Genomic DNA, 55,529 nt, shown 5'->3' with positions numbered 1-55,529 from the left:
AATTCGGAGGTCAACGGCGGCAGGATGATGCGGAACGCAATCGGCAACAGCACGTAGCGATAGGCCTGCACCGTGGTCAGGCCGAGCGCGGTCGCAGCCTGCTTCTGCCCGCGCGGCAGCGAGCCGATGCCGGCCTGCAATTGCACCGCGACCCGCGCCGACATGAACAGGCCGATACCGATCGCGGCGGTCCAGAACGGCGCATTCGGCATCTGCTTCATCCAGAGCCCGGCGGACTTCGGCAGCAATTCCGGCAGCACGAAGAACCACAGGAAGAGCTGCACCAGCAGCGGCATGTTGCGGAAGAATTCGACCCAGCAGAAGCCAATCCACGAGGCCGTCTTCGATGGCAACGTGCGCAAGACACCGATCACGGTGCCCATGATCAGCGCGATGATCCAGGCCAGCGCCGCCGTCTTGAGGGTGACCACCAGTCCCGCCAGCAACAGGTCGAGATAGGTGCCCGTCCCCATCGGGTTCGGCTCGAGGAAGATATGCCAGTTCCAGTTATAGTTCACGGGTCCCCCGCGCAAACGCGCCGATCACGCATACCCCAACGCGTATGCGCCCAATATATGCAAATGTCCGGCCATTCTCCTCCAAAAATGGCCGGACATGTGAATTTAGGACCCACCGAGAGGTGGTGGGTTCACGCATTTCCGTCATTGCGAGGAGCGATAGCGACGAAGCAATCCATATTCATGCTAGGTGACAATGGATTGCTTCGCTTCGCTCGCAATGACGTGGAAAGAGTAAGTCTGTCTTACTTGTACGAATCCGGATCCGGTGAATCCGACGGTTTGGCGAACTCGTTCTTCAGCTCCGGCCCGAGCGGCAAGTTGAGGTTCAAGCCCTTCGGCGGGACCTTCTGGGTGAACCACTTGTCGTAGATCTTCTCGCCCTCGCCGCTGCTGTAGAGCGCGGCGGTGGCGGCATCGACCACTTTCTTGAACGGCGCGTCATCCTTGCGCAGCATGATGCCATAGGGCTCGGGCTTGGAGAACGCATCCTTGGAGATGACGTAATCGTCCGGCGATTTCGAGCCGGCGACGAAGCTCGCGAGCAGGACGTCGTCCATCACGAAGGCGACCGCGCGGTCGGTCTCGACCATCAGGAAGGCTTCGGCGTGGTCCTTTGCGGGAATGATGTTGACGCCGAGGTTACGGGCGACATTGGCTTCGGTGAGCTGCTTGATGTTGGTGGTACCGGAGGTCGAGACCACCGTCTTGCCCTTCAGATCGTCGATCGACTTGAGCCCGCTCGATTTCTTGAAGACGTAGCGGCTCGCGGTCAGGAAGTGGGTGTTGGTGAAGGCGACCTGCTTCTGACGCTCGACATTGTTGGTGGTCGAACCGCATTCGAGGTCGACAGTGCCGTTGGCCATCAGCGGAATACGCGTCGCCGAGGTCACCGGGTTGAGCTTGACCTCGAGCTTGTCGAGTTTCAGCTCCTTCTTCACCGCATCGACGATCTTGTTGCAGATGTCCATGGCGTAGCCGATCGGCTTCTGGTTGTCGTCGAGATAGGAGAACGGAATCGAGGAATCGCGGAAGCCGAGCGTGATCGCGCCGGTCTCCTTGATGTTCTTCAGCGTCCCGGTCAGCTCCTCGGCCTGCGCCTGGCCTGCGCCGAGCGCGGCGGCGAGCGCGAAGCCGATCAGATAGTTGCGTGTCATACGTCTACTCCTTCGTGGAATCGGTCGGTTAATGCGTCAGAATGTCGGCGAGGACGGGGGCGATGTAGCGGCGAAACTGCTCAGGATTCTCGCTCATCGGGAAATGACCGAGCTTCTCCATGATCGTGACGCTGGCGCCCCCTATAGCCGCTGCGGTCCGCCGCGTGTCCTCGGGCGTGCAGGAGAAATCATACTCGCCCGTGAGCAGATAGAGCTTGCATACTTTAGTATCGATTGACGCGACCCGACCGCGCAGGTCGCCATCGACCCGGTAGAAGTAGAGATCGCCCTTGAACACGCCGGGACCGCCCTGCTTGTAGGCCCACAGCGTTTCCATGCGCAAGGCTTGCGGACTTTGCGGGGCGATTAATCCCGATACCAGCGCGGCGCAGACTTCGCCGCCATGAACGTCCGGACGGTTGAGCCAGCTCGTATCATACCACGGCGACTGGAAATCGGCGGCCTCGAGCCCGATCAGCGCGCGAAACTCGGCGGCATGTTCGATCGCAAGGTTGAGCACGATGCGGCCGCCGATCGAGCAGCCCATCACGACCGGCTTCTCCAGGTGGAGCGCGCGGCAGAAGGCACGGATGGTCTCGGTGTATCTGATGGTGGTGAGTTGATAGTCATCGCCGGCCCAGCTCTTCGGCGGATTCGACTTGCCATGAAAGGGCATATCGAAGGCAATGATGCGGAAATTTTCGGCAAACTCGCTATCTGCGAGCAGATGCCGCCATTGCCGCGCGTCCGAACCCGCGGTGTGCAGGCAGACCAGCGGAATGCCCTTGCCATTCTCCTCGAAATAGATGCGATGCAATTCACCGTCGATCTCGACGTGAACGTAGCGGCCGATCATCGGCTCAATATAACCGTTCTCGATGTGGCCGCTCATGACACCACCGCTTGAACATGTGCGCGCGGCAGCGCCAGCAGATCCTTGAAATATTGCAGATGCGTCATGAAGGGATGCAGATCGCCTTCCAGCACCTCCTCGCCGCGCTTGGTCAGCGCCAACAGATCGTGCCAGCCGGGCTTCGGCTCCGCCTGCCAATGGGACGCCCATGCGAGCGTGGTCGCACGATAGGAGAAGCGCCAGGAGCGCATCAGGATCGGCGTCGGCGCGAACTCGACGATGCGGCCGGCGCGGATCGCGGCGTAAAACGGATGATCCATCGGACCGAGACGGCAGTCGCAATCGAGCAGCCGGCCGCGCGCAATCAGCGCCGGGGCAAGGTCAAGCAACGCGGGAATGCCGGCAAACGCCGTGATGATTGCGGCGTCGGTGGCGTCAGGCGATCGTGTCATCCGTTGAGCAGGGTTCCGGCGGCGGGCGGCCGCATGATGGCCGGAAGCACGTGAGGTCGCAAGGCGCCGCGGGCCTTGGATTCCCTTGATTATACACTTGACCAAACGCCGCGTGCGAACAAGCGCCTCGCGCAAGTGGAGGTGACGTGGGCGCTTTAGCCCGCCTTGACACCACGGCCGTTGTTCGGCGCCTGCGCCACCGCGCGCGCCAGCACCTGGGCTTCCTTCTTCAGCATGTCGGCCAGTTCCGTCTCGCGGCGGCGGATGCGGTCGCTAGCGGCGCCGATCGACAACGCGGCGATCACCTCGCCGGCATCGTCGCGAACGGGAACGCCGACGCCGCCCATGCCGGGAAAGGCCGCATCGATCAGCACGGTGTGGCCGATCTTGCGCGCGGACGCGATGCGCTCGCGCAAAAATTTCGGCGTGATGCGCGGCGATTTCGCCAGCCGCGGCACGATCACCTCGATCACAGCCTCGATCTCGGCGTCCGGCAACCAGACCAGCAGCGCGAGCGCACCCGCGCCGACACCGAGCGGACGGCGGCTGCCGATCTGCAAATAATTCGGCTGCAGCGGATGGCTGCCGACCGAGCGCGCCAGATACAGCGCCTCGACGCCGGAGCGCACCGACAACAGCGCCGTGTCGGCGGAGCGCTCGGAGAGCCGCAGCAAACTCGGCTGCGCCAGCTCGGCGATGTCGACCGAGCGGCGCGCGCCGACCGCCATCACCCGCGCCTCCTGGCCGAGTTCGTAGGTCTTGGACCCGGCGACCCGGCTGACAAACCCCTCCTCGATCAGCGAATTGAGGATGCGCAGCGCGGTGGCCTTGTTGAGCGAGGTGGTGTCGGCGATGTCCGTGAGGCGCAGCGGCGAGCGCTGCGCCAGCACGCGCAGGATCGCGCAGACCTTCTGGATCGCGTTGAACTTGTCGGGCTGGCCCGGCTCCGGCAGCGGCTTGTTCCGGCCGGCCCGTGCGGTCGCAGTCGTGGACGCGTTCATGCCATTCCCTCAGTCGCAAACTCGGCCATCATCCTAAAGCGGACGGCGGCGGCGCGACACCATATACTTTCGTCAGATGAAACTTTGATTTCAGCTATTCGCGCTGCTTCGCACCAAAATAACCTTCATCAGCTTTGAATATTTCGCAGCACGAAATCCGGCGAAACGCGGCTATGCGAGCCGCATCCGGCGGATCGTGATGAGCGCGCCGAGGCTGAGGATGCCGACCGCGGTGAGGTAATAGCCCGGCGCGAGCTCGCCGATCAACACGAAGCCGCCCATCCAGGTCATGATCGCCGGTCCCATGCCGCCGAACAATGTGACACCGATATTGTAGCTGAGGCCGAGCCCGGTGGCGCGCGTCGCCGGCGGGAACAATTCAGACATCAGCGCGGCGAGCGGCCCGTAATAGAGCGACTTGAGGATTCCGAGCCAGAGCACGCCAAGCAGGATGATCGTCGGCGTCGGCCTGCCCGTGAGCAGCAGGAAGGCCGGAAAGATCGAGACCAGCAGCAGCACGCCAAACAGGATCATGTGCGTGGTGCGTCCGATCCTGTCGGAGACGATGCCGGCGATCGGCGCCAGCAGCGCGACCGCGCTCTGCGCGGCGAACGCGGCGACGAATCCGACCGTCGGCGGCAGGTTCAGCGTCTTCACCACATAGGTCGGCATGTAGACGATCAAATAGTTGACCGCGGTCGACACCGCGAGCGCACCAATGGCGAGGATCGTGGCGAGCTTCTGCCGCGCGAACACTTCCCTGGCCGGCGATTCCAGCATGGCCGCAGGCGGCGGTGTCGCGTCCTCGACATGGTTGCGAATGTAGATGCCGACCGGGCCGATCAAGACGCCGAACAGGAACGGCAGCCGCCAGCCCCAGGACTGTAAATCCTCCGGGCTCATCAGCGAGGTCAGCAGCGCGCCGAAGCCTGCCCCGAGCAATCCGCTGACGCCCTGGCTTGCGAACTGCCAGCTCGCCACAAAACCGCGCCGCTCCGGCATGTGCTCGACCAGGAACGCGGTCGACGAGCCGAACTCGCCGCCCGCGGAGAAGCCCTGCACCAAGCGCGCGAGAATGACCGCGATCGGCGCGAGGATGCCGATGCTCGCATAGGTCGGCATCAATGCAAGGACCAGCGTGCCTGCGGTCATCAGCACGATCGAGGCCATCAGTGAGGCCTTGCGGCCGTGACGATCGGCATAGGCGCCGAGCACGATGCCGCCGATCGGTCGGGCCAGGAACGACAGGCCGAAGCTGCCGAAGGTCAGCAGCAGCGACGTGGTCGGGTCATTGGCCGGGAAGAACGCCTTGGAGAGGTAGACCGCGAAATAGGCATAGATCGAGATGTCGTACCATTCGAGCGCATTGCCGATCGAGGTCGCGACGATCAGACGGGTGATGCTCTTGCGATCGATCGCGGCCATGCCCCGCGTTTCGACCGGCGTCGATAGCGTCATCGGATTGTGCCTTTTTGCCCGCGTCTCACCCCATGCGTGGCGTCTCGCCCAAATCCCAGAACAGGCCCGCCATGATGGTCAGCGCTTCCTCGGTCACCGGCAGAAGGATGTGCTCGTCGGGAGCGTGCTGCGAACAGCCCGGGTAGGAATGCGGCACCCAGATCGTCGGCAGCCCCAGGCCTTCGGAGAACACGTCGTTCGGCAGCGAACCGCCGAAATTCGGCAGCACCGCGGGCGCCTTGCCGGTCGTTGTGCGGATCGACGTCGCCGCCCACTCGATCCAGGGGCTGTCCATGTCGGTACGCGAGGCACCAAAGCGCTGCGTGCCCGAGACGTCGACCATCGGAAAGCCGTTGGCGTGCAGATGAGCGCGCACCGCATCGATCACTTCAAGATGCCTTGTGCCGACGACGAAGCGGAGCTGCAGCACGGCGCTGGCCTTGCCGGGAATCGCATTGGCCGGCTTGTCGATGTTGCCTGACGACATCGCCAGCACCTCAAGCGTGTTCCAGGCATAGAGCCGCTCGGCCGGCGTCAGGCCCTCCTCGCCCCAATCCTCCGCGAGCTGAGGCTCGTCTGCCGTGGGCTCGATCTTGACGTCGGCCAGCGCGGCGCGGACGCGGTTGGAGATCGGCGGCGGTTTCAGGATCTCGAGCTTCATGCGGCCCTTGCCGTCGACCAGGCTTGCGATCGCGTTCACCAGGATCGTGGCAGGGTTGGCGAGCACGCCGCCCCAATTGCCGGAATGGTTGCCGCCTTCGCGCAGATTGACGTCGAGATGGATGCGGTTGCCGCCGCGGCAGCCGAGGAAGATGGTCGGCCGCTCCGCGGAGAGCCGCGGCCCGTCGGAGGCCAGGAACAAATCAGCCTTCAGCTCCTCGCGATGGGCCTCGCAGACCTCGCGCAGATCGGGCGAACCGATCTCCTCGCCGGTCTCGATGATAAATTTGGAATTGAAACCGAGCTTGCCACCGCGCGCCTGCTTCACCGCGCGAAGTGCGGCCATATTGATCGAGTGCTGGCCCTTGTTGTCGGCGGTGCCGCGGCCATAGACGCGATCGCCCTTGACCGTGGTCTGCCAGGGATTGAGCCCGTCGCGCCATTCGCCGACCATGCCGTCGACGACGTCGCCATGGCCGTAGGTCAGCACGGTCGGCCGCGAGGAATCTTCCTGGTAGTCGGCGATCAGATAGGGTCCGCGGCCGGTCGGCGATTCGATCAGCCGGGTCTTGAAATCGAGCTCCGCGAAGGCCGGCTGCAGGTTCTCGACCAGATAGGCGCGCAGCGCATCGCCCTTGTCGGCATTCAGGCTCTCGGTCTGGTAGCCGACCCTGGCGTTCAGCTCCTTCAGGAACTGCCCCGATTGAAAATGCTCTCGCACAACAGCGATTGCGTCGGCCCGTGTCGCCATGATTGTCCCTTTTGGAAGTACGCTTCGGAGGCGGCCAACCTATCGGGATCGGATCGCGACCGGAAGGGCACCAAACGCGATTGGGCCTTGCCAAAACATGGGAAGTCGCAACAAGTTCGGCGCGAACGCCCGATATCCAACCGGGCATCCATCGCACGATCAGGCTTCGACAATGACGAAACAGATCCGGCTCAACGCCTTTGCCATGAACTGCGTGGCGCATCAGTCGCCGGGGCTGTGGACCCATCCGCGCGACCGCACCAAGGACTACAACAAGCTGTCCTACTGGACCGATCTCGCCAAGACGCTGGAGCGCGGACGGTTCGACGGGCTGTTCCTCGCCGACGTGCTCGGCGTCTACGACGTCTATGCCGGCAATCCGGATGCAGCGCTGCGCAACGCGGCGCAGACGCCCGCCAACGAGCCCTTGATGCTGATCCCCGCGATGGCCGCGGTGACCGAAAACCTCGGCTTCGGCGTCACCAGCAACCTCTCGTTCGAGCCGCCCTACCCGTTCGCGCGGCGGATGTCGACGCTCGACCATCTGACCGGCGGCCGCGTCGGCTGGAACGTGGTGACCGGCTATCTCGATTCGGCGGCGCGCGGCGCCGGCAAGGACAAGCAGACCGCGCATGACGACCGCTACGAGCTCGCGGACGAATATATGGAGCTGGTCTACAAGCTCTGGGAAAGCAGCTGGGAGGACGACGCCGCGATCCGCGACGTCGCGCGCGGCATCTTCACGGACCCAAAGAAAGTGCATCCGGTGCGCCACGAGGGCGCCAACTACCGGCTCAACGCGATCCATCTCTCGGAGCCCTCGCCGCAGCGCACGCCGGTGCTGTACCAGGCCGGCACCTCGCCGCGCGGCCGGCAATTCGCGGCCGAGCACGCCGAATGCGTGTTCATGTCGGGGCCGTCGTCAAAAATCATCGGCCCGCGCGTCGCGGCGATCCGCGAGCTCGCCGCCGCGAAGGGCCGCAACCCGGCCGAGATCCTGATGTTCTCGATGATGTGCATCGTGGTCGCTCCGACCGAAGCCGAAGCCAAGGCGAAATATGCCGAGTATCGCAGCCATGTCAGCCACGAGGGCGCGCTGGCGCTGATGTCGGGCTGGACCGGCGTCGACTTCTCGACCTATTCGCTCGACCAAGAAGTGCGCCACGTCCAGAACGACGCCGGCCGCTCCGCAATGGACAACGTCACCCGCGCCGATCCCGATCGTATCTGGACCGTGCGCGAGGTCGCCGAACATGTCGGCATCGGCGGTGCCGGCCCCGTCATCGTCGGCTCGCCCGAGCAGGTCGCCGACAAGATCGAGCAATGGTTCGAGGAGACCGACGTCGACGGCCTCAACGTCGCATTCGCGATCTCGCCCGGCGATTTCGAGGATATCGCCGATATGCTGGTGCCGGAGCTGACCAAGCGAGGGCGCTACAAGACTGAATATGCCAAGGGAACGCTGCGGGAGAAGCTGTTTGGTACGGGACGTGCCAGGCTCGACGCGACGCATCCGGCGGGGCGATATCGCGTCAAGCCGCGCGCTGCGGCGGTGGAGTAATCCCTTGGCGTCATTCCGGGGCGATGCGAAGCATTGAACCCGGAATCTCGAGATTCCGGGTCTGGTCCCTCGGACCATCCCGGAATGACGGTGTCGCTCAATTCACCGAATTGCTCACCACGACCTCGATCAGCTTCGCGCCTGGCCGACTGAACGCAGACTTCATCACGCCCTTCAGCTCCCGCGGGTCGGTCACCTTGATCGCCTCCAGCCCCAGCGACCTTGCGATGCCAGTGAAATCCACCGGCGGATCGATGAAATCCATGCCGACATAATTGTCGTCGCCGTGGAAGGCGAGCAGGCGCTGCTTGATGATGCGGTAGCCGCCATTGTTGACGATGACGAAAGTCAGCGGCAGCTTGTGGTTGGCCGCGGTCCACAACGACTGGATCGAATACATCGACGAGCCATCGCCGGAATAGCAGACCACCGGCCGGGCCGGATTGGCGAGGCTGACGCCGACGGATGCCGGCAGGCCCCAGCCGATGCCGCCGGAGGCCAGCGCGTGATAGGCATAGCGGTCGCGGTGCGGGCGCAGCGCCAGCATCTGGCGCGACGAGGTCAGGCCTTCATCGACCAGGATCGCATTGTCGGGCATCGCCTCCACCACGTGCAGCGCGAGCCAGTCCGGATCGATCGGCGAGGTGTTGGCGGCCTTCGATATCTGCTCGACCAGCGTCTTGCGCTTGGCCGCCCAGTTCTTCGACGACAGCGCGGCGAGCCCCTGCTTCGCGCGCGTCTCCAGTGCACCGCCGCCGGCTTGCTTCAACACCGGCACCAGCGCGCGCAATGTTTCCCTGACATCGGCCTTGACCGCGATCTCGGCGCCATAGTTCTTGGCGAGATCGCTGTCGACCAGGCCGACCTGCACGATGGACAAGCCATCCGGCAGCGGATCGACCTCGCTATAAACAGACATCCGCAACGGATCACCGCCGAGCGCGATCAGGAGATCGTAGGGCGCCAACACATCGCGGGCGACCTTCTGCAGGCGCGCGATCGCGCCCATGAAGCACGGGCTCTCGGAGAGGAAGTGCGAGCCATAGGGCGTGGACGACTGCCAGGCCGGGCAACCCAGCGTCTCCGCAAGGTCAGCCGCCTCGCGCAGCGCATCGCTCTTCACGATCTCGTCGCCGACGACGATCACCGGACGCTCGGCTTTGAGGATGCGCGCGGCCAATGCCTTCAGCGACTCGTCGGACGGCCTGACGCGGGTATCGACGCGGGTCGAGCGACCAAGCTCGATGCCGGCCTCGGCATTGAGGATGTCGCCGGGCAGCGAGATGAACACCGGCCCGGTCGGCGGCGTGGTCGCGATCTTGGCGGCGCGGCGCACGATCCGCGGCAGGTCTTCCAGGCGCGTCACCTCGACCGCCCATTTCACCAAGGGCGTTGCCATCTGCACCAGCGGACCATAGAGCACCGGCTCGGTCAGGCCGTGACCCTGCTCCTGCTGGCCGGCCGTGAGGATCAGCGGCGTACCGGTGAAGCTCGCATTGTAGAGCGAGCCCATCGCGTTGCCGAGGCCCGGCGCGACATGAACGTTGCAGGCGACCAGCTTGCCCGAGGCGCGGCTAAAACCGTCGGCCATCGCGACGACCAGGCTCTCCTGCATCGCCATCACATAGGTGAGATCGGGATGGTCCTTCAGCGCGTGCATGATCGGCAATTCGGTGGTGCCGGGATTGCCGAACAGATGCGTGATGCCCTCGTCCTTCAGCAGCGCCAAGAACGCCGAGCGGCCGGTAATGCGGTTCTTCATGTCTCCTCCGGAGCCGCGGGCGCGTTGGCCGACGGGATGCGGCAGATGACCAAACTTGCGCGGCGGGGGCAATCGATCGGGCGATCATGGCTGCATTCCGCAGGCGCGCGCCTGGAGCATAGAACGCCTCAGAACATCCCTTCGCGATCAGCGCGCTTCTTCTTTTTCGAACGCTGCCAGACCACGCCGGGATAGCCCTTCAGCGGCACCAGTGGCTCGCCGGTATAGGCCCATTCCTGCAGCTCCTCGATCGCGATGTGATAGAGCGGCTGGCGGCCGGTGCGGCCCGAGAACAGCGCGCGGGGAATGTTGACCATGTGTGGCGAACGAGGACGTTCATAGACGATCGGCGTGCCGCAATTGGTGCAGAAGCTGCGCGCCGTCTTGGTCGCGGCATCCTCGTAACGCGAGAGATCGCTTGCGCCTTTCGTGATTCGAAAACGCTTGCGCCAGCTTCCGACATAGGTCGCATAGGCAGCGCCATGCGCGCGACGGCTGGCCGGTGTGTGATCGTGCCACGCCCAGCGCGCGGGCACGTCGATCTCGAAGCGCACCTTGCCGCACAGGCATTGCCCCGCGGCGGGTTTTGCCAGCGCCACGGGTTTTGGCTTTTTGGGCGCCTCGAACTCGTCGTCGTCCGGAAACATCGGGTTTCTCCGGCTTTCTTGTAGCCCGGATGCAGCGAAGCGTAATCCGGGAAGCCACACGCCGCGGCCGCGAATTGCGCTTCGCTCCATCCGGGCTACGAAGACTCAGGCCTGCGCCAATTCATCGTGCGCGGGATAATCCGTATATCCCTTTTCCTCGCCGCCATAGAAGGTCGCGCGGTTGTAGGGCGTCAGCGGATAGCCGTGCTGCAGGCGGCGCGGCAGATCCGGGTTGGAGATGAAATAGCGGCCGAAGGCGATGGCATCGGCATGGCCTTCCGCGATCGCACTCAAGGCGCTTTCGCCGACAAAGTTGCCGGCGGTCAACAACACGCCGCTCCACATCGGGCGGTACAGCACCATCGCGGACGGCACATTCTGCCAATTGACCTCGGCACGCCCCGTGCCGGAGGCGCGCGGCTCGATGAAATGCAGATAGGCGAGCCCGAGCTTGTCGAGCGCCGTGATGGCGTGGCTGTAGAGCGGCATCGGATCGGCCTCGCCGCTGCCATTGGCGATGCCGTAGGGCGACAGTCGCACCCCGACGCGGTTGGCGCCCCAGACGTCGATCGCGGCCTGCGTCACCTCCAACAGGAAGCGGACGCGGTTGTCGATCGATCCGCCATATTGGTCGGTGCGCAAATTGCTGCGCGACTGCAGGAACTGCTCGACCAGATAGCCATTGGCGCCGTGAATCTCGACGCCGTCGAAGCCTGCGGCCAGCGCATTCTTCGCCCCCTGGCGATAGGCCTCGACCATCGCAGCGACCTCGCCGGTCTCGAGCGCACGCGGCGTCTCGTAGTCGACCACCTTGCCGTCAGCCGTCATCGCCTTGAATTCGGAGGAGATCGCCACCGCCGATGGCGCCACCGGCAGCGCGCCGCCGGGCTGGAACGAGGAATGCGAGACACGGCCGACGTGCCAGAGCTGCAGGAAGATGATGCCGCCCTTGGCGTGGACGGCATCGACCACCTCGCGCCAGCCCGCGATCTGCGCCTCGCTATAGACGCCGGGGACGCCGGGATTGCCAAAGCCGGTCGCGACCACCGGCGAGGCCTCGGCGATGAGCAGCCCGCCCGGCGTGGCGCGTTGCGCGTAATATTCGGCGTTCAGCGACCGCGGCGCGAGACTCGGCCGCGCCGCCCGCATCCGCGTCAGCGGCGCCAACACGACGCGGTGCTTGAGCTGGTAGGGACCGATTTGCAGAGGAGAAAACAGCGACGGAGGATTCATGCCTGCCCCAGATATTCTTGTACGATTTCCCGTTATCTAACGGGTTCATCTTGTTCGCAAAAGCCTGTAGTGGCAATCTACTGAGGAGACTAGCAGGCTTGCCATGTCGAAACCGAGCGCCACATTCCTCCCTTCCCTGAGCGTCCGCATTGATCTTGATGCCGAGGGCAGGATCGGGCCGGGCAAGATCCAGCTCCTGGAGAACATCCGGGAATGCGGCTCGATCTCGGCTGCCGGCCGCGCCATGGACATGAGTTACAAGCGTGCCTGGGACCTGGTCGACGAGATCAACCGCATCTGCCGGCAGGCGGCGGTGGCGCGGCAAACCGGCGGCAAGAATGGCGGCGGCGCGGTGCTGACCCCGTTTGGCCTCTCGCTGGTGGCACGCTACCGCAAGATCGAGCGCGATGCGGCGACCGCCGTGCGCAAGGATCTTGAGGCGTTGAGCAGCGACATCGGCAAGCCGAAGCGGGCTGCGGGGCGGTGAAAGCACAAAGGCGGCGGCCGTCGCAGGGCGCGTTGCCAAAATATCGAAAACAACCCCATGCAAAGTAGCCGGCGGCGGCCGGCGTTCGACCAGGCGACGGCAACTTGACACGTCGGGCAACTCAGGGATATTATTCTAATATTCCGAAATCGTATAAACGTTGGGGTGGGGGGCTTCTCTCCGCACGCGATCGCCGTGGGACCTGTACCCCCTCACCCGCCGCGCAAGAGCGCGGCGACCTCTCTCCCGCAAGCGGTGAGAGGTGAAGGCGGCAACTAGCCCGTCTTGATCCAGACGGCCTTGACGTTGAGATACTCCTCCACGTGCTGCTTGCCGGACTCGCGGCCGTAGCCGCTCATCTTGTAGCCGCCGAACGGCACGGCTGGATCCATCGCCTGGTAGCAATTAACCCAGACCGAGCCGGCGCGCAGCGCCTTCGCAACCTGGTGCGCCTTGCTGACATTGGTGGTCCAGACGCCGGAGCCGAGACCGAAGGTGGTGGCATTGGCGCGCTTGATCAGTTCGTCCGGATCCTTGAACGAGATCGCCGAGATCACAGGCCCGAAAATCTCCTCCTGCGCGATGCGCATGTTGTCCTGCACATTGGCGAACACGGTCGGCTGCACGAAGTAGCCCTTTGACAGCGCGCCCTCGGTGAGGCGACCGCCGCCGGCGAGCGCCTTGGCGCCCTCCTTCTGGCCGAGTTCGAGATAGCCCGAGACGCGATCGAGCTGATCCTTCGACACCAGCGGCCCGATCTGGGTGTTGGGGTCGAGGCCGTTGCCGACCTGCAGCTTCTTGCCGAACTCGGCGACGCGACCGACGAATTCGTCATAGACCTTCTGCTCGACGAACAGCCGCGTGCCGGCGCTGCAGATCTGGCCGGAATTGGCGAACACCGCCATCGCAGCACCGGGCACCGCTGCATCGAGATCGGCATCGGCGAACACGATGTCGGGCGACTTGCCGCCGAGCTCGAGCGAGACGCGCTTGAGGTTGCCGGCCGAGGCGCGGATGATCGACTGGCCCGTGACATGCGAGCCGGTGAAGGCGACCTTGTCGACATCGTGATGCGAGGCCAGCGCCGCGCCCGCGGTCTCGCCATAGCCGGGCACGACGTTGACGACGCCGGGCGGAATACCGGCTTCCATGCAGAGCTCGGCGAGCCGCAGCGAGGTCAGCGGCGATTCCTCGGCCGGCTTCAGCACCACGGTGCAGCCGGTCGCAATCGCCGGGCCGATCTTCCAGATCGAGGCGGTCAGCGGGCCATTCCATGGGATGATGGCGCCGACCACGCCGATCGGCTCCTTCAGCGTGTAGGAGAATATCTCGCCGGGCAGCGAGTTCTCGATGGTCTCGCCGTGGATCGCGGTCGCCTGGCCCGCGTAATAGCGCAGCATGCCAAGCGAGCGCAGCTTGTTGCCGCGGGTGCGGCTGATCGGCGCGCCCATGTCGAGCGTGTCGAGCTGGGACAGCTCCTCGAAATTGGCTTCGACGAGGTCGGCGAGCTTGAGCAGCAGGTTCTGCCGCTCATACGGCCTGACCTTGCTCCACGGGCCCTCGAAGGCGCGGCGCGCGGCCGCAACAGCCCGGTTGATGTCCTCGGCATCGCCCTCGGCGACGGTCGCGAGCAGTTCGCCGGTGGCCGGATTGTGGGTCTCGAATGTCTTGCCGGAGGCCGCGTCGACCCATTTGCCGTCGATCAGCATCTTCTTGTAGGAGCCATCGGCATAAGGATGGCGCGTGATCGGAATTGCCTGCGAAACAGCCATGTTTGCACTCCCTGAATGTCGGCTGGGGTCTTTGAAAGCGTTATATCCTGGATTCTACAGCGCCGGCGCGAAACCGTAAAGCCGAGCGGACGTTGATGAGGACGGCGCGCATGAAGACCTCCCATGCGCCTGCGTGCAGGCTGCGCGTCCTGTGCTAGCCTAAACAGGATGCTCGCCACAAATATGTCTGGAGACCGATGATGCCCCATCCCGCGATGTCACCCAATCATGTTGCCGTGATCACCGGAGGCGTATCCGGCATCGGGCTTGCCGCCGCGCTGCGCTTCGCGAAAGCCGGCATGAAGGTCTGCATCGCCGATCTCGGTGCTATCAGGCTCAAGGAAGCCGAAACAAAACTGTCATCTGCCGCGCCGGGTGGTGTCGCCGACATCATGACGGCCGAAGTCGACGTCAGCCGCGCCGACGAAGTTGCGAACTTCGAAGCCGCCGTGACAAAGCGGTTCGGCGGCACCGATATCCTGATGAACAATGCCGGCATCCAGCCGGGCAGCACGATGTTCGGGCCAGCAGACAACTGGCAGCGCATCCTCGCGGTCAATCTGTGGGGCGTCATCAACGGCACACAGGCCTTTGCGCCCAACATGATCAAGCGCGGGCGGCCGGGGCTGATCATCAACACCGGCTCCAAGCAGGGCATCACCACGCCGCCGGGCGATCCCGCCTACAACGTCTCCAAGGCCGGCGTGAAGGCCTTCACCGAGGCGCTGCAGCACGAGCTGCGTAACACCGACGGCTGCAAGATATCAGCGCATCTGCTGATCCCGGGCTTCGTGTTCACTGGCCTCACCGCACACGGCCGCACCGAGAAGCCGGCCGCCGCCTGGACCGCGGAGCAGACCGTCGACTTCATGATCGCGCACCTCGACGCCGGCGATTTCTACATCCTCTGCCCCGACAATGACGTACCGCGCGCGCTCGACGAACGCCGCATCCTCTGGGCCGCCGGTGACATCGTCGAGAACCGCCCGCCGCTGTCGCGCTGGCACCCGGATTTTGGTGATGCGTTCGCCGCGTTCGTGAAGGGGAAGTAGGCCCCTCCGTCATTGCGAGCGAAGCGAAGCAATCCATCTCGCCGCTTGCGGAGACATGGATTGCTTCGTCGCTACGCTCCTCGCAATGACGAGGGGACTCTCAATTCGCCCGCACCCGCATCTGCGTCGCGGGCTGCGCCACCAGCGCCTCGCCGAGCTCGCTCTGCTGGGCGCGCGGGATCGAGAAGCAGACGCTGAAGCCGTCAGTGGTTTTCAGCGTCATCATGCCCTGGGTCGGATCGCTCGACTGTTCGATCACCCAGGAATCCAGCGGATAGGCGTGGCGCAGGCTCTGGTCGCCGAAGCGGGTTTGCAGCGCCTTGCTGATCAGCCCGGGCAGCGTCATAACCAGCGCGCCGACCTGGTTGATCGACAGCCGGATCGTTGCGGGCTCGCCCTTGCCGTCGACGAACCCCAGCGAAATCGCGCAGCCGTCGGGCGCGATTTCGCAGGTGGTGAGTTCCTGGGTCTCGATCTGCATACCGGCACTCCGGATCATATCTTCGTTATATTCACTAGAATATATCGGTCCGGTAGCGCGCGTCCAGCCGTGAAGTTAATAGGCCGTGGCTCCCCCACCGCAGACGTGATATATGACGGGATATAGCGAGACCCGCGAAGGGTCCGCCGACCCAGGGAGAGCGAAGCCTATGAGTGATTACAAACTTCTCATCGACGGCAAGATGGTACCGGGCGACCAGACCATGGCGGTCCTCAATCCGGCGACCGAGGAAGTGCTGGCGCAGTGCCCGCGCGCCTCCAAGGAACAGCTCGACCAGGCCGTCGCCGCAGCCAAGGCCGCTTTCCCTGCTTGGGCCGCAACCCCGATCGAGGAGCGTCGCAGGCTCATCGTCAAGATGGCTGAGGTGATCGAGGCCAATGTGAACGAACTCGCGCACATCCTGACCAGCGAACAGGGCAAGCCGCTGGCCGACGCCACCGGCGAAGTCATGGGCATGGCCGGCTTCTTCCGCTATCTCGGCTCGCTCGATCTGCCGATGCGCGTGATCGAGAATTCCGGCGACCGCAAGGTCGAGGCCTATCGCCGCCCGCTCGGCGTGGTCGGCGCGATCATTCCCTGGAACTATCCGCTGCTGATCCTCGCGTTCAAGCTGCCGTCGGCGCTGCTCGCCGGCAACACGCTGGTCGTGAAGCCCGCCCCGACCACGCCGCTGGCATCGCTGCGGTTTGCAGAATTGGTCAAGGACGTGCTGCCGAAGGGCGTGCTGAACTTCATCGCCGACGCCAACGACCTCGGCGATCACATGACCAAGCACCCGGATATCCGCAAGATCTCCTTCACCGGTTCGACGGCGACGGGCCAGAAGGTGATGGCGAGCGCGGCGCAGACCCTGAAGCGGATCACGCTGGAGCTCGGCGGCAACGATGCCGGTATCGTGCTCGACGACGTCGATCCGAAGAAGGTCGCACCCGGCATCTTCGAGGGCGCGTTCCAGAACTCCGGCCAGGTCTGCCTCGCCATCAAGCGGCTCTATGTGCACGAGTCCGTCTATGACGAAATCTGCAACGAGCTGGTCGCGATCGCCAAGAACACGGTGGTCGACGACGGCGCCAAGCAGGGCACCAAGCTCGGGCCGCTGCAGAACAAGATGCAGTACGAGAAGGTGAAGGCGTTCCTCGACGATGCCCGCAAGAACGGCAACGTGATCGCCGGCGGCTCCGCGATGGACCGTCCCGGCTACTTCATCGAGCCGACCATCGTGCGCGACATCAAGGAAGGCTCGAAGCTGGTCGACGAGGAGCAATTCGGCCCCGTGCTGCCTGTGATCAAATATTCCGACAAGGATGACGTGATCCGCCGCGCCAACGCCACCAATTACGGCCTCGGCGCATCGGTGTGGTCGTCCAACATCGAGCGCGCGCACGCGGTCGCGACCCAGATCGAGGCCGGCACGGTGTGGATCAACAAGCACCTCGACATGGCGCCGAACATCCCGTTCGGCGGCTCCAAGCAGTCGGGGATCGGGACTGAGTTCGCCGAGGAAGGTCTCGCCGAGTTCACCCAGCTGCAGATCATCAACGGCCCGCCGGCCGCCTGATCCGAACACTTGCGATCGCGGCGCAATGGCGCCGCGGTCGCTCCCTCGACCACCACGAACAGAGACGTTGATGTTCGACGCCCAATGCGACCTTGCCGCCCTGGTCTATGACCACCACGATGATCCTGACGCGGTGCTGCGCGATTTCGCCACCGAGCTGAATGCGCAGGGTTTCCGGGCCATCGGCATGGTGCAGGCCGGACAATGCGCCGATTCCAGCCTGTCGGCTGTGCTGGTTCATAGCGGTGAAACGCTGCTGCTGGCGCAGGACCCCGTCCCCGGCGCAACCGGCTGCAAGCTCGATTTGGCGCGGCTGCGGACGCAGGCACCCGCGTCGCCGGTGCGCTGGAGGGTGGCGCCGACATTCTGATCGTCAACCGCTTCGGCAAACGCGAGCGCGACGGCAAGGGGCTTGCCTATCTGATCGAACGCGCCCTCGACGCCGACATTCCCGTCGTCATCGCGGTGTCACGCAAGAGCTTTGCGGACTGGATCACATTCGCCGGCGGCATGAGCGTGAAGCTCGCCTGCGATCGTCAGGCGCTGGACTCGTGGTGGCGCAGAGTCTCGCTGCGGAATGCGGCCCAGATCGCGCCGGATCACGTCACGGTGTGCGAAGTTTTCAAATAGCCGATCCGAACGCTCACAGCGTTTCCTGCTTGTGGCCGCACTGCTTGCAGGCGTATTTGACGCGGGTCTCGCCCTTGTCCGCCTGCAGCCGGTTCGGCGCGCCACATTTGCCGCAGACCGCCTCGATCCGGGTCGCGCCGTGCTTGACGACGAGGTTCCGCTTTTCCATGGTTTCGCGGATCAGGCGCTCGGCCTCCTCGCGCATCGTCTGCTTCGACATGATCCATACCGGTCGTTGGTTGCGGGCGCGGTCATAGCACGACCGTATGCCGCTTCAACAGCGGATATCGGGCCGTAGTAACCCTGTCGGGTCGGCGCGTAGCGTCATTTGACGTCTGGAGTCAGCGCCAACAGCCGCCGCACCAGCGCCAGCGCGGTTTCGGTGGCGGGGTCGGCGGCGGTGACCGGCACCGCCAGCACGATCAGGTCGAGCGGATCATGTGCCAGCACGATGACATGGGTCGCGCTGTTGGCCGTCATCAGCGAAACCATGCGCTCGACCGCAGGCTCGGTGGACGCGAGCCCCCACGGCGCATCGGACCGGCGCAGCACCCGCCTGGAGCTATTTCCGTTCCGATGGAATCGGAACGGAGCTCCAGATTCTTGTTTTGACGCGTTTTCTTCACGCGAACCGGTCTCCACTTCGCTCGAAAACGCTTCGGCCGCCAGGAAATCGCGCAACAGCGGCGGATCGTACAGCGCCAGCTCGCTTTCACGGAATCTGCGCGCGCTTTCGAAGATCGGGTGGCGCGCCAGCTCGGCGATCAACTGATCCCGGGTTTGCGCCGGTGAAGCGGCAACCGAATTGAGCACGCCCGGCTCCTGCGATTCGAACAGCGCCCGCAGTGTATCGGTCATCAGGCCGATGGTCAGCACGCCGGCGATCGCAACCGCAACGAAGCGAATGATCTGCGCGGCATCGACATCTTCAGCCATGAAGGCGGCGGCAAAGCCAAGCAGGCCCGAGCTGATCAGCCGTAGCGCCATCATCGCAAGCCCGTGCCGGCGCGTCTCGGCACCGCCGCCGGCGATCAGCATCACGGTCACCGTGAGCAGCGCGCCGAGTGCGCCGAGCCGGACCGGAATATCCGGAAACAGCGTGCGGAAATCGGTGAGGATGAACGGGATCACCACCAGCGCGCCGACCGCAAGCCGCCCGATGCTGCGGTTTTCCGACGCCATCAGCGCCGCGCGGTCGCGCGTCGCCAGCAGAAGCGCGCAGGTGGCGAAGCCCAATAGCTGGAACAGCGCCAGCGTGATTGCATACGGCATCGCGAAGCGCTGCAGCCCGAATGTGCCGCCGAGGCCGAGCAGGATGCCGCCGGCGAGTGCTGCGATCTTGACGGCGCGCGGCGCGTGACGCCGCAAAATGCCCTCGGTGACGATCAACGCGCCGAGCGGGATCAGCGAGGCCGGGATCACCGAGAGGCGATCGAGCACCACGCTGCCGGTCCACCACGCCAGCCCGCGATCCAGGAACAGGATCGCGATCACACCAAGGGCGATCAGCAGGCGGCGGGTCAGCGGGCTCACGGGATCGCGCCGGTAGAACGTCATCATCGCCACGGCCAACCCGATGGCGCCGCAGAGATTGACGATGGAATCGGCGATCGCGCCCGAGGTCATTTGCCGCCCGTCGGTTCGGGACCGTGCTTGCGCGGCCGCAGCGTACCGAAGGCGCGCGTATCGTCCAACCAGTAGACGACCGGCAGCACCAGCCGCTGCAACGCCAGCACCGCAGAGGCCGCCAGCAATGCCGGTAGCGAGCCGTGCGGGACCTCGCTTGTGAGATAGCGACGCGCGCCGGCGAGATCGATGCGACCGAGCTGCAGCACGTCATCACCACGGTCATAGTCGAGCTCGCGCTCGCAAAAATCGTTGTAAACCGCGTTGCGATGCTTGGGCGCGATCTCGAAGGTCTTCTTCAGCGCATCCGAGCCGCCGGTATAGGCGTTAGTGATGACAGAGCGCGCCTCGTCGAAGCCAGCCTCCGCGCCGACCCCGAACACCGCGCGATGACGCGCCATGATGCCGCGCGCGAGCTGCAGATGGGCAAAGCTCTGCCGCGCGCCCGGCAGCGGCGACGGGTAGACGTCGGAAAAAGTATCGCTGACCATACCGACCACTGAGGGAACCTGGCTGACGTTGGAGATCCATTTCGGCCGCAGCCCGTCGCGCGCGAACAGCACCAGCGCGGTCAGGCCGTAGAGCACCCAGGACAGCCCCTGCCCGCGCACATCAGGGTCGACCATCACAAGGCCGAGATGAGTGACTTCGGTCGGCTCGCCGTCGAGCACGACATCCATCAGCGAGAGCGCGTTGAAGGCGATCGGACGCCCGCTCTCCTCCTCGCAAATCAAGGTGACGACGACGCGCGACAACCGTTCGGGTTCGCCCGAGAAAATGCCGTAGGTCAGGCTCTCCTGCGGCAGCGTCTTGGCGGCGACGCTGCGCAATTGCACGACCAGTTCATCAAGCTCCGCCTTCGGTAACGATAGTCCCGGCGATTCGACGATGCGGGTGCGCTGGCCCGCCTGGGTGCGCAGCGTGAGGTCGATGGTCGGCTGCGACAGCGCCTTCAGCCAGAAGCCTGCATGGCCGGCCAGGCGGTCGAGAACCGCACGCACCTTCGCAAAACCGTTGGCCGCGCGCGATGCCGGAGTGCCGTTGTCCGATGACGCCATGTGTCCTGCCCGTGATCGGCGCGATTTGTGCACGTCAGCCTGTTAAAGCGCGATGAGCGCCAGCTGACGCCGTTTGTCGCAGGGTAAACGAGCCGTTCCGGAAACGGGACAAGTTTATCCCGACAGACCGAGGACCATCCACGTCATTGCGAGCCAACGGGTCGCGCGAATGCGCGCCCGATGACAGGCTCCGCGAAGCAATCCATCCCTCCGCGGACGCGGAAAGATGGATTGCTTCGTCGCTACGCTCCTCGCAATGACGGGGAAAGAATTGGGCCACTATCCTCTCCCGCGAAAAGCGGCGGGTGAGAAACACCCGCCGCTTCCTTTGATTCCGGCTTACGCCGCCTTGGAGACTTCCATCAGCAGGCGCTCGGCCTTGGCGTCCTCGATGCGGTTCACGAACTTGCCGCTCTCGTAGTTGTCGCGCACCGTCTTGGTGAGGGTGATGCAGGTCTGGACCAGCATCACGATGCCCATCGTCAGATAGCCCTTCATCCAGAGATCGATCGGCAGGAAGAACACGCCGACGGCGAGGAGGAAGGCGGAGGCCGCGAAGGACGCGTAGGTGAAGGTGACCCAGGAGCTGCTGTGGGGTTGGATGGTCTGGTTCATGGTACTCTCCTTGATGATACGAGGTTTGAGGGTTCAGGTTTGGAATTAGGCAGCGGGCGGGCGCCTGGCTTTCAGCCGTGCCAGCACGTCGTCGGCGGTCGATTTCATGCGCGGGCCAAAACCCTGCTCGGCGAGTTTCTCGGCGGTCGTGAGCGGCCCCGAGGCCGCGTCGATCTCGAACAGCGCGTCGTCGGCGGCCTGGGCTTCCATCTGCCGCTCGCGCAGCCGCTTCAGCGTGGCCTCCGCCTCCGGCAGCGTCGACTCATAGGGACGTGCCGCCTCGATGCCGCTGCGGCGCAGCGAGCGCACCGCCTCAGAGGCACGCGCCAGCCGGCGGCCACGGTCGAGTTCGGAGATGCGCGCCTCTGCATTGGCGACGTGGCGCTTCAGCCGCGTGATCTCCGAGGCGAACAATGTGCGGGCGGTCATCGCGGCATCGCGCTCGGCCTCCAGATTGGCGATCGCCTGCGCCGCTTCGCGGGCGAGATCCTCGCGGCCGCCCTCGATCGCTGCGGTCGCGCGGACTTCGAGATCGGCGATCCGGTTGTTGGTGGTCTCGAGCCGCCGGCCCTCCTGCTGGTCGCCGGCGATGGCGAGCGCCAGCGTCCGCTTCGAGCGGTCCACGGCGGCCGCCGCGTCGCGCACCTGCTGGTCGAGGACGACGAGCGCCGTGCGGTCTTCCAGTTCTTCCTCGGCTGCGGCCACGGTACCGCGGAAAATCGTCAAAACAGTTTTGAACATTTGGTCACTCCCTGCTATGAGCATCGCTCATGAATCTGGTATAGCACGCTCTGAACATTGCTCAAGAAATATTTGAGCGTCGCTCAAGTACTTCGTTAACGGCAGGTAAATCATGTCCAAGGCATTGGAAAGACGCGCCAAACTGCGCGAAGCACTGATCGAGGCCGCCGAACGCGCGATTGCGGCAAAAGGCCTGGGCGGCCTGAAAACACGCGAACTGGCGCAGGAAATCGGCGTCGCCAATGGCGGCGTCTACAATTTGGTCGAGGATGTCGACGAGCTGATCCTGCGCGTCGGCTCGCGCACACTGGCGCGGCTGGACGCGTCGCTGTCGCTGGCCGAGATCGGCGGCTCGGCCAGCCAACGCGAGATGCTGGTGCGGATCGCGGTCGCCTATTGCGACTTCGCGGCGGAAAATCTCGAACTGTGGCGCGCGCTGTTCGAGCACCGCATGCAGCCCGGCAAGCCGGTGCCGGAATGGGCTGTCAGCGAGCAGATGGAATTGTTCCGCCACATCTACAAGCCGCTCGCCGCGCTGTTCCCGCAGCGCTCAGCCACACAGCTCGGCGTCACCGCGCGCAGCCTGTTCTCCGCCGTGCATGGCATGGTCGCGCTCGGGCTGGAGCAGAAGCTGATCGCGGTGCCGCTTCCCGCACTGCGCAACGAGATCGCAACCCTGACGCGGGCGATGATCGACGGGCTGACGGCGAAAAAAGAATAGCGCGTATCCACGATGCATTCGGGCAACACTCGTCGGGAAGCTTGACGAGCTGCATTTTCCGCCATTGCCTGTCCATATCGTGATCCCACCATCCGTGGCGTCGCATGCTTGGCTGTGCAATCCGGCTCCGAAAGAGCCTTTCCGAGGGACCGTTTACGAGGAGCTTTGGAGGCTGGGATGATGAACTCGCGGCGAATGGGAGTGGCGGCGTTGTTCGGAGCGATCGTTCTCCCGAGCGCGATTGTCGCGTGGCTCGCTCATGGTTCAGCCGGTATCGAGAATGCTGGTGCACCGGTCGTCGACCACCCTACCCCAATTGTCGTCGCCGAACCGGTCGCACCACAGCCAGCCGCGATGGACAGCGTCGCTGCCGGTAGCGCTGATACGAAAGCCACGGACGGATCAGAGCCGGCGGCAACCGCCGTGACGACGACGACCTCGGATAAGGCGGAAGCGACGGTCGAGGCCGCTTTAACCGACCCCGCGCAGGTCCTGCTGCCCGCAGCGGAGCCGCTGCAGGGGCCCCCCGCAAGCACACCGGATCCCGCGCCTCGCGACGCCACCAAGGCGCTCAATTCGGTCGAAATTCTTGACGAGTGCTGGGTCGTGGGCGCCTGCGTCGACCGGTACCTGTGGGCGCTCTATCAACGGGCGCCCAAGGAGGACACCATCAAGGTTCCGGAGCAGAGCAAAATAGAGGTCAGGAAGAAAGGAAAAATGGTGACTGTCACCAGAACGGTCACCAGGCTTGTCGATGAGGATTTCGCCTGGAAGGATCCGAAGGCAGCCGTAAGAGCCGGGATGTCGATGATGGACTACGTCATCGGCGGCGTGACTCCGAGCTTCAAGCTGAAGCTTTTCCATGTGCTTTACACGGCGGAGCAGGCCGGCCTGTCGCCCGGCATCACCAGCGCGTTCCGCGATGACTACCGCCAATCGATTGCAAGCGGCCTCGCAGCGGCCAGCAACCGGTCGTACCATGGCGGCAGCCTCCGCGGCGGCTATGGCCATGGGCTCGCAGCCGACGTCGTCAGCGTCGATGGCGCGACACGCGACGAGCGATGGGCGGCCTCGGAGCGGCTCTGGAAATGGATCGATGCACACGGCAAGGAGTTTGGGATCGGGCGCCCCTATCTCGACAGGGATCCGGCGCATCTGGCACCGATCGACGGCCAGGAATATGCAGGTCACCGCGGGACCGGGACGCATTTGGCGGGATTGGCGTCGAAGAAGCGCAACCGGGACAGTCACGGCGGGGCAAAACACCCGAGAACTGCAAAGTCATCGAAAGTGAGAACGATCTGATACCGCCACGCGGCATTGCCGCGTCGATTTCTGCTGCCAGGCCAACGGTAGCATTTTGCCTTGGGCATCCCCATATGGGGTGGATGGCAAACTGGCAGAAATCCGGCAAACGAGAACCACCCAGGACCAAGGCTGAATTGCGCGAGATGCTGACCGAGGCTGTGCGCAACACGCCCAACCCGGAGCAGGCGTCGCAGCGCCCGGCGAAAGCCAAAAAGATCGCGGCTGGAGCCGCCGACGCCGACTAGGCCTCGCGGCCCGGCCGACCGAATTCCACGCGCGACGAGCGCGAGATTTTCCGTGAAGGAGCAGTATGCGCAAGCTTCCCAACCCCACCGAACAAGAAATGATCGAGGGGCCCCAAGCTGTATCTTTTCAGATTGCGAATGGAAACGCGCGGCAGGACTGCGTTCTGCAAACCACCTTCCCGACGAAGGCACAGGCGCACAAGTACCTTCTCACAAATTGGCCGACCATCGAAAAGATGGCCCGCGACGCCCTTGCGGCGGGAACCATTGAAGGCGGCCAGATCAAACTCATGATGGACTGAACAGAAGCGGCGATGATGCGATCGGGTCGTCCGGTGCCGGAAGCGCCCTGACCTCATGGCTCCATCGTGTAGGAGCGGCCAGATTCGAGCGCGTAGATGGTCAGAAAGCGCAGCGGGCGTTCCGGGTCGCAATTGCGAAACAGCGTGTGTGGGATATCGGCGCGATCCTGCAAGGTCTCGCCGGCCCGATACTCTCGCGGATCATCGCTGCCATAAGCGGACTCGGCAACGCCTTCGACGATGAAGATCACGCCGCCAACGGGATGCCGGTGCAGCGGAGCGACGCCACCGGGTGGATAGGTCACCTCGACCACGACAAGCTCCCGATGATCGCCGGGCAATGCAAGACGTTCGAGAACCTTGCGCGTGACACCCGCAAACCCGGTCTGTTGGGCACTTGCCTGACCGTCGATACTCTCACCCATTGGACATCCACTCCCCTCGAGCATTGAGTCGTTGCAGCTCGATCATATCGCGGCGCGATTGACGACAAAGACACCTTTTGGTCAAAGCCCTTGCCTACAGTGTACGCGCGTTGCAAGATTCTCGCGCCGCGTCAGCTTTGTGAGGGGAAGCATTGGTCACGGGATCTTGCATGAGAACGAGTATGTTGGCTGCGCTTGTGTCCAGGGTCGCTTTGGCGCTAATCGTTGGAACTGCCGGACTCTTGCCAGCGTCTTTGGCGCGCGCCGCGTCCGCGCCCGACTGTTCCACGTCGGCAACGCTGGCGGATTGGGGCGAGAATTCGACCGGCGACATTGACGTCAAATCCGGGGAAAGTTGCCTGTTGCCAATCGGGATACGCGGCACGGTGACCGATTCAGCGATTTCGCAAAAGCCGGAACACGGCAAGCTGAAGAAGGTCAACGCATCGACCTTCGAATACACGGCGAAGGCCAAATACAAGGGAAGCGACACGTTCGCCGTCAAGGCAACGGGCCAAGGGCCGAAGGCGTCGGGCACCTCGGTCATCACGGTACACGCGACGATCAAATAATCGATTTCGCGCCGTCTCCGACACTGCTTGTCGAGCGATGCGCTCCGCCGCGTGCCGGGATTGATGGCACGCGACGGTTCTACCCCAATCGGGGGCTTAGGCCGGGCGTGCGCCGGTGTGAATGATCGACCCGACGTGCTGGCCGCGCAGCGCCGCGGTGAGGCGGCCGGGAACGAGGCCATTCACGACCTGCACGCGCGCGATGTGGCGTGCATTCGCCATGACATCGAGAAGCGCGGGATCGAGCGGCAGCGTGCCCTTGTGCTTCGCAAGGTCAGCGGCACTGGTCTCGCGGAGCAACTGGGCACTCTTGCCGTCGGCACCATTGGGATCGACGGTATACACCCCATCGACATCCTCCACGATCGTGAGCCCGGCAGCGCCCAGCGCGTCAGCGAGCAGGAACGCGCCGGTGTCGGCGCGGTGGAGCGGGATGCGCGAGTTCGGGAACTCATGGTGATGATAGGGCGGAAAGGCGCTGCCCACGACCGCGCGGGCCGCGGACAAATGAATGGCGAGCTGGCTCGCGATGGTGGGATGCTCGATGTAGGAGACGCCCTCCGGCGCGAGCAGGCTCGCAAGGATGTGACCGTTTTGCCCGGCCTCGCTCGCCGCGAGCGGCGCAAGCGACCCGACCGGCAGTCCGAGATCGAGGCCGACGCTGTAGAGATGGCGGGCGCGGATACCGGCGCCGGTCAGGATCAGCAGACGATGCTCAGGCAGCAGCGATCGCAACTCATCCACCAGCGGCAAGATCGCCTCATGGCCGCGATCCATGACGCGGCCGCCGATCTTCACGACCTGCAGCCAGGGGAGAAGCCGGATCGGGCGGCTACCTGCGACAGGGCGGGTGAGATCGCCGTCGAGCAGGGTCTGGCGCGCGAGCGGCGAGGCGACATGCTTGATCTGGTTGGTGTCAGCCATGATGTCTCTCTCTAGCTCGCGGTGATGATGGTGCCGACATGCTCACCCGCGAGCGCGCGGGTCAGGTTGCCGGGAACGAGGCCGTTCACGACTTGCACCTCGCGCACGTGGCGCGCCGAGGCGAGTAGATCGAGCACCGGGAATTCCAGGATCGAATCCTGCAACCCCTTGGCCTTCATCTCCGCCACCGAGATCTTCGGGATGAAGGTGGCGCTCTTGGAAGTCTTCGGGTTCGCGGTGTAGAGGCCGTTTTCGTCCTTCACATAGATCATCGCCTTGCAGCCGAATTGTTCGGCCACGAGGAAGCATCCGGCATCGGTGCGGTAGGGCGGGATGACGCCTTCGGCCGCGGGACGCATCCAGAGGCCATAGGGCGGCATGCCGCTGAAGATGACGGCGTGCACCTCGGCCAGGTAGAGCGGCACAGCCGAGAGCGCGGCGCCGCTGACGGCGGAGATGCCGTGCCTGGCAAGGAGCTGCCCCAGCATCGCAGCATTCTGATCGGCGACCGAGGCGCCGAGTTGCGAGAGCACGCCGGCCGGCAGGCGAAGCCCGGCCGCGATCGAGTAGAGATGCCGGGCCCGCGTGCCGGCTCCGGTCCCGATCAGCATCTTGTGGGCCTTGCGGGCGGCGACGATCTCGTCGACCAGCGGATAGACCGCAGCACGGCCACGATCGATGACGCTCTGTCCACCGATCTTGATCACTGTAGCGTCCGGCAGGATCCGGAAGTCGGGCGCCGCTTCCGCCGCAGCCAGAAGCTGCGGATCGGTGAGCGAACGCTGCATCAGGAGCTGCTCGAGCTCCGCGATCGTGTCAGTCATGAGAAACGTCCCTTCTCCAATGCGTTGAAGCACCGTTCAGTGGGCCCGCGAGCCGAACCGGTCTCCACCGGCGGTCTCCTCGAGCCCCGCATCTGGATTGCAGTGGTAGCGATAGTTTGCGTGCGTCTCAAGGCACAACGGCACGGTCATTGGTCGTGCATGCCGGATTGACGCGGTCGGGTGCCGAGCTCCGAATTCGGAGCACGTGAAAGCCGTCGACTTGGTCGTCTGGCCACCGGCCCGGACGGCCGGTCAAAGCGCGAGCTGGATTCGATCCTCGCCGTCACCTTCCGACTTCGCCGGCACGGCGCAGCAGATCAGCACTTCATCATCGGCCACCGCGGCGGTGGGCTCCTTCACATAGGTCACCTCGCCCGCCAGCAATTTGGTGCGGCACGATCCGCAACTCCCCGCCCGGCAACTGAACGCGGGGCTGAGGCCGCGCGACTCTGCGAGCTCGAGCAGTGTCCCGGACTCCGGGGTCCAGCGCGCCTCCTTCAGTGACGAGGTGAAGGCCACTGGCACCGGACTCGTCGCAGCCGGCCGGCGCGGCGTTGTTGCAGCGGCCAGGTCGGGCTTCCTCAGCAGTGACGAGGGACCGAACGCCTCGGCGTGGATCCTGTTGTCCGCAACGTTGTAGTTCCGCAAGCCGTCGTAAAGCGATTGTGTGAACTGCGGCGGCCCGCACAGATAGAAGTCGTAGTCGTTGAACGGCAACAGGCGCGACAGCAGTGCCATGTCGATCCGCCCCGCAACGTCGTAGTCGACGCCTTCCTCGGCGCCATCGACATTGCTGAGCACGCGGATGATCCTGATAGCGCCACTGGCGGCGTTGGCGAGTTGCTGCAATTCACTGCCGAAGGCACGGTCCTGTTTCGAATGCGCCGCCTGGAACAGGATCGTCGGCCTGACGCCGCGGATGCGCAGGCCCTCGTAAACCACATGGCGCAGCATCGCGAGCATCGGTGTGATCCCGACGCCACCGGCAAGCAGCACCGCCGGCCGCTTCTCGCGCGCATCGATCGTGAAAGCGCCGTTCGGCGCGCGCGCCTCGATGATGTCGCCGACCGCGATCCTGTCGTGGAGATGCTGCGACACCAGACCGTCGCGCTTCACGCTGATGCGGTATGTCCCGTCCGACGGCGCGACGGACAGCGTGTAGGTCCGGATCACAGGCTTGTCCGTCCCTGGCAATGACAGCCGGATCGGCAGATGCTGTCCCGCCTGATGCGGCAGCAGCCCGGCCCCGTCATCCGGCTGCAGATGAAACGAACGGATCGAGGCGCTCTCGTCGACGACCTTTGTCACCTTGAACGGACGCCACTGTGTCGCAAGCTCGGCGGCCCGGATCCGATCGGCGGCCTGCGTCCAGTCGCCCGTCATCAGCGCGTTCGGCGACCAGCCGTTGGTCTGGAAAGCCCAACGCAACGGTAGCGCGCCCCGCCTTCGCACCACACGGCGGGCGCGGAAACTCCAAAGGCGTTCGGCGCCCTGAAATGCCGCGATCTCAGGTGAATCCAGCATCACCTCGGCATCGCCGGTCATCTGCAGCAGGTCGCCGGTTTCGAAATCGACGAACACCAGCCCGGCCTTGCCGTTCAGCAGCATGTTGCCGAGCGTGTTGAAGAACAGATTGCCGGCAAAATCTGGGATCGTCAGCGTGCCGTCATCGCCGACACGGACGAAGCCCGCATTGCCGCCGCGATGCGAGACGTCGACCTGGCGACGGTCCTCGCGCTCGGCGTAGGACGCGACGAAGAACGTATCGGCGGCCTTGATCATGTCGCGCGCGGCTTGATCAAGACCGGAGTTCTCCTCGACCTGCCCCGTGAAGGCCTCGCTCGGCTCGCGCACGAACCTGAAATCCCGCAATTGGATGTACTGCGGACAATTTCCAAAACTCTGATCGAGGTCGAAGCTGAGCGCTTTGCCTGATGATGCGCGAAGCATCCCATTCGCACGATTGCGGCGCCTCGTGTGCAGTTCGATTCCCAACAGCCCGATGGCGTCGCCCGCTTGCGCGCCCTCGCTCGCGGGATCGGTGGGGTCTGGCTTCGCATCGATCTCGAGGCTGCGCGGTGTCGGCGAGGAGATGAAGCCGGGTCGGCCTGCCACCAACGTGGCCCAAGCGTCGCCGCTGCGGTCGACGCTGCCCAACACGACGAAAGGAATCTGGGCGTAGAACTCGCGATGCTGGTCCGGCATGAAGTCCCGCACGGCCCGCTCGCCTACGGCCAGCATCCGTTCGGAAACACCGACCTTCTGCTGGATCGCCTTTTCCCCGGCATGCCAGGTCGCCAACCTCGTTTTGGATCGCCTGTCGCTCATCGTTTCGCCCTCCCCTTCGGGGTTGGACGGGCGCGCCCCGCAAGCGCGCCCGGTCAGCGCGTCATGCAGCAGCCGCCAGACCGACCGCCGTCTTGGCGAAGGGCACGAAGCCCGGCAGCGCCTCGATCCGCCGCAGCAGCGCGTTGACACGAGGATATGCGGACAGATCGACGTTGCCTTCAGGCGCACTGGACAGATAGCTGTACAGCGCCACGTCCGCGATCGTCGGCCCGGTGCCGACCACCCAATCGCGGTCGGCCAGATGGGCCTCAAGCCGCTTCAGCAGGACATGCGCGCGGCCAATCACATCCTCCGGATTGAATTTTGCGCCGAACACGGTGACGAGCCGCGCCGCCGCCGGGCCAAATGCCACGTCCCCGGCGGCTACCGACAGCCAGCGCTGGACACCGGCGGCGCCCTTCGCATCCGTGGGCAGCCAGTCGGTTCGGCCAAGTTTTGTCGCGAGGTAAACCAGGATCGCGTTGGAATCGGAAATCATGGTGCCGTTGTCGTCCAACACCGGCACCTGGCCGAACGAATTGAGCGCCAGGAATTCCGGGGTCTTGTGCGCACCCGACTTCAGGTCGACTTCGACCAGCTCATGCGGAATTCCGAGCAGCGACATGAACAGGCGCGCGCGATGCGCGTGACCCGACAAAGGATAGTGATAGAGCTTCATGATGCCGTTCCCGAGATCGTGGACGGGGTCATTCCCGATCCGCGACCTGAAGATGGCTCATTGCAGTCGTAATGATAATTATCGGAATCGACACTTCATTATTGCAGTTACCGCAACAATATGGCCATGATGAGGACTTCGAGGGCCAATCAGACCACCAACTCCGCGCGGTGAAGCCGCCCCTTTGAGGGGGGCGGCTTCGTGGTCGATCAGCGCATCACGAACGGGTTGGCGGGAACGTCCTGGGCGGTCGAGATCCAGACGCTCTTGGTTTCCAGATACTCGCGGACCGCATCGATGCCGCTCTCCCGCCCGACACCCGAATACTTCATGCCGCCGAACGGCATCATGTAGCTGATGGCGCGATAGGAGTTCACCCACACGGTGCCGGCGCGCAGCTGCTTCGGCACACGGATGGCGCGCGCGAGATCCTTGGTCCAGATACCTGCGGCAAGGCCGTAGATGGTGTCGTTGGCGATCCGAACGGCATCGTCCTCGGTGTCGAAGCCGATGATCGAGAGCACCGGCCCGAACACTTCCTCACGCGCGATCCGCATCGAGTTGTCGACATCGGTGAAGATCGTCGGCTCGACGAACTGGCCGCCGATGATGCCGGCGCCGGACGCCGGCTTGCCGCCGAGCAGGCAGCGCGCGCCCTCTGCCTTCGCGATATCGATGTAGTCGAGCACCTTCTTGTACTGCGCAGGCGTGGTGATCGGGCCGACATTGGTGTCCGAGCGCATCGGATCGCCGATCTTGGCGGTCCGCGCCAGCTCCAGAACGCGTTCGACGAACTTGTCCTTGATCGAATTCTGCACCAGCAGGCGCGATCCGGCGATGCAGGTCTGCCCCGTGGCTGCGAATATCCCGGAGATCGCGCCCGCCGCCGCAGCGGTCAGATCGGCATCCTCGAAGACGATGTTGGGGGACTTGCCGCCGAGTTCGAGCGACACGCGCTTCAGGCTTTTCGCCGCGGTCTCGTAGACCTTCGCGCCGGTCGTGTCCGATCCGGTAAAGGTGATCTTGGCGACGCCGGGATGCGAGATCAGCGCGGACCCGGCCTCGGGTCCGAAACCGGTGACCACGTTGAAAATGCCATCCGGAATCCCGGCCTCCTTGGTCAGCGCGGCAAATTCCAGCGTGCTGGCGGAGGTGAATTCCGACGGCTTGACGACAACGGCGCAGCCGGCGGCAAGCGCGGCGGCGCATTTCCAGGCGACGAACAGCAGCGGCGAATTCCAGGCGGTGAGCGCCGCAACGACGCCGACCGGCTCGTGCGTCGTGTAGGCGAAGGTATCAGGCTTGTCGATCGGCACCAGGCCGCCTTCGAGCTTGTCGACCAGCCCGCCGAAGTACCACCACCATTCCGAATGGTAGCGCACCTGGCCCAGCATCTCCGCCATCAGCTTGCCGTTGTCGCGCACCTCGATCTCGGCGAGACGCTCGGCATTCGCGGCAACGAGGTCGCCGAGCTTGCGCATCGCCTTGCCGCGCGCCGACGCCGTCATCTTCGACCACGGGCCGCGCCACATCGCCTCATTGGCCGCCTTCACGGCCTTGTCGGCATCGGCGGCGGACCCGCGCGGAATCTTCGCCCAGGCCTCGCCGCGATAGGGATCGATCGTGTCGAACCATTCGCCGTTGGCGGGGTCAACATACTGGCCGTTGATGAAAAGCTGGTAGGTTTTCACGGTACTCTCCCGTCGAGGCTAGACGATGCATAACGATATAATGCATTCCGTGACGTCGTGACAACGAAGGGCGCTGCAGCGCTGCTTCAACAGCACAGGCCCTACACCTCGACAATCACGTAATTGTCCTCGACATGCACCGGAAACGTCTCGGCCACATAAGGCCCCTTCTGCAATTCCTCGCCGCTTTCGACCGCGACCGGATAGGAGCGGATCCTGAACCGGCTCGGATCGAACCAGGACTGGCCGTTGCGCATGTCGAATTCCCAGCCGTGCCACGGACAGCGCAGCATCTCGCCGACGCGGTCGCGCTGATAGATGCCGGGTTCTGGCGAAGTGAGCCGGGCGACACAGGCCGCCTTCTCCAGCGGCGCGCCTTCATGCGGGCAGCGATTGAGCAGCGCGAAGAACTCGCCGTTGACGTGGAACACGACGATGTCGCGCCCTTCGACGCCGAACACCTTGTTGCCGCCGGCCGGAATCTCGCTGGTGCGCGCGACGATGTGACGGGCCATTACAATCCTTGAAGCTCAGAACTTGTAGACCGCGCGGGCATTGCTGTTGAAGATCTTGCGCCGCTCGGCCTCGGTCAGCGGCGTCTTGAACGCAAAGCGCGCGTCGTCATAGTCCCAGTGCGGATAGTCCGACGAGAACAGCAGACGATCGATGCCGACCCATTCGATCAGCGAGCGCAGGTGCTTTGCTTCATCCGGCTCGTCGATCGGCTGGGTCGTGAACCAGAAATGCTCCTTCACATATTCGCTCGGCTTGCGCTTGAGATGCGGCACCTCGCTGCGGAAGCGCTCGAAATGCTGGTCCATCCGCCACATCGCCGACGGGATCCAGCCGAAGCCGCCCTCGATGAACACGATCTTCAACTTCGGGAAGCGCTCAGGCACGCCTTCGAGCACGAGGCTCGTAAGCATCGACGCCATCGTATGTGCGTTGGACTGATGCTCCTCGCAATAATAGGACGGCCAGCCGCCGCCGGTCGGCGCATGCCCGCCATAGCCGCCGACATGGATGCCGAGCGGCAGGTCGAGCTCTTGCGCACGCGCATAGATCGGCCAGTAGCCGCGGCGGCCGAGCGGCTCATTGGCGCGCGGCGAGACGTTGATCTGGATGTATTCGCCTGACTTGGCGCAGCGATCAATCTCGGCAAGGCCGAGGTCGCTGCCGTCCTGTCCGACCAGGATCGAGGCCTTCAGCCTGGGATCGCGGTGCGCCCAGAACGCGAGCTGCCAATCGTTGATGGCGCGCTGGATCGCGGCGCCGAATTCGAGATTTTGCTGCGAGAAGATGAAGAGGTCGAGCACCTGCAAAATCCCGAACTCGACATCGAACGGATCGAGATGCTGCTTGCGCATGAAATCGAGGTCGGAACCGGGCACCCCGCCGGTCGGCGGCCAGGCATCGCGCCGCGCGATCAGCGGCGAGGAACGTGGATAGGGCGTGGTGCCGATATAGGGCGTGCGCAGATGGCTGCCGTATTCCTTCAGATGCTGCTGCCAGCGTTTCGGCAGGAACTCGTTGAGGTCATCGTGCGAACGGATGCTCGGATGGATGTCGCAGTCGATGATCCGCAAGCGCGTCGCCGCGGTCTTCTCCTGATCGAGCATCGGGCGGTCGATGACATCACTCATGCGATCCTCCTTGGTTTGTTCAAGCGTCCAGCTTCAAACGCGGAAAGGTTTCCAGCGGATTGTCTTCGCACATCCGCGTGACGAGGCTTTTCGGCAGATGCGGCGGGATCGGATCGTCGCCGTCGAACTGCCAGTGCGGATAGTCGGACGCGAACAGGAACATCTTGTCCGAGCCGATCTGGTCGATGATATCTTCGACACCGGTCGCATCCGGCGGACCGTCGAACGGCTGCATGGCGACGCGGAAATGGTCGCGGATAATGGAGGCCGGCTCGCGCTCGACCCACGGCACCTCGACGCGCACGCCACGCCAGGTTTTGTTGGCGCGCCACATGAAGGCCGGCAGCCAGCTCACGCCTGACTCCATCAGCACGACCTTCAGCCCCGGAAACTTGCCGAACACGCCCTCATAGATCAGGCTCAGGGTCTGCGCCTGAAACGCCTGCGCTTCCGCCAGATAATATTCATAGCGATAGGAGGGCCAGCCGATCGAACTTGGCGCACCCCGGTAGGCGCTGCCGGCATGGATCGCGATCGGAAGCTTGTACTTCTCCGCGGCCTGGTAGATCGGCCAATAGTGCCGCCTCCCGAGCAGCATCTCGCCCTGCGACAGCACCAGCACCGACACGAATCTGATATCGTCGGCCCTGCGCTCGATCTCCTCGACCGCCAGATCAGGCGCCTGGATCGGCACCACGATCGAGGCGCGCAGCCGCTTGTCTTTCGACAGCCACTCCGCCGCGATCCAGTCATTGATCGCCTTGCAGAAGTCGGCCGCCATATAGGGATCGAACACCGCCTGCGCGCCGTAGACCACGTTGCAGATCGCATGGCTGGCGCCGAGTTGGTCGAACGCGCCGCGCTGCACCATGGCGAGATCAGAGCCCGGCTTGCTGCCGTCGGATGGCCGCCAATCGGCGCGGCCCGACAGCGGCATCGACGGCGGATAGGAGTTGAGGTCGAGCCCGTCGATGGCGCGGCTGACCACCTGTTCCTTCCAGTGATCGTTGAGATAGGGCAGCAGCGTGGTGCGCGTTCCCCCCACCGCGGGATGGATGTCGCAGTCGATGCGCATGGCCGCCATCGAGGTTTCCTCAGGCTTTGCTTTTGGCGGCTATGTCGCGCCGCTGGCCGAATGTGCCGCCGGGCATGTAGGAGCGCAAGCCAATACGCCGCGGAACAGCCATTCCCTAAACCTCCAGCCACTCCTTGCGCACGACGGAATTCTCGCCGAAATCGGCTGGGGTGCCCCGAAACACGATCCGGCCGTGGCCCATCACGTAGAGCCGCGCCGAGATTTTCAGCGCAATCGCCAGCTTCTGTTCGACCAGCAGGATGGAAACGCCGCGCCGGGAGATCTCCGCCAGCAACGCGCCGACCTGCTCGACCAGCTTTGGCGCTAGCCCCTCGGTCGGCTCGTCGATCAGGATCAGGTCGGGATCGCCCATCAGCGTACGGCACATCGTGAGCATTTGCTGCTCGCCGCCGGAGAGCAGCCCCGCCGCAATATCCTGCCGCGCTTCCAGATTGGGAAACAGCCGGTAAACGTCGGCAAAATTCCAGCGGCCGAATTTGCCCGCGCGCTTCAGCCCGAGCTCGAGATTTTGCCGCACCGTCAGCGTCGGAAAGATCTGGCGGTCTTCCGGCACGTAGCCGATGCCGCCATGCGCCACCTGGTTCGGCCGCAGGCCGGTGATGTCGCGGCCCTTGAATTTGACGCTGCCCTGCGCCGGAACCAGGCCCATGATCGCCTTGCAGACGGTCGATCGTCCGACGCCATTGCGTCCCAACAGGCTGACGATCTCGCCGTCGCCGACATCGATATCGACGCCGTGCAGAATGTGGCTCTGGCCGTAGTAGGCGTGAAGATTGTTGACTTCGAGGATCATGCGGCGAGCCGGCCGAGATAGGCCTCCTGCACCGCCGGATCGGCACGCACGGCCGCAGGCGGCCCCGACGCGATGACCTGGCCATAGACCAGCACCGTGATCACGTCGGCGAGATCGAACACCACCTTCATGTCGTGCTCCACCATCACCAGCGTCTTGCCTTCGGAGACGCGACGGATCAGTTCGACGGCGTTGTCGGTCTCGGTGTTGCTCATGCCGGCGGTCGGCTCGTCGAGCAGGATGACGGACGCGCCGCCCGCGATGGTCATGCCGATCTCGAGTGCGCGCTGATCGGCGTAAGACAGCAGGCCCGCGGCGGTATCGCGCCGCGATGCAAGGTTGAGCTCTTCCAGCATCCGATCGGTGCGTTCGTTCAGCGCGCGCTGCATCCCCAGCGCGGTCCAGAACGAATAGCGATAGCCCATGCTCCAGAGCAGCGCGCAGCGAAGGTTTTCGAACACCGACAGACGGTGGAAGATCGAGGTGATCTGAAAGCTCCGCGACAGGCCCATCCGGTTGATCCGGTGCGGCGGCAGTTGGTCGACCCTGACGCCGTTGAGCAGGATCTCGCCCGACGACGACGGAAAACGGCCGCTGATCAGATTGAAGAGCGTGGTCTTGCCGGCGCCGTTCGGACCGATGATGGCGTGGCGTTCTCCCTTTGCGATCTCGAGATTGACGCCACGGATGATCGCGGTCGGTCCAAACGCCTTGGTCAGGTTGCGCAGGCTGAGCGCGGTCTCGGTCATGCCGCGCTCCGCTGCGGCTTGAGCTCGGCCATCAGCTTTTCCCAGATGCGCCGGAACGACCGCGCTTCGATCCGCAGCCATGCCATCCCGCCGAGCAGGCAAATGGTCGCGGCCGACCACGGCAGCACCGCGTGGACATCGATCTTGCGGCCGAACAGCACCAGCGTCTTGCCCTGGGCCGCACCGATGGTCAAAAACGATGTCAATTCCACCAGGCCAACGAAACCGAGCAACGTCAGAAGACCAGGCACGATCACCCGCGCATAGGGCATCGCCAGCCGGCCGAACTGCCCGGCGCGGACGATCGGCCGATGCACCATCACGAGCCCCATGATGCCCTGCGGCGCGAAGATCACCATGCCGATGAAGAGCACGCCGACATAGACCAGCCAGGAATTGGACATCAGGCTGACGCCGCTCTGCAGCAGGGTGATCAGGACCGCGCCGAGGATCGGGCCGCCGAACACGCCGGTGCCGCCGATATAGGCCATCAGCAGTGCATTCGCCGACAACGGCGCGGCGAGCGCATCGAAGGTGACGATCTCATAGGTGATGGCGTAGAGGCCGCCACCGATACCGGCGAAAAATCCTGACAACGCGAACTGCAGGAAGCGCACGACACGCGGGTCGTATCCCATGAACTGCGCGCGCTCGAAATTGTCGCGCGTCGCGTTCGCCATCCGCCCGAGCGGCGTCTGGGTCAGGAAGAACATCGCCAGCGCAGCGATCAGCGTCCAGGCCAGGATCAAATAATAGACCTGGATGCTGGAGGCATATTTCAGCCCGAACAGGCTGTGATCGATCATGCGGTTGGTATTGACGCCGCCTTCGCCGCCAAAGAAGTGATGAAAACTGAGCGCCGCCGTCGTCATCAACTCGCCGATGCCGAGCGTGATCATCGCAAAGGCCGTGGCACGCTGCTTGGTCGCCATATAGCCGAACACGATCGCCAGGCCGAGCCCGCACAGACCCGACAGGATCGGAATCAGTTCGATCGGCAGCGGCAAACTGCCGGCACCGGCCATGGTGAGGAAATGGACGGTCGCGTAACCGCCGATGCCGAAGAAGGTGGCGTGGCACAACGAGAACAGGCCGGCCTGCCCGAGCAGCATGTTGTAGGACAGCGCCAGGACGCTCATCATGCCCATCTGGCTTAGCATCGACAGTACGAAGCCGGACTGGCGGCCGGTATTGTAGTTGAAGAACACCCAGGGCGCGGCGATCGCCGCGATCAGCGTGACGATCCAGACCCAGCTCTGACCCGATCTGCCGATCATGTGTCGCGCGTTCCCATCAGACCGCGCGGGCGGAACAGCAGCATGATGATCATGAGTGCGAACGGCAGCAGCGCGCCGATCCGCGCCACCGGCATGGTCAGGATCTCCGTGAACAGATTGTCCCCCGGCAGCGTCACGCCGAGCGGCTTGACCAGGTCGAACAGCGAATAATTGATGACGACGGCAAAGGTCTGGATCAGCCCCATCAGGATCGAGGCAATGAAGCAGCCCAGCAGCGAGCCGAGGCCGCCGAACACGACCACGACAAAGACGATCGGTCCCATCGCGTCCGCCATGCCGGGTTCGGTGGTCTGATAATTGCCGCCGATCACGCCGGCCAGCCCGGCAAGCAGGCAGCCGCCGGCGAATACGACGGTGAAGACGCGCGGCACGTCGTGGCCGAGCGCGCTGGCCATCTGCGGGTGGGTCAGCGCCGCCTGGATGATCAGGCCGACGCGGGTCTTCTTCAGCAACACCCAGGTGGCGAGCAGCATGCCGACCGAGACCAGCAGCATGAAGCCGCGATAGGCCGGGAAGTTGGCGCCATAGACCGTGAACAGCGGAAAATCGAGGCTCGGCGGCACCCGATAGGCCATCGGCAGCATGCCCCATATCATCTGCACGCCGCGCTGGATGATGAACACGAGGCCGAAGGTGAACAGCAGCTCGGCGATGTGGCCGTTATGGTGCACCCGCCGCAACCCCCAGACCTCGATCGCCGCGCCGATCAGCGCGCACAGCAGCGGCGCGACGATCAGCGCGGGAAAGAAGCCGATCAACTGACTGACGGTGAAGGCGAGATAGGCGCCGATCATGTAGATGCTGGCATGGGCGAAATTGAGCACGCCCATCATGCTGAAGATCAGCGTCAGCCCGCTCGCCAGCATGAACAGCAGCATGCCGTAGACCAGGCCATTGAACAGCGAAACGAGGACGATCTCCATGATTGCGCCCCCGGTTTCGCCGCCCCTTCCGCCCGGCTATTCCGGGCGCTTCATCTTGCAGATCGTCGGCAATGTCAGATCGGCGGCGGTTGCCGTCATGATGTTCTTCCAACCGAAGCCGGTATGTTCCGAGTCGAACTTCACATCCTTGCTGAAAACACCCGCGTAATACGGCATCAGCAGCTGATGATCTTCCTTGCGCATGATGTTGTCCTGGCCGACCAGGTCCTTCACATGCATGTCCTCGAGCGCGAGCGCCACCTTCAAGGGATCGGTCGAGCCCGCTTTGTTGATCGCATTGGTCAGCATATCGATCATGGTGAGGAAGTTGAGCGTCGAGAAGTCGGTTGCGTGGTTGGCCCGCCAGTCGTTGGCAAGCTTCTCGGCGTCGGCGCTCTTCTGGTCGACCGCGACGTTGCCGTTGAATTCCATCACCGAGGTCAGGCGGTTTTCGCCGGCCGCGCCGATCGCGGTCGGGCCGCCGATCAGATGCGACAAATAAGTGTCGAAGCGCACGTCGAGACCGGCATCGACCGATGCCTTGATCAGCAGGTTGAGGTCGCGATTGTAATTGCCGGTGACGACGCTCTGCGCGCCGGACGCCTTGATCTTGGCGACGTAGGACGAGAAATCCTGCACCTTGCCGAACGGCATCAGCTCATCGCCGACGATCTCGATATCGGGACGCAGCTTCGCCAGCCATTTCTTGGTATCGTGCTGGATCGACTGGCCGAACAGATAGTCCTGGTTGAGCAGATAAACCTTCTTCAGATCGGCCGGCAGCGACTTGATCCGCGCCGCCGCCCGCATGTCGACGCTGCCGGCAAACCGGAAGTGCCAGAAGTCGCATTGCTCGTTGGTCAGTTCGGTGGCGAGCGCGCCGCAGTTCAGATACAGGATGCGGTTATCAGGGTTGCGCGCGTTGTGCTTCGACACCGCGTCGATCAGCGCCGAGCCGACATTGGACCCGGTGCAGTGCATCACGAACGGGATGTTCTGGTCAGTCATGCTCTTGAGCGCGATCAGCGCTTCGGCCGGCTGCAATTTGTCGTCGAACGGAACGAGCTCGAACTTCCGGCCCAGCGCCCCGCCGGCAGCGTTCTTTCGCGCAATGATGAACTGGAAGACCTTGAGGAACTCGTCGCCACCCGAGGCGAACGGACCCGAGAACGGATCGGTGTAAGCGAGCTTGATGGTGTCTTCGGCGAGAACCGGCCGTCCGGAACACAACAGACCCAGGATCGCAACAGAACAGCAAACCAGCCGTAACCAGCTCATGGCGCCCTCCCTGCTCCCTGTCCTTGTTTTGGACAGGCCTCATCTTGTTGGGCCGGAGAGTACATCCCGCAAAGATTGAGTCAATTGCCGGCCTCGCCGGCGATGCCGGTCACAGCGCTGTCACGACAGCGTATGAGCCAGTTCACCATCCGCAATTGCGGGATGTGTTACCGGTCATATCAGTGCATTGGACCATCGTCCGGACCAGAGGAGGACATGATGACATCTGGAAGATCAGCTACCCTTATCCTTTCGCTTTTGATGGCCTCCGTCTCCGCCGCCTCGGCCGCGCCTTCGACGGCGTCGGGTTCGGTGGCGCTGGCGCTCGCCGGCGTGGTCGCGCCCTTTTCGCCGCTGCCGGCTGCTGAGAAGAAGACGGTCGCCGCGTTCTTCAACGGCAACAGCAATGTTCCGTACACGAAGAAGATCACCGTGACCGCAGACAAGATCCTCTGCCGCGCCAGCAATGTAGCGATCACATCACGCTCCTGCGAGCTGACCTTCGGCAGCCACACAAGCACCTTGAAGGGCCGCGAAGCCAACGAGATCTTCGCCACCGAGGCGCTGGCCGGCGTGCCCTCCGATGGCGCGGCCGGCACGATCTTCGAGGGGCTGACCAAGCTAAGCTGCACGCTCGATCCGAAGGTGATCAAGGAAAATGCCGGCGGCGGCGCCGATTGCACGTTCGAGCCAGGGAATTAGAGCGTGTACTGATAAATCCGACGAGCTCGTGTCTGCTCTGCCCTCTGGAGCGGACTACCTCGCTGGGGTGACGAGAGGACACTCGCTCTGTGCGAGAGGAGAGAACGCTTCCTCGGCTGGAACACGGCGAATGATTTTGTAATAATCCCAGGGCTCCGTCACTTCGGACTTTTTCTTGACCTCGAAAAGGTAGAAGTCGTGGATGAGCTTCCCGTCCGCCCGGAGCTTGGAGCCTCGCGCGTAAAAATCGTCGACCGCGTTCTCGCGCATCCATGCCGCGACGGTATCGGTGTCGTCTGACCCTGTCGCCGCGACGCCTTTCAGGTAATGCGAGAGGCCGGAGTAGAGAGCTGCCTGGGGCGCTGTGGGCATTCTATGATGCAATTCGAAGAAGCGATGACCGAACGCTCTGGTTTCATCGTTCAGCCCCCAATACCAAGCAACGATTGAGGTGAGACCTCCCGCTATGTCGAGTCCCATGCTATGGACGTCGGTCAACCACAACAGTTCGGCAACAGGCCGCTGCTTGCCGTCGTCCATCCCGAATTCTTTCCACTGCTTCATTGAATTGACGACCTGATCGCCGGTATTCGCGAAGGCGACCACCTTGGCACCCGAACTTTGGGCTTGAAGCAGAAACGAGCTGTAGTCGGTATTCGCCATCGGGTGATAGACTGCACCAAGAGATTTTCCACCGACGCTCGCCAGGATGCGTTGCGATTCTGACACCATGTTCTTTCCAAAGGCGTAATCGGCCGCTACGAAAAACCATGTGTCTTGCCCCTGCGCCACAAGGGTTCGGATCGGTCCGGAGACCAGCGTGAAAGCATCGTGGAGCCAGGCGAAGCCGGTTTTCGTGCACTGCTTTCCGGTCAATTCTGTCGTTGCGACCGCAGTGTAAATCGCGATCTTGTTCTTGTCGCGGATCAGGTTTTGTAGTGCGAGGCCGACCGCCGAATTGCCCACGTCGGCAACGACGTCGACGCCGTCGGTCTCGAACCATTTGCGCACGATTGCGACCCCGACATCCGGTTTGTTCTGGTGGTCCGCGTACGCCACTTCTACTGCAATATTCGGGTGGCTCTTACGGAAATCGTCGACGGCCATTTTAGCGGCGACGAGCCCTCCCGAACCAGTCGCATCAGCAAGCGGACCGGACGCATCATTGATGACGCCGATCCTGACAACGCCGCCCGAAATTTGTTCCGCTCGCGCTGTTGTAACCCTCCCGTCAAAACCTACTAGAAAGGCCACAAGAATTGCGCTGGCAACCCGGCCCAAAAAACTCATCAACTTCACATTCGTGTTTGGCATCCCGGCTGGCTCCTCTGACAACGCCACGGTTTTCTGGATGAGATTCGCTTGTCAAAGAAGGGTTATGCAAACGGCATGCCTCAGGATGATTACTCTTGTTGGGAGTTGCTTGCGCAAGGCTGCTTCACCAGCAAAAGCCGACATCATGCACTTGTGGGTCCACGCCATCGCCGGAATCTGCGGCCGGTCTGCTGGCTCCGCTACACCTGAACAACGATGCCCATCCTCGCAGCAATGCGGCGGGCGGTTTGCTCGCGTTGCGCCGTAATCGCGTGCACCGCCTGCCGGGCCTGTTGAAGGATCGCAGGCGGCGCCGTCTCAGGTGTGCCGCTGTTGAAGGGCGGCTCCGGCGCATAGGCCATGTACAGCTGGATCGCCCGCGCCGCATCGTCGCCGCGCAGTTCGGCAGCGAGTCGCAACGCGCCGTCGATCCCGGCGGTGACACCGGCGGCGAAGATATAGCTGCCATCCACCACCACGCGTTCGTTGACGGGTATCGCGCCGAAGAACGGCAGCAAATGGAACGACGCCCAATGGGTGGTCGCCCTGCGTCCCTTCAAAAGGCCGGCCGCGCCGCACAGCAGCGCACCCGTGCATACCGAAAAGATGCGGCAGCCGCCTGCCGCCTGCTGGCGAATCCAGCCGAGCACCTCCGCGTCCTCCATCAGCGCCTCCTGGCCGAATCCGCCCGGCACATGCAGGACATCGAGCGGCGGCGCATCAGCCAGCAAAGCATCCGGCGTCAACCGCAATCCCTTCACGTCGCGAACCGCGCCAGCGGTCCTGCCGTAGATGCGACAGGTCGAGTTCGGAATCCGCGACAGCACCTCGAAAGGGCCGGTCAGATCGATCTGATCGACCGCTTCGAACAGCAGCGATCCGATCTGGAGATGAACATCATGAGGAATCATTGTTGTCTTCCTGTTCCACGCTGGACAATGCGAGGCTACCGCGCCACGTTCGCGCAATGACGCCAAAATCCCCTCGTTCTCGGCCAAACGGGAGCCGACTGGTCGAAGTGCTCGCCTACCCGGCGGTGCAATTGCTCGATGTCACCGGCCCGCTGCAGGTGTTCGCGTCCGCCAACGCGCTGACGTCGAAAGCCGGTCACGCGGAGCCCTATACGGTCCGCATTGTCGCCAAGGACGGTCCCTCGGTCGAAGCATCGGCCGGCGTCGGACTCGCGGTGCATCCACTTCCTTCCGTCGATGCAGCCGTCGATACGCTGGTGGTCCCCGGCGGCGACGGCGTCAATGCCGCGGCTGATGATGCGGTGCTGGTCGACTGGGTCCGCAAGCGCGCCGGGCGGGCCCGCCGCACGGCATCGGTCTGCACCGGCGCGTTCCTGCTCGCCGCATCCGGTGTCCTCGACGGCCGGCGCGCAGTCACTCACTGGGGATTTTGCGCGGAACTGGCCCGGCGTTTTCCTGCCGTCCGCGTCGAGTCCGATCCGATCTTCGTGCGCGATGGCTCGTTCTGGACCTCGGCCGGGGTGACGTCCGGCATCGATCTCGCGCTGGCATTGGTGGAGGAGGATCTCGGCCGCGCGACAGCGCTCGCCGTCGCCCGCTATCTGGTCGTCTTCCTCAAGCGGCCGGGCGGGCAGGCCCAATTCAGCGAGATATTGTCGTTGCAGGCAACCGACGATAGATTCAGCGCGCTGCATGACTGGATCAGCGACCATCTGGCCGCTGACCTCTCGCTTCCGACGCTGGCGAAACAGGCCGGCATGAGCGAACGCAGCTTCAGCCGGCACTACGCAGAATCGACCGGGCTGACACCGGCGCGCGCGATCGAGCGGCTGCGGGTCGAAGGCGCGCGACATCTGCTGTCGGAAACGCGCCTGCCGATCAAGCGGATCTCGCAGCGTTGCGGGTTTGGGTCCGAAGAGACGATGCGCCGCAGCTTCGTGCGATTGCTGGCGACCACGGCGCAAGACTACCGGGCGAGATTTACCTGACGATCGGCCACAACAACACGGCGGCCATGCGGCCGCCGTGTTGTGAAGCGCGAGAGAGACTGCAGTTCAACCGTTCCAGGCGTGCGCCTGCAACGCCGCCTCCAGAGGTGGGTTGGTCACGCTGCCGGTGTAGTTGGTGATGGTCGAGGCCGCGACGATGGTGATCGCCTCGAGCAGCAGTTCCTTGCCGAATCCCGCCGCCACGAAGCATTCGATGTCCTGATCGTCGAGCCGCCCGCGCTTTTCGATCAGCGTCCGCGCCAGTGTCGAGAGCGCGCCGAGCCCCTTGTCCGATGGCGAACGGCCGGAGCGCATCGCCTCGACGTCCGCTGCATTGAGGCCGGCCTGCAATCCGAGCGCAGAATGGAGCGCGACCGCCCAGTTGCAGCCATTGGTGACGGCATCAGTGAGCAGCACGGTCTGGATCTGCTGCTCGGTGAAGTTGCCGCCATGAACCTTGTCGAAGATTCCGATGAAGGCCTGGATCAGCACCGGCGATGTCGCCATCGCGCCCGCGAGGTTGGGAATCATCCCGAATCGCGCCTGCACGTCACGCAGGGCAGATTTGGAGGCTTCAGGGGCGGAGTCGAGCGTGTAGACAGGAAAACGTGTCATGGGGCCGGTCATGGGAATTGCCTTTTGTTGATGAGCTCGATGACGGCTATCTAGTCGCCCCCAGCAGGAAGGCTTCGCCAAAGGCCCCACCTTCCCCGCCAACGGCCCGAATGGCGGCGAACGTTCCGATGGACGCATCGAGCGCTCACGAACGGTTCATCCGCTGACTAAATTTTCACCTGTCACAGGGCAATCGCGCGGCTTACGCTGAGTGCGATCTCCCGCTCCCGCAGTCGCGCAACCGTTCCCCGGAGACATCATGCCCCTCCTCATCCGCGGCGGCACCGTCGTCAATCACGATCACTCGCGCCGCGCCGACGTCCTGATCGACGGCGAAACCATTGCCGCAATCGCCAGCGCGATCGATGCGCCCGCTGATACCGCGATCATCGATGCCGGCGGCTGCTATGTGATGCCGGGCGGCATCGATCCGCACACCCATCTCGAAATGCCCTTCATGGGCACCGTCACGGCTGATGATTTCGAATCCGGCACCAAGGCGGCGCTGACCGGCGGCACCACGATGGTGGTCGACCACTGCCTTCCCGATCCCGGCCAATCCCTGCTTGCGGCCTATCAGGACTGGCGGCGCAAATCCGAAGGGGCGGCCGCCGACTACGGCTTCCACATGGCGATCACGTCTTGGTCCAAGCAGATCCACGACGAGATGGAGACCGTCGTCAAGACCTACGGCATCAACACCTTCAAGCACTTCATGGCCTATAAGGGCGCGCTGATGGTGAACGATGACGAGCTCTACAACTCGTTCGCCCGCTGCGCCGGCCTCGGCGCGATGCCGCTGGTGCATGCCGAGAACGGTGACATCGTCGCGCACATGCAGGAGGCGATGATGGCGCGCGGCGTCACCGGGCCCGAGGGCCACGCCTATTCGCGGCCGCCGGAGGTCGAGGGCGAGGCCACCAACCGCGCCATCATGATCGCCGACATGACCGGCACGCCGCTCTATGTCGTGCACACCAGTTGCCGCGAATCGCATGAGGCGATCGCGCGGGCGCGCGCGGCGGGCAAGCGCGTCTATGGCGAGCCGCTGATCCAGCATCTGCTGCTGGATGAGCGCGAATATGAGAGCAAGGATTGGAATCATTCGGCGCAGCGCGTGATGTCGCCGCCGTTCCGCAACAAGGCGCATCAGGACAGCCTGTGGGCCGGCCTGCAAGCGGGATCGCTGCAGGTCGTCGCGACCGACCATTGCGCCTTCACCACCGAGCAGAAGCGGTTCGGGCTTGACGATTTCCGCAAGATCCCGAACGGCACCGGCGGCCTGGAAGACCGCATGCCGCTGCTCTGGACCGCAGGCGTCGGCACCGGACGGCTGACAAAGGAAGAGTTCGTCGCGGTGACCTCGGCCAACATCGCCCGCATCCTCAATATCTATCCGCGCAAGGGTGCCGTCGCCGTCAGCTCCGACGCCGATCTCGTGGTGTGGGATCCCGCGGCAACCAAGGCGATCCGCGCCAAGACGCAATTCAGCCGGATCGATTACAACGTGTTCGAAGGCTTTACCTGCACCGGCGCGCCGGCGATCACGCTGTCACGCGGCAGGATTGTCTGGAAGGACGGCGACCTGCGCGCCGAGAAGGGCAGTGGCCGCTACATCGAGCGGCCCGCCTTCCCGCCGGTCCATGTCGCGAATTCGACGTGGAAGGAATTGACCGCGCCGCGTGCCGTTCCACGCGGCCCTGTCACACCCTGACAACCCGCATCGCGTGCGCCTAGGCGCCCGCGCGATCCTTCACCCGCCGCGAGACGATCCCGAGCAGGCGGCCCAGCGTTCCGCTCGCGGGTCCTTTCTTGCGCGCCAGCGCCAGCGGGGCGACGAGGCCCGCGGCACGGTCGAGACGGAGATAGGCGACGCCTGTGGTCTCGAGCCGCGCCATCGATTCCGGAACGATCGAAATCCCAAGCCCCGCTGCGACGAGACTCAGCGTCGAGACCATCCGCGTCGCCTCCTGCGCCACCTTCGGGCTGAAGCCCGCCGCGCGGCAGGCGGCGATGATGCTGTCATAGAGGCCCGGTCCGGTCGGGCGGCGATAGAGGATCAGCGGCTCGTCGGCGAGCGCAGCCAGCGAAATCCGGCGACGCGTATCCTTCCGGGCGCGCGGATGGTGGTCGGGAACCGCGACCAGCATTTCCTCGTCCAGCAGGTGGGTGATCGTGAGGCCCTCGAGCCGCTCGCTCGGCGAGCGCACGAACGCCGCGTCGAGACGATCGGCCTCGACGGCTTCGATCAGTTCTCCTGTAGAGGCCTCTTCAAACGACAACGTGATCGCCGGCGCGCGCTCGCGCATTTCGCGCATCACACCGGTGACAAAGGGATGGAACGCGGCCGAACTGGTGAAGCCGATCGCGAGCTGGCCTTCCTCGCCGCGGCTCGTGCGGCGCGCCGCCTCCACCGCAAGGTCAACGTCGCGCAGGATCAGCCGCGCTCTGTCCACGAATGCGCGGCCGGCAGCTGTCAGCTCGACCCCGCGTGGCTGCCGGCGAAACAGCGGCGCGCCGATCGCCGTCTCCAGCGCGCGGATCTGCTGGCTCAGCGGCGGCTGCTGGATGCCGAGCCCTGCAGCGGCGCGGGTGATATGGCCTTCCTCGGCCACGGCGACGGCATAGCGAAGGTGACGCAACTCGATCATCTGTCGATCCATATCCAATAGATATGCATTTTGCCATTTCCATATATTTGAAATTTGGGGCGCCGCAAACTACGTTTGCGTCGACAACGATTCATACCGAGCCGATCTGCCGATGGACGCCGCACCCGCCACAGTCGAGATCAAGCAGGACACGCCCGGTGTCGGCGAGTTGTTCACCGGCTTCTTCATTCTCGGACTGACCGGCTTCGGCGGCGTGCTGCCGCTGGCGCGGCGGATGATGGTGGAGAAGCGCGGCTGGCTGAGCGGCGCCGAGTTCACCGACCTGCTCGGGCTCTGCCAGTTCCTGCCTGGCGGCAACATCATCAACATGTCGGTGGCGGTCGGGCTGAAGTTTCGCGGCATTGCCGGCGCGCTTGCGGCAATCGTCGGCCTGGTCGCTGCGCCGACGGCCGTCGTCATCGCCCTTGGCGTGGTCTATGACCGCTACGCGAACGAGCCGACGGTCCGTCATTTGTTCGGCGGGCTGGCCGCCGCCGCCGCGGGGTTGCTCATCTCCACGGCGATCAAGATCGCCTGGCCACTGCGGCGGGACGCGGTGGGCCTGTTGATCGGCGCGCTCTGCGTGCTGGCAATCGCGATCTTCCGGTTGCCGCTGCTGCCGACCCTCCTGACGCTGGCGCCGCTCAGCATCCTGCTGAAAGCGAGGCTCACGCCATGAGCGGGGTCCTCGTCACGCTGGCGCTGATCTTCGCCGAGCTCTCGCTGCTCGCCTTCGGCGGCGGCAACACCATCCTGCCGGAGATGCAGCGTCAGGTCGTCGATATCAATCACTGGATGACGGCGCGCGAGTTCGGCGCGCTGTTCGCACTCGCGCAGGCCGCGCCCGGGCCGAACATGATGGTCGTGCCGCTGGTCGGCTGGCATGTCGCCGGCCTCAACGGCGTGCTGGTGACGTCGCTTGCGAAGTTCGGCCCATCCTCACTCGTGACCGGTTTCGCGCTGAAGCTCTGGGAGCGCTTCAAGGACCGGCCGTGGCGACGCAAGGTTCAGGCCGGGCTCGTTCCTGTTACGGCCGGCCTGGTCACGGCCAGCGCCATCGTCATCACCCACGCTTCGGCCGCGAGTTGGAGCCTCATGCTGATCGCAGCGCTGGTGGCTATCGTCACGACCACGACCCGCATCCATCCGCTGCTCGCGCTCGCCGCCGGCGCGGCGATCGGCCTCACCGGCCTCGGCCAGCCTTAACGGCAGCATCAGCCGGCGCGCGTACGCGCCCCGCGCTCATCCGCGCATGTGGCCATTTGACCCAACACGGATATCAGCCGTCGAATATCTTCGAACGACGCCTTAGGTTGGCATCACCAGATGCGGCGGAAACGCTTGAGGTTCCGCAATCCTGTCCGGCATCGACTCGGACGTGCCGACTTTCGCATTTGACCGAAGAGACCAGATGGGACCAATCGCCTACAGCCTCTGCCACAAGGAAATCATCGGGCTCGCGATGTGGATCACCGGGTTCTGTGCGTTTGCGCCGCTGATCCCGGCGACCGAAGTTTCACTGCGCGACCCCGGCTTGATCCTGAGCAGGGAATTCCACGCCCCGGTCGACACATCATATCTGTTGAACCTGAGGTTCGTGTTTCCCTCCACGGAGAGCCGCATCAAGGACCGGCTCGTTGGTGACGGCCGCACCAGCGACTATTGCGACAGTGATATCCAGTATGACGCCATCCCGGACCATGAACGTTCCGGGCTGGGCCTCCCGATTCCGTTCAGAGTTGTCGTGCGCAGCGAGCCCGAAGGAGCTTCCGTGGTCGAACGGACCTTCCACTCGCTGTGTCATGCGGCTCACGCGCGAAACGACAAACACAGGACGATTGGCCGATTGGATATCAACAGGGGCAGCTATCGTATCGAGGTCACCAATCTGCAGCCACAGATCGCCTTCGGCGACATCAAGACCGAGATCAGTCTCGTCAGCGGTGATGCGAACTGACGCCGCGGTGCGTTTTCCGGCCGACGGAAACGCGAAAGCATCCTTAAGGCACGGGCGGGTCTCGTCTCCAACGCCGACTCGGTATATCAAGTGGCGAGGTGGGAGAGCACGGGGACGATGGCAAGGTCGGTGCAAACCAACGGACTGGTCTACAAGCGCTGCTATGTCGATTGGGGCGGAAGATGTGCCTATTGCGGTGTGGGGCTGCCCAAGGTCAAGCATGTCGACGGCAAGATCCGGGCAAGCGTCGACCATTTCATTCCGCTCGGGAAGGGCGGCCTTAATTCGCGCGGCAACCGCGTGCTGGCCTGCTACCCCTGCAATCTCGCCAAGAACGACACCGACCCCCGCGAGACCAAGCAGTGGCCGCACATCGAACAGCGCCTCGCCGAGCTCGCCATCGCGCCGAAGATGGGTCAACGAAAGCTCAAGATGCTCACGGCCGAAATTGTCGCGCAGGTTTTTCCGCAACGCGATGCGGATGTGAAGGAAGAGAATTCGCACGACGCGGCACCGGCTCTCCCGCTCTCCACGTGAGGGAGCCACCGGCGGGAGGGAGCCTGAACAGCGGGCTCACCTCACATGAACAGCCACTACCGCGCGCGTAACTTACGCGGCGACGTGGCCCTGCCCCATCTCGATTCCGTGCCGGCGTCCGCGCGCAATGCCTTCGGCGATCGCTTTTGCGACAATCTCCGCGTCGTCGGGGGACAGCAGGTCGAGCGGTTTCCATGCGCGCATGATGTCGCGTGCGCGCTCCATGTCCCAGTGGATGGCTATCGGGGGAAGCGGCTTGATTGGCATGGTCGTCACTCCCAACCACAATCTGCGCGAGCCTACATGACCTGCATGCGGACAGCTATGCGTTCGACGGCCAAAATCCGCGCTTTTGCGTCTCGCGGGTGCATGCCGGCCTTGAACAGCCCTGCGCGTTGCAGCAAAGTTGCGGCGCACTTTGTGAAAGCGAACCACATGTCGTCATCGGATCTGGAAGACCGTATCCGGCGCGTGATGTCCGATCTGCGCGAGGAGACATCCATTCCGGGCCGGGTTGGTTCGCCTTGTCCGGTCGATCAACGAATGGCGCAGACCAGCACGCCGGCAGTCAGCGTCGGCGTGATCGACGATTTCGAGGTGGCGTGGGCACGCGGCTTCGGCACGCTTGCCGCAGGGGCCGCGCCCGCAACAGCGCATACGCCTTTCCAGTGCGGTTCGATCAGCAAGCCGGTGTTCGCGCTCGCGGTGATGAAGCTCGCCGAGACCGGGACCATCGATCTCGACGCCGACGTCAACGAGTACCTCGCATCATGGCGCGTGCCCGCCAACGACGGATGGCAGCCACGCGTCTCGCTGCGTCAGCTGTTGAGTCACTCCGCCGGCACCACCGTGCACGGATTTCCGGGTTATCCGGCCTCGGGACCATGGCCCACGGTGCCTGACGTCCTGCACGGCGCCCCGCCCGCGAACACCCAACCGATCGTTGTGGACGTGCTTCCTGGCACGCAGTTCCGCTACTCCGGCGGCGGCACGACGATTGCCCAGCAGGCGATCGTCGACGTGACGGGAAAGCCGCTTCCCGAGATCATGCGAGAGCTCGTGCTGGATCCGGTCGGGATGGTGGACAGCAGCTACGAGCAGCCTGTGCCGTCCGCTTTCGCCGGGCGGGTCGCCCGCGGCCATCCCTTGAACGGCATCGAGACGTCAGGCGGCTATCACGTCTATCCCGAAATGGCCGCGGCCGGCCTCTGGAGCAGCGCGACCGATCTTGCACGGCTCGGCGCTGACGTCATGCGGGCGCTGCGAGGCAAGCCGTCCAAAATCGGACTTGCATCGGAGACGGTGGGCAGCATGCTTCGTCCTCAGCTGGCGAACCAGGAGGTCGGACAGGATTTCGTGGGGCTTGGCTGGTTCTGCGCAGGCAGGGAAGAAACCTTCCGGTTTTTTCACGAGGGCTGGAACCATGGCTACGTCGCCACGATGCTGATGCTGCCGGCGACAGGCAAAGGCGTCGTCGTGATGGTGAACTCCCATCAAGGCTGGATGTTACGCGGCGAGATCACGGCTGCGGTGGCGCGTGAATATGGCTGGCCCGCGCTCAAGGACGTGCCTGAGATCGGCGACATCGCGCCTGACATTGCCTACGCCGGCTCTTATGGGAGCGCGAACGAAACAATACGCGTGACGCAGGACGGCAAGCGGCTTCTCGTCACGTTCCCGCCTCAACAACCGCTGCCGCTGTATCCCACGTCCGCCGGGGAATTCTTCGCGACAGCCATGAACCTGCGATTGCGGTTTGCCGGCACGGATCCGGCCAGACCGTCCGAACTGACAATCGTCACCGGCAGCAAGACGGAAACGTTCACGCGCGCCGACTGAGGCTCCGGGCGGCGCGCTTAACCGTGGAGTTCTTCACTCCCCGCCCGATCCACCCTGCACGATCTTCTCGCTCAGCTTCTGATCGACGATCTCGACCGTGCGGTCGATCTCGGTGCTCGGCGTGCCGAGCTGATGCGAGATCAGCTTCACCAGGAGATCGACCCGCTCGATGAACGGCGCGCCGGCGGCCACCGCGCGGGCCGCCGAGGACGGCTTGAGCAGGCTTTCCGCCGCTTTGGCGTATTTCGGGAACGGGACCTGATCCGCAGGATCGGCGCCGAGACGGCGCGCGATCGTGTCGACATGGTCGTAGATCGATTGCGAGAGTTTCAGGTCGCCATGCACGGCGTCGCGGATCGATTGCGGTTCCGACGGCGTGATGCAGCGGTAGTTGCCGGTCAGCAGCATCGACCATTTCGCCAGCGGGACAAACAGCGAAGAGAACACTTTCAGCTTCACCGGAACGTCCTGGCCATCCAGCGTCACCGCGTCGATGTCGGCTTCCAACTCGCGCAGGACTTTGTTGTGCTTGTCGTCGGCAAAGGTGGAGGCCTTGAAGTTTGTCGGCAGGCCGACATGCAGCGCGTTGGCCTTCTCGTCCGGCGGACGGAAGGCCTGCGGGTCGGGCGAGCAGAGCGTCACCAGGCCCGGCTCGAAGCGCTCCCACACCTGCGCGTTGGTGTAGGCCTCCTCCAGATCCATGTCGGCAAGCGCGGGGATCCGCTTGAGATAGGGCAGCGGCGGCATGTTCATGATCGACAGGCAAGGCAGCTTCGCCGCCGCGATCTTGATCATCAGGACACGAACCGTGTGGTTGGTGTATTGCGGCTCCTGCATCGCAAGACCGACCATGTCGTAACGCGACACATCGACGTCGGCAGGCGTCACGGCGTCGAGCTTGCCCGGCAGGTCGCGCGAGAAGATCGAGCGGTGTTGCTTTTCGTCGCGCAGCTTGATGCGGACTTCGGTGCCCTCGCGGTTGATCAGCTCCGCCGTGTTCTTCCGGCAGACCAGGGACACGTTGTGCCCCGCCATCAAAAGCTTGGTCCCCAGCAAGGAGCCGTACGAGGCACCAAGGATCAGAATGTTGCGCGCCATGCTCTCTCTTTCAAAGACGATGGGGAAGGTTCTTCAACGGCTGCACCATGCCTGGCCGACAGGGTCTGCGTGAGCGGACCACCGAGCCAAGTCTGGTATACCACGGGAGCGACCACTTACCGCAAGGCACGCCGGTGTCCAGCGCAAAGTGAAGGACACGACAATTGCGCTGCCTGGGCGCCAATCTCGATCCGGACTCAATATTCGGGACTCAAATCACCCGATCGGTGAAATCTTTCGGAAACCGCGACGACGCAGGCCCTCGGGCCGCTGCTACACTTCGCCGAATGGCCCGCTCCAACCTTCTATCCCAGGCTTGCCTGTGTCCCGCTTCGCCCGATTTGGTCTACCCATGCCGCAAAACGTGGATGTTTCGTGAATCTGCCTTGCAAGGCTGCCAATTCCTGCTGGAAGACCGGAAGGGACAACACGCGTTCAATGTCGGGCTCCCTGATCTTCCAGATCGCCGGCGGAATGAAGCCATGCACTTTGAGCTCATAGAGTTCGAAGATCGAGTAGATGACTTCATGCACAATTCGGCGCTCTTCCGGCGTCATCTCCAGATTGGCAGAAGCGCTCCCGTCGAAGAATGCAGTCATCGGCAGGCTGCGCCGCAGATCGGAAACGCGGTCGGAGTATCTGAGGAAGATGTCGGCACCCAGACGCCGGTTGTTGGTGTGCAGCGCCGTGTAGATCGCAATGACGCCGACGAGGATGGTCCCAAGTGTCATGAACCTGAGAATATGATCGAGCACGGCGGTTTCTCCTTCTTCCACGCTTCTCGATCCCTGAGAAGCCGCGGGCGGTCCTTGCCACGCACCACAATGCCGCAGGCGCGCCAATTGTCGAGATCGCGGATCATCGATTTGCCCGACGCGGCAAGCCCTCACGATAAAGATATTTCGGTTTATAGGAAGTGAAAATCAGTGTATAGATATGCCCATCCCACCCGATTGAGGGGCGAGCGCACGTCACGAACGCGCGGTGGGATGCGGTGGACGCTGATTGCGCAACAGACGAGTGCGAATGACGCGGACGGCGAAGTCGCGTGCGAAGCACGACAGCCGCAAGCCGGGGCGTATATCCTTCGAGACGCACTACGCGCTCCTCCAGCGACAACGGCGTAGCCGTTGTGCGGGGATGACGGAATCGAGAATGCGAACTGTGGAACAGAAGCGTGGCTTGCCGAGCCGTAGCTCGCGGCAGCAAGCCCGCCTGCGCCCGTTGGGCTTCGGCGTGGCATCCTTCGCGCGCTGCGCGAGCGAAGGATGGTGGGCGCGACAGGGATCGAACCTGTGACCCCTACCATGTCAAGGTAGTGCTCTCCCGCTGAGCTACGCGCCCGAATTGTCGTATTGGGTCGGGTCCCTATAACGGACCCCGGCGGGGCAGGCAAGGACGCAAAGTCCGGAAAATTGGCCCGAATCAGGCCGCCAGCATCTTGTTCACTTCGCTGACCAATTCGCGGAGGTGAACCGGCTTGGCCAGCACTTTGGCGTTTTTGGGCGCCTCCGAATCGGAATTCAGGGCCACGGCCGCAAAGCCGGTGATGAACATGATCTTGATGTCGGGGTCGAGTTCCGAGGCGCGGCGCGCCAGCTCGATGCCGTCCATCTCAGGCATCACGATGTCGGTGAGCAGCATCTCGAACGGCTCCTCGCGAAGCCGCTGATAGGCCGACATGCCGTTGTCGTGCGGTGAAACCTTGAATCCGGCGTTTTCCAGCGCCTTGACCAGGAAACGGCGCATATCGTTGTCGTCTTCGGCGAGAAGGATTTTCGGCATGATAGGGATCGTCGAATCCGGCTGGAGGATATCGGTCAAAACACTAAGCCCGACAGTCGGTAAATTTCGGGTGAAGTTTGGCCCGGACCGCGGCGGCGAGCGCGATCTATTTGTGGACCGAACCACGCATCGAATCAACCAGGTTGCGGTTTCCTGTTCTTAAGACGCGTTCCAGCAGGCACCACACTCTTTTCACTTGGCAGAATGGCCGCGATTACCGACAATAAGCCCCCATAAATCTCCGCTTTTCCGGCAGAACCAATTTTTCCGGATATGACGGACACAAGGGACGGCGCCAAGGGAATGACCGAATTTGCCGGCGAGTTGTCGCCCCCGTTCGAGATCGTCGAGCCGCAGACCTGGCGCGCGCCGGTGATCTTCAATTCCCCGCATTCCGGCTCGGTCTACCCGGCCGATTTCCTGAACGCCTCGCGGATCGATCTTGCTGCGCTGCATCGCTCCGAAGATTCCTTCATGGACGAGTTGATCGCGGACTTGAGCGACCGCGGCTTCCCGACGGTGCGGGTCAATTTTCCGCGTTCCTATGTCGACGTGAATCGCGAGCCCTACGAGCTCGACCCGCGCATGTTCACCGGACGGCTGCCGAGCTTTGCCAACACGCGCTCGATGCGGGTGGCCGGCGGCCTCGGCACCATCCCGCGCGTGGTCGGCGACGGCCAGGAGATCTATCGCGAGCGGCTCGACGTCGACGAGGCGCTGAACCGGATCGAGGTGCTCTACAAGCCTTATCACCGTGCGCTGCGCCGGCTGATCAACAAGGCCCACCAGGCGTTCGGCACGGTGATCCTGATCGACTGCCATTCGATGCCCTCGATCGGCGTGTCGCGCGACGAGCCGCGACGGCCCGACATCGTGATCGGCGACCGCTACGGCACGAGCTGCGCGCCGCTGCTGCCCGATCTCGTCGAGGAGACCATGAGTTCGCTCGGTTATTCGATCGGCCGCAACAAGCCCTATGCCGGCGGCTTCATCACCGAGCACTACGGCAATCCGGCGAGCGGCCTGCATACGGTCCAGATCGAGCTCAACCGCGCGGTCTATATGGATGAGCGCCGCCGCGAGCGCGGCCCGCGCTTCGCCCAGGTAGCCGCCGATTTCGCAGCGCTGGCCGATGCGCTCGCCGATCTGCCGCTCAGCGATCTCGGCCCGTTCCAGGC

The 55,529-nt window shown here is 63.9% G+C and carries 57 protein-coding genes, 1 tRNA gene and 1 pseudogene (1 of these 59 running past the window's edge); 19 read left to right on the top strand and 40 right to left on the bottom strand.

The genetic code is table 11. From position 1 onward, the window contains the following. The 7 genes from UP09_RS14150 to UP09_RS14120 form a co-directional block, all read right to left on the bottom strand. A protein-coding gene (locus UP09_RS14150; RefSeq protein ID WP_044538809.1) for an amino acid ABC transporter permease crosses the window boundary here: on the bottom strand, positions 1 to 518 show its 5' portion. Its footprint begins 214 nt before the window's first position; the window shows 518 of its 732 coding nt (coding positions 1-518); the start codon lies at positions 516 to 518; its stop codon lies off the left edge, out of view. 245 nt (positions 519 to 763) lie between these two features. Beyond that, complete coding sequence (locus UP09_RS14145; RefSeq protein WP_044538808.1) at positions 764 to 1,675, bottom strand: amino acid ABC transporter substrate-binding protein; 912 nt, start codon at positions 1,673 to 1,675, stop codon at positions 764 to 766. Positions 1,676 to 1,703: 28 nt separating this feature from the next. Further along, a complete protein-coding gene (locus UP09_RS14140) occupies positions 1,704 to 2,567 on the bottom strand; it encodes an alpha/beta fold hydrolase (RefSeq protein WP_044538807.1) in 864 nt (287 codons plus the stop codon). After that, positions 2,564 to 2,980 (bottom strand): hypothetical protein, encoded by a 417-nt coding sequence (locus UP09_RS14135; protein WP_044538806.1) that lies wholly within the window; start codon positions 2,978 to 2,980, stop codon positions 2,564 to 2,566. The genes UP09_RS14140 and UP09_RS14135 overlap by 4 nt, the downstream gene beginning before the upstream one ends. Before the next feature lie 155 nt (positions 2,981 to 3,135). Beyond that, positions 3,136 to 3,981, bottom strand: a complete 846-nt coding sequence (locus UP09_RS14130) for an IclR family transcriptional regulator (RefSeq protein ID WP_050043793.1) — start codon at positions 3,979 to 3,981, stop codon at positions 3,136 to 3,138. 171 nt (positions 3,982 to 4,152) lie between these two features. After that, positions 4,153 to 5,439, bottom strand: a complete 1,287-nt coding sequence (locus UP09_RS14125) for an MFS transporter (RefSeq protein WP_082070128.1) — start codon at positions 5,437 to 5,439, stop codon at positions 4,153 to 4,155. Between the two features lie 25 nt (positions 5,440 to 5,464). After that, complete coding sequence (locus UP09_RS14120; protein ID WP_044538805.1) at positions 5,465 to 6,850, bottom strand: M20 family metallopeptidase; 1,386 nt, start codon at positions 6,848 to 6,850, stop codon at positions 5,465 to 5,467. A gap of 172 nt (positions 6,851 to 7,022) precedes the next feature. On the opposite strand from UP09_RS14120, the gene UP09_RS14115 reads away from it, so the two are divergent. Further along, complete coding sequence (locus UP09_RS14115; RefSeq protein WP_044539158.1) at positions 7,023 to 8,411, top strand: LLM class flavin-dependent oxidoreductase; 1,389 nt, start codon at positions 7,023 to 7,025, stop codon at positions 8,409 to 8,411. A gap of 97 nt (positions 8,412 to 8,508) precedes the next feature. On the opposite strand, the gene UP09_RS14110 is transcribed toward UP09_RS14115, so the two are convergent. The 3 genes from UP09_RS14110 to UP09_RS14100 form a co-directional block, all read right to left on the bottom strand. Beyond that, positions 8,509 to 10,173, bottom strand: coding sequence for a thiamine pyrophosphate-binding protein (locus UP09_RS14110; RefSeq protein WP_044538804.1), 1,665 nt, complete (start codon positions 10,171 to 10,173; stop codon positions 8,509 to 8,511). 128 nt (positions 10,174 to 10,301) lie between these two features. Further along, positions 10,302 to 10,820, bottom strand: coding sequence for a GFA family protein (locus UP09_RS14105; protein WP_044538803.1), 519 nt, complete (start codon positions 10,818 to 10,820; stop codon positions 10,302 to 10,304). A gap of 105 nt (positions 10,821 to 10,925) precedes the next feature. Beyond that, positions 10,926 to 12,053 carry an alkene reductase gene (locus UP09_RS14100; RefSeq protein WP_044538802.1) on the bottom strand — a complete coding sequence of 376 codons (1,128 nt, stop codon included), beginning with the start codon at positions 12,051 to 12,053 and terminating at the stop codon, positions 10,926 to 10,928. Positions 12,054 to 12,156: 103 nt separating this feature from the next. Here UP09_RS14100 and UP09_RS14095 point away from each other — a divergent pair, with 103 nt between their 5' ends. Next, positions 12,157 to 12,540, top strand: coding sequence for a winged helix-turn-helix domain-containing protein (locus UP09_RS14095; RefSeq protein ID WP_044538801.1), 384 nt, complete (start codon positions 12,157 to 12,159; stop codon positions 12,538 to 12,540). A gap of 275 nt (positions 12,541 to 12,815) precedes the next feature. Here the strand turns inward: UP09_RS14095 and UP09_RS14090 are convergent, their stop codons facing one another. Further along, positions 12,816 to 14,312, bottom strand: coding sequence for an aldehyde dehydrogenase family protein (locus UP09_RS14090; RefSeq protein ID WP_044538800.1), 1,497 nt, complete (start codon positions 14,310 to 14,312; stop codon positions 12,816 to 12,818). Positions 14,313 to 14,512: 200 nt separating this feature from the next. Between UP09_RS14090 and UP09_RS14085 the strand changes: the two genes are divergently transcribed. Further along, positions 14,513 to 15,364 carry an SDR family NAD(P)-dependent oxidoreductase gene (locus UP09_RS14085; RefSeq protein WP_044539157.1) on the top strand — a complete coding sequence of 284 codons (852 nt, stop codon included), beginning with the start codon at positions 14,513 to 14,515 and terminating at the stop codon, positions 15,362 to 15,364. Between the two features lie 100 nt (positions 15,365 to 15,464). Here the strand turns inward: UP09_RS14085 and UP09_RS14080 are convergent, their stop codons facing one another. Further along, entirely contained in the window at positions 15,465 to 15,845 is a 381-nt protein-coding gene (locus UP09_RS14080; RefSeq protein ID WP_044538799.1) for a hypothetical protein, read from the bottom strand. Between the two features lie 169 nt (positions 15,846 to 16,014). Between UP09_RS14080 and UP09_RS14075 the strand changes: the two genes are divergently transcribed. Further along, entirely contained in the window at positions 16,015 to 17,424 is a 1,410-nt protein-coding gene (locus tag UP09_RS14075; protein ID WP_044538798.1) for an aldehyde dehydrogenase family protein, read from the top strand. Between the two features lie 25 nt (positions 17,425 to 17,449). Beyond that, positions 17,450 to 18,054 (top strand): annotated as a pseudogene (locus UP09_RS38985) (DUF2478 domain-containing protein). Between the two features lie 13 nt (positions 18,055 to 18,067). Here the strand turns inward: UP09_RS38985 and UP09_RS14060 are convergent. From UP09_RS14060 to UP09_RS14040, 5 genes are all read right to left on the bottom strand, one after another. Then, positions 18,068 to 18,274, bottom strand: coding sequence for a hypothetical protein (locus UP09_RS14060; protein ID WP_044538795.1), 207 nt, complete (start codon positions 18,272 to 18,274; stop codon positions 18,068 to 18,070). Between the two features lie 104 nt (positions 18,275 to 18,378). Continuing rightward, positions 18,379 to 19,680 carry a hypothetical protein gene (locus UP09_RS14055; RefSeq protein ID WP_044538794.1) on the bottom strand — a complete coding sequence of 434 codons (1,302 nt, stop codon included), beginning with the start codon at positions 19,678 to 19,680 and terminating at the stop codon, positions 18,379 to 18,381. After that, positions 19,677 to 20,738, bottom strand: coding sequence for a GNAT family N-acetyltransferase (locus tag UP09_RS14050; protein WP_197082669.1), 1,062 nt, complete (start codon positions 20,736 to 20,738; stop codon positions 19,677 to 19,679). The genes UP09_RS14055 and UP09_RS14050 overlap by 4 nt, the downstream gene beginning before the upstream one ends. A gap of 339 nt (positions 20,739 to 21,077) precedes the next feature. Continuing rightward, complete coding sequence (locus tag UP09_RS14045) at positions 21,078 to 21,353, bottom strand: YiaA/YiaB family inner membrane protein (RefSeq protein WP_044538793.1); 276 nt, start codon at positions 21,351 to 21,353, stop codon at positions 21,078 to 21,080. 45 nt (positions 21,354 to 21,398) lie between these two features. Continuing rightward, entirely contained in the window at positions 21,399 to 22,094 is a 696-nt protein-coding gene (locus tag UP09_RS14040) for a PspA/IM30 family protein (protein ID WP_044538792.1), read from the bottom strand. A 112-nt stretch (positions 22,095 to 22,206) separates the two neighbouring features. Between UP09_RS14040 and UP09_RS14035 the strand changes: the two genes are divergently transcribed. The 4 genes from UP09_RS14035 to UP09_RS14025 all read left to right on the top strand — a co-directional run bounded on the left by UP09_RS14035 (position 22,207) and on the right by UP09_RS14025 (position 24,670). Further along, a complete protein-coding gene (locus UP09_RS14035) occupies positions 22,207 to 22,815 on the top strand; it encodes a TetR/AcrR family transcriptional regulator (protein ID WP_044538791.1) in 609 nt (202 codons plus the stop codon). A gap of 195 nt (positions 22,816 to 23,010) precedes the next feature. After that, on the top strand, positions 23,011 to 24,120 hold the full coding sequence (locus UP09_RS38500) for a ribonuclease E domain-containing protein (protein ID WP_245301984.1): 1,110 nt from the start codon (positions 23,011 to 23,013) through the stop codon (positions 24,118 to 24,120). A 74-nt stretch (positions 24,121 to 24,194) separates the two neighbouring features. Next, complete coding sequence (locus UP09_RS37590) at positions 24,195 to 24,368, top strand: hypothetical protein (RefSeq protein WP_156164595.1); 174 nt, start codon at positions 24,195 to 24,197, stop codon at positions 24,366 to 24,368. Positions 24,369 to 24,433: 65 nt separating this feature from the next. Next, positions 24,434 to 24,670 (top strand): hypothetical protein, encoded by a 237-nt coding sequence (locus UP09_RS14025; RefSeq protein ID WP_044538790.1) that lies wholly within the window; start codon positions 24,434 to 24,436, stop codon positions 24,668 to 24,670. 53 nt (positions 24,671 to 24,723) lie between these two features. Here the strand turns inward: UP09_RS14025 and UP09_RS14020 are convergent, their stop codons facing one another. Then, positions 24,724 to 25,095: a cupin domain-containing protein gene (locus UP09_RS14020; protein ID WP_044538789.1), complete on the bottom strand. Its 372-nt coding sequence runs from the start codon at positions 25,093 to 25,095 to the stop codon at positions 24,724 to 24,726. 386 nt (positions 25,096 to 25,481) lie between these two features. On the opposite strand from UP09_RS14020, the gene UP09_RS38495 reads away from it, so the two are divergent. Next, positions 25,482 to 25,667 carry a hypothetical protein gene (locus UP09_RS38495; RefSeq protein WP_245301944.1) on the top strand — a complete coding sequence of 62 codons (186 nt, stop codon included), beginning with the start codon at positions 25,482 to 25,484 and terminating at the stop codon, positions 25,665 to 25,667. 96 nt (positions 25,668 to 25,763) lie between these two features. Here UP09_RS38495 and UP09_RS14010 read toward each other — a convergent pair whose 3' ends face one another. The 13 genes from UP09_RS14010 to UP09_RS13950 form a co-directional block, all read right to left on the bottom strand. Beyond that, on the bottom strand, positions 25,764 to 26,591 hold the full coding sequence (locus tag UP09_RS14010; RefSeq protein WP_044538787.1) for an amino acid kinase family protein: 828 nt from the start codon (positions 26,589 to 26,591) through the stop codon (positions 25,764 to 25,766). 11 nt (positions 26,592 to 26,602) lie between these two features. Beyond that, entirely contained in the window at positions 26,603 to 27,415 is an 813-nt protein-coding gene (locus UP09_RS14005) for an amino acid kinase family protein (RefSeq protein WP_044538786.1), read from the bottom strand. A 252-nt stretch (positions 27,416 to 27,667) separates the two neighbouring features. Beyond that, positions 27,668 to 29,743, bottom strand: coding sequence for an FAD-binding oxidoreductase (locus UP09_RS14000; RefSeq protein WP_044538785.1), 2,076 nt, complete (start codon positions 29,741 to 29,743; stop codon positions 27,668 to 27,670). Positions 29,744 to 29,804: 61 nt separating this feature from the next. Further along, complete coding sequence (locus UP09_RS13995) at positions 29,805 to 30,422, bottom strand: glutathione S-transferase family protein (protein ID WP_044538784.1); 618 nt, start codon at positions 30,420 to 30,422, stop codon at positions 29,805 to 29,807. Positions 30,423 to 30,631: 209 nt separating this feature from the next. Then, positions 30,632 to 32,113 (bottom strand): aldehyde dehydrogenase, encoded by a 1,482-nt coding sequence (locus tag UP09_RS13990; protein ID WP_044538783.1) that lies wholly within the window; start codon positions 32,111 to 32,113, stop codon positions 30,632 to 30,634. A gap of 101 nt (positions 32,114 to 32,214) precedes the next feature. Continuing rightward, complete coding sequence (locus UP09_RS13985) at positions 32,215 to 32,628, bottom strand: Rieske (2Fe-2S) protein (RefSeq protein ID WP_044538782.1); 414 nt, start codon at positions 32,626 to 32,628, stop codon at positions 32,215 to 32,217. Between the two features lie 15 nt (positions 32,629 to 32,643). Further along, positions 32,644 to 33,756: an amidohydrolase family protein gene (locus tag UP09_RS13980; RefSeq protein WP_044538781.1), complete on the bottom strand. Its 1,113-nt coding sequence runs from the start codon at positions 33,754 to 33,756 to the stop codon at positions 32,644 to 32,646. Positions 33,757 to 33,775: 19 nt separating this feature from the next. Next, on the bottom strand, positions 33,776 to 34,840 hold the full coding sequence (locus tag UP09_RS13975) for an amidohydrolase family protein (protein WP_044538780.1): 1,065 nt from the start codon (positions 34,838 to 34,840) through the stop codon (positions 33,776 to 33,778). A gap of 106 nt (positions 34,841 to 34,946) precedes the next feature. Continuing rightward, positions 34,947 to 35,642 carry an ABC transporter ATP-binding protein gene (locus UP09_RS13970; protein WP_044539154.1) on the bottom strand — a complete coding sequence of 232 codons (696 nt, stop codon included), beginning with the start codon at positions 35,640 to 35,642 and terminating at the stop codon, positions 34,947 to 34,949. Continuing rightward, the gene (locus UP09_RS13965; protein WP_044538779.1) at positions 35,642 to 36,394 is read right to left on the bottom strand and encodes an ABC transporter ATP-binding protein; all 753 of its coding nucleotides are present in this window, start codon (positions 36,392 to 36,394) and stop codon (positions 35,642 to 35,644) included. The genes UP09_RS13970 and UP09_RS13965 overlap by 1 nt, the downstream gene beginning before the upstream one ends. After that, on the bottom strand, positions 36,391 to 37,671 hold the full coding sequence (locus UP09_RS13960) for a branched-chain amino acid ABC transporter permease (RefSeq protein WP_044538778.1): 1,281 nt from the start codon (positions 37,669 to 37,671) through the stop codon (positions 36,391 to 36,393). The genes UP09_RS13965 and UP09_RS13960 overlap by 4 nt, the downstream gene beginning before the upstream one ends. Next, positions 37,668 to 38,618 carry a branched-chain amino acid ABC transporter permease gene (locus UP09_RS13955; protein WP_197082678.1) on the bottom strand — a complete coding sequence of 317 codons (951 nt, stop codon included), beginning with the start codon at positions 38,616 to 38,618 and terminating at the stop codon, positions 37,668 to 37,670. Before UP09_RS13955 ends, UP09_RS13960 begins: the two co-directional genes overlap by 4 nt. Positions 38,619 to 38,651: 33 nt before the next feature. After that, complete coding sequence (locus UP09_RS13950; RefSeq protein ID WP_044538776.1) at positions 38,652 to 39,893, bottom strand: branched-chain amino acid ABC transporter substrate-binding protein; 1,242 nt, start codon at positions 39,891 to 39,893, stop codon at positions 38,652 to 38,654. A gap of 219 nt (positions 39,894 to 40,112) precedes the next feature. Here UP09_RS13950 and UP09_RS13945 point away from each other — a divergent pair, with 219 nt between their 5' ends. Beyond that, positions 40,113 to 40,595, top strand: coding sequence for a hypothetical protein (locus UP09_RS13945; protein WP_044539153.1), 483 nt, complete (start codon positions 40,113 to 40,115; stop codon positions 40,593 to 40,595). A 54-nt stretch (positions 40,596 to 40,649) separates the two neighbouring features. Here UP09_RS13945 and UP09_RS13940 read toward each other — a convergent pair whose 3' ends face one another. Further along, the gene (locus UP09_RS13940) at positions 40,650 to 41,909 is read right to left on the bottom strand and encodes an ABC transporter substrate-binding protein (RefSeq protein ID WP_245301941.1); all 1,260 of its coding nucleotides are present in this window, start codon (positions 41,907 to 41,909) and stop codon (positions 40,650 to 40,652) included. 200 nt (positions 41,910 to 42,109) lie between these two features. Then, positions 42,110 to 42,820 (bottom strand): DJ-1/PfpI family protein, encoded by a 711-nt coding sequence (locus UP09_RS13935; RefSeq protein ID WP_044538775.1) that lies wholly within the window; start codon positions 42,818 to 42,820, stop codon positions 42,110 to 42,112. Between the two features lie 56 nt (positions 42,821 to 42,876). Between UP09_RS13935 and UP09_RS13930 the strand changes: the two genes are divergently transcribed. Further along, on the top strand, positions 42,877 to 43,869 hold the full coding sequence (locus tag UP09_RS13930) for a GlxA family transcriptional regulator (protein WP_044538774.1): 993 nt from the start codon (positions 42,877 to 42,879) through the stop codon (positions 43,867 to 43,869). Between the two features lie 66 nt (positions 43,870 to 43,935). Here the strand turns inward: UP09_RS13930 and UP09_RS13925 are convergent, their stop codons facing one another. Further along, positions 43,936 to 44,484 carry a carboxymuconolactone decarboxylase family protein gene (locus tag UP09_RS13925; protein ID WP_044539151.1) on the bottom strand — a complete coding sequence of 183 codons (549 nt, stop codon included), beginning with the start codon at positions 44,482 to 44,484 and terminating at the stop codon, positions 43,936 to 43,938. Positions 44,485 to 44,743: 259 nt separating this feature from the next. Between UP09_RS13925 and hydA the strand changes: the two genes are divergently transcribed. After that, on the top strand, positions 44,744 to 46,198 hold the full coding sequence (gene hydA, locus UP09_RS13920; RefSeq protein ID WP_044538773.1) for a dihydropyrimidinase: 1,455 nt from the start codon (positions 44,744 to 44,746) through the stop codon (positions 46,196 to 46,198). 19 nt (positions 46,199 to 46,217) lie between these two features. On the opposite strand, the gene UP09_RS13915 is transcribed toward hydA, so the two are convergent. Continuing rightward, positions 46,218 to 47,135 carry a LysR family transcriptional regulator gene (locus tag UP09_RS13915; protein ID WP_044539150.1) on the bottom strand — a complete coding sequence of 306 codons (918 nt, stop codon included), beginning with the start codon at positions 47,133 to 47,135 and terminating at the stop codon, positions 46,218 to 46,220. Between the two features lie 112 nt (positions 47,136 to 47,247). On the opposite strand from UP09_RS13915, the gene UP09_RS13910 reads away from it, so the two are divergent. The 4 genes from UP09_RS13910 to UP09_RS13895 all read left to right on the top strand — a co-directional run bounded on the left by UP09_RS13910 (position 47,248) and on the right by UP09_RS13895 (position 49,629). After that, positions 47,248 to 47,814 carry a chromate transporter gene (locus tag UP09_RS13910; protein ID WP_044538772.1) on the top strand — a complete coding sequence of 189 codons (567 nt, stop codon included), beginning with the start codon at positions 47,248 to 47,250 and terminating at the stop codon, positions 47,812 to 47,814. Beyond that, complete coding sequence (locus UP09_RS13905) at positions 47,811 to 48,341, top strand: chromate transporter (RefSeq protein ID WP_044538771.1); 531 nt, start codon at positions 47,811 to 47,813, stop codon at positions 48,339 to 48,341. The genes UP09_RS13910 and UP09_RS13905 overlap by 4 nt, the downstream gene beginning before the upstream one ends. Before the next feature lie 205 nt (positions 48,342 to 48,546). Next, positions 48,547 to 49,092: a DUF5625 family protein gene (locus UP09_RS13900; RefSeq protein ID WP_044538770.1), complete on the top strand. Its 546-nt coding sequence runs from the start codon at positions 48,547 to 48,549 to the stop codon at positions 49,090 to 49,092. A 117-nt stretch (positions 49,093 to 49,209) separates the two neighbouring features. After that, a complete protein-coding gene (locus UP09_RS13895) occupies positions 49,210 to 49,629 on the top strand; it encodes an HNH endonuclease (RefSeq protein ID WP_044538769.1) in 420 nt (139 codons plus the stop codon). Positions 49,630 to 49,701: 72 nt separating this feature from the next. Here the strand turns inward: UP09_RS13895 and UP09_RS38335 are convergent, their stop codons facing one another. Further along, complete coding sequence (locus tag UP09_RS38335) at positions 49,702 to 49,896, bottom strand: hypothetical protein (protein ID WP_044538768.1); 195 nt, start codon at positions 49,894 to 49,896, stop codon at positions 49,702 to 49,704. Positions 49,897 to 50,064: 168 nt separating this feature from the next. On the opposite strand from UP09_RS38335, the gene UP09_RS13885 reads away from it, so the two are divergent. Beyond that, a complete protein-coding gene (locus tag UP09_RS13885) occupies positions 50,065 to 51,468 on the top strand; it encodes a serine hydrolase domain-containing protein (protein WP_052833085.1) in 1,404 nt (467 codons plus the stop codon). A 33-nt stretch (positions 51,469 to 51,501) separates the two neighbouring features. Here the strand turns inward: UP09_RS13885 and UP09_RS13880 are convergent, their stop codons facing one another. The 4 genes from UP09_RS13880 to cpdR all read right to left on the bottom strand — a co-directional run bounded on the left by UP09_RS13880 (position 51,502) and on the right by cpdR (position 54,351). Beyond that, positions 51,502 to 52,566, bottom strand: a complete 1,065-nt coding sequence (locus tag UP09_RS13880) for a ketopantoate reductase family protein (protein ID WP_044538767.1) — start codon at positions 52,564 to 52,566, stop codon at positions 51,502 to 51,504. Between the two features lie 305 nt (positions 52,567 to 52,871). Beyond that, positions 52,872 to 53,342: a hypothetical protein gene (locus UP09_RS13875; RefSeq protein ID WP_044538766.1), complete on the bottom strand. Its 471-nt coding sequence runs from the start codon at positions 53,340 to 53,342 to the stop codon at positions 52,872 to 52,874. 493 nt (positions 53,343 to 53,835) lie between these two features. Continuing rightward, positions 53,836 to 53,910, bottom strand: a tRNA-Val gene (locus UP09_RS13870). Positions 53,911 to 53,991: 81 nt separating this feature from the next. Continuing rightward, positions 53,992 to 54,351, bottom strand: coding sequence for a cell cycle two-component system response regulator CpdR (gene cpdR, locus UP09_RS13865; RefSeq protein ID WP_044539148.1), 360 nt, complete (start codon positions 54,349 to 54,351; stop codon positions 53,992 to 53,994). Between the two features lie 303 nt (positions 54,352 to 54,654). On the opposite strand from cpdR, the gene UP09_RS13860 reads away from it, so the two are divergent. Then, positions 54,655 to 55,529: N-formylglutamate amidohydrolase (locus UP09_RS13860; RefSeq protein ID WP_044539147.1), on the top strand; the 875-nt coding region annotated here is incomplete at its 3' end.

The organism is Bradyrhizobium sp. LTSP885, assembly GCF_000938305.1.
GTDB lineage: Bacteria > Pseudomonadota > Alphaproteobacteria > Rhizobiales > Xanthobacteraceae > Bradyrhizobium.
The sequence above is the reverse complement of the archived record's forward strand: the minus strand, read 5'-3'. Positions and strand labels throughout refer to the sequence as shown.

Excerpts from the sequence above, each read along its gene's own strand:
- UP09_RS14085 (WP_044539157.1), top strand. The coding sequence starts at position 14,513 with ATGCCCCATCCCGCGATGTCACCCAATCATGTTGCCGTGATCACCGGA.
- UP09_RS38335 (WP_044538768.1), bottom strand. The coding sequence starts at position 49,896 with ATGCCAATCAAGCCGCTTCCCCCGATAGCCATCCACTGGGACATGGAG.
- UP09_RS14125 (WP_082070128.1), bottom strand. The coding sequence starts at position 5,439 with ATGACGCTATCGACGCCGGTCGAAACGCGGGGCATGGCCGCGATCGAT.
- hydA (WP_044538773.1), top strand. The coding sequence starts at position 44,744 with ATGCCCCTCCTCATCCGCGGCGGCACCGTCGTCAATCACGATCACTCG.
- UP09_RS14130 (WP_050043793.1), bottom strand. The coding sequence starts at position 3,981 with ATGAACGCGTCCACGACTGCGACCGCACGGGCCGGCCGGAACAAGCCG.
- UP09_RS14025 (WP_044538790.1), top strand. The coding sequence starts at position 24,434 with ATGCGCAAGCTTCCCAACCCCACCGAACAAGAAATGATCGAGGGGCCC.
- UP09_RS13995 (WP_044538784.1), bottom strand. The coding sequence starts at position 30,422 with ATGAAGCTCTATCACTATCCTTTGTCGGGTCACGCGCATCGCGCGCGC.
- UP09_RS13895 (WP_044538769.1), top strand. The coding sequence starts at position 49,210 with ATGGCAAGGTCGGTGCAAACCAACGGACTGGTCTACAAGCGCTGCTAT.
- UP09_RS13950 (WP_044538776.1), bottom strand. The coding sequence starts at position 39,893 with ATGAGCTGGTTACGGCTGGTTTGCTGTTCTGTTGCGATCCTGGGTCTG.
- UP09_RS14095 (WP_044538801.1), top strand. The coding sequence starts at position 12,157 with ATGTCGAAACCGAGCGCCACATTCCTCCCTTCCCTGAGCGTCCGCATT.
- UP09_RS13930 (WP_044538774.1), top strand. The coding sequence starts at position 42,877 with ATGACGCCAAAATCCCCTCGTTCTCGGCCAAACGGGAGCCGACTGGTC.
- UP09_RS14135 (WP_044538806.1), bottom strand. The coding sequence starts at position 2,980 with ATGACACGATCGCCTGACGCCACCGACGCCGCAATCATCACGGCGTTT.
- UP09_RS14115 (WP_044539158.1), top strand. The coding sequence starts at position 7,023 with ATGACGAAACAGATCCGGCTCAACGCCTTTGCCATGAACTGCGTGGCG.
- UP09_RS14010 (WP_044538787.1), bottom strand. The coding sequence starts at position 26,591 with ATGGCTGACACCAACCAGATCAAGCATGTCGCCTCGCCGCTCGCGCGC.
- UP09_RS13925 (WP_044539151.1), bottom strand. The coding sequence starts at position 44,484 with ATGACACGTTTTCCTGTCTACACGCTCGACTCCGCCCCTGAAGCCTCC.
- UP09_RS14110 (WP_044538804.1), bottom strand. The coding sequence starts at position 10,173 with ATGAAGAACCGCATTACCGGCCGCTCGGCGTTCTTGGCGCTGCTGAAG.
- UP09_RS14020 (WP_044538789.1), bottom strand. The coding sequence starts at position 25,095 with ATGGGTGAGAGTATCGACGGTCAGGCAAGTGCCCAACAGACCGGGTTT.
- UP09_RS14000 (WP_044538785.1), bottom strand. The coding sequence starts at position 29,743 with ATGAGCGACAGGCGATCCAAAACGAGGTTGGCGACCTGGCATGCCGGG.
- UP09_RS14045 (WP_044538793.1), bottom strand. The coding sequence starts at position 21,353 with ATGAACCAGACCATCCAACCCCACAGCAGCTCCTGGGTCACCTTCACC.
- UP09_RS13980 (WP_044538781.1), bottom strand. The coding sequence starts at position 33,756 with ATGAGTGATGTCATCGACCGCCCGATGCTCGATCAGGAGAAGACCGCG.
- UP09_RS14145 (WP_044538808.1), bottom strand. The coding sequence starts at position 1,675 with ATGACACGCAACTATCTGATCGGCTTCGCGCTCGCCGCCGCGCTCGGC.
- UP09_RS13975 (WP_044538780.1), bottom strand. The coding sequence starts at position 34,840 with ATGGCGGCCATGCGCATCGACTGCGACATCCATCCCGCGGTGGGGGGA.
- UP09_RS14055 (WP_044538794.1), bottom strand. The coding sequence starts at position 19,680 with ATGACCTCGGGCGCGATCGCCGATTCCATCGTCAATCTCTGCGGCGCC.
- UP09_RS13905 (WP_044538771.1), top strand. The coding sequence starts at position 47,811 with ATGAGCGGGGTCCTCGTCACGCTGGCGCTGATCTTCGCCGAGCTCTCG.
- UP09_RS38500 (WP_245301984.1), top strand. The coding sequence starts at position 23,011 with ATGGGAGTGGCGGCGTTGTTCGGAGCGATCGTTCTCCCGAGCGCGATT.
- UP09_RS13960 (WP_044538778.1), bottom strand. The coding sequence starts at position 37,671 with ATGATCGGCAGATCGGGTCAGAGCTGGGTCTGGATCGTCACGCTGATC.
- UP09_RS13900 (WP_044538770.1), top strand. The coding sequence starts at position 48,547 with ATGGGACCAATCGCCTACAGCCTCTGCCACAAGGAAATCATCGGGCTC.
- UP09_RS37590 (WP_156164595.1), top strand. The coding sequence starts at position 24,195 with ATGGGGTGGATGGCAAACTGGCAGAAATCCGGCAAACGAGAACCACCC.
- UP09_RS13935 (WP_044538775.1), bottom strand. The coding sequence starts at position 42,820 with ATGATTCCTCATGATGTTCATCTCCAGATCGGATCGCTGCTGTTCGAA.
- UP09_RS14005 (WP_044538786.1), bottom strand. The coding sequence starts at position 27,415 with ATGACTGACACGATCGCGGAGCTCGAGCAGCTCCTGATGCAGCGTTCG.
- UP09_RS14080 (WP_044538799.1), bottom strand. The coding sequence starts at position 15,845 with ATGCAGATCGAGACCCAGGAACTCACCACCTGCGAAATCGCGCCCGAC.
- UP09_RS14060 (WP_044538795.1), bottom strand. The coding sequence starts at position 18,274 with ATGTCGAAGCAGACGATGCGCGAGGAGGCCGAGCGCCTGATCCGCGAA.
- UP09_RS14040 (WP_044538792.1), bottom strand. The coding sequence starts at position 22,094 with ATGTTCAAAACTGTTTTGACGATTTTCCGCGGTACCGTGGCCGCAGCC.
- UP09_RS13985 (WP_044538782.1), bottom strand. The coding sequence starts at position 32,628 with ATGGCCCGTCACATCGTCGCGCGCACCAGCGAGATTCCGGCCGGCGGC.
- UP09_RS14105 (WP_044538803.1), bottom strand. The coding sequence starts at position 10,820 with ATGTTTCCGGACGACGACGAGTTCGAGGCGCCCAAAAAGCCAAAACCC.
- cpdR (WP_044539148.1), bottom strand. The coding sequence starts at position 54,351 with ATGCCGAAAATCCTTCTCGCCGAAGACGACAACGATATGCGCCGTTTC.
- UP09_RS14075 (WP_044538798.1), top strand. The coding sequence starts at position 16,015 with ATGAGTGATTACAAACTTCTCATCGACGGCAAGATGGTACCGGGCGAC.
- UP09_RS14035 (WP_044538791.1), top strand. The coding sequence starts at position 22,207 with ATGTCCAAGGCATTGGAAAGACGCGCCAAACTGCGCGAAGCACTGATC.
- UP09_RS13915 (WP_044539150.1), bottom strand. The coding sequence starts at position 47,135 with ATGATCGAGTTGCGTCACCTTCGCTATGCCGTCGCCGTGGCCGAGGAA.
- UP09_RS13945 (WP_044539153.1), top strand. The coding sequence starts at position 40,113 with ATGACATCTGGAAGATCAGCTACCCTTATCCTTTCGCTTTTGATGGCC.
- UP09_RS13940 (WP_245301941.1), bottom strand. The coding sequence starts at position 41,909 with ATGCCAAACACGAATGTGAAGTTGATGAGTTTTTTGGGCCGGGTTGCC.
- UP09_RS13880 (WP_044538767.1), bottom strand. The coding sequence starts at position 52,566 with ATGGCGCGCAACATTCTGATCCTTGGTGCCTCGTACGGCTCCTTGCTG.
- UP09_RS14100 (WP_044538802.1), bottom strand. The coding sequence starts at position 12,053 with ATGAATCCTCCGTCGCTGTTTTCTCCTCTGCAAATCGGTCCCTACCAG.
- UP09_RS14090 (WP_044538800.1), bottom strand. The coding sequence starts at position 14,312 with ATGGCTGTTTCGCAGGCAATTCCGATCACGCGCCATCCTTATGCCGAT.
- UP09_RS13885 (WP_052833085.1), top strand. The coding sequence starts at position 50,065 with ATGTCGTCATCGGATCTGGAAGACCGTATCCGGCGCGTGATGTCCGAT.
- UP09_RS14140 (WP_044538807.1), bottom strand. The coding sequence starts at position 2,567 with ATGAGCGGCCACATCGAGAACGGTTATATTGAGCCGATGATCGGCCGC.
- UP09_RS14050 (WP_197082669.1), bottom strand. The coding sequence starts at position 20,738 with ATGGCGTCATCGGACAACGGCACTCCGGCATCGCGCGCGGCCAACGGT.
- UP09_RS13965 (WP_044538779.1), bottom strand. The coding sequence starts at position 36,394 with ATGACCGAGACCGCGCTCAGCCTGCGCAACCTGACCAAGGCGTTTGGA.
- UP09_RS14120 (WP_044538805.1), bottom strand. The coding sequence starts at position 6,850 with ATGGCGACACGGGCCGACGCAATCGCTGTTGTGCGAGAGCATTTTCAA.
- UP09_RS13910 (WP_044538772.1), top strand. The coding sequence starts at position 47,248 with ATGGACGCCGCACCCGCCACAGTCGAGATCAAGCAGGACACGCCCGGT.